Source organism: Lentzea tibetensis (assembly GCF_007845675.1).
GTDB classification, from domain to species: domain Bacteria; phylum Actinomycetota; class Actinomycetes; order Mycobacteriales; family Pseudonocardiaceae; genus Lentzea; species Lentzea tibetensis.
Genome location: NZ_VOBR01000004.1, coordinates 1 through 56775, shown reverse-complemented (window position 1 = coordinate 56775; position 56775 = coordinate 1). Strand labels below are relative to the sequence as shown.

The 56775-nt window shown below is 69.6% G+C and carries 59 protein-coding genes and 1 tRNA gene (1 of these 60 only partly in view); 31 read left to right on the top strand and 29 right to left on the bottom strand.

Going from position 1 to position 56775, the window contains the following annotated elements; translation table 11 throughout:
• From FKR81_RS06615 to FKR81_RS06595, 5 genes are all read right to left on the bottom strand, one after another.
• A protein-coding gene (locus FKR81_RS06615; RefSeq protein WP_235921350.1) for a glycosyltransferase family 4 protein crosses the window boundary here: on the bottom strand, positions 1 to 1527 show its 5' portion. 789 nt of this gene lie to the left of the window's left edge; 1527 of the gene's 2316 nt are visible here — the first part of the coding sequence; the start codon lies at positions 1525 to 1527; the stop codon falls past the left edge of the window.
• Positions 1528 to 1529: 2 nt separating this feature from the next.
• The gene (locus tag FKR81_RS06610; protein WP_146350050.1) at positions 1530 to 2615 is read right to left on the bottom strand and encodes a hypothetical protein; all 1086 of its coding nucleotides are present in this window, start codon (positions 2613 to 2615) and stop codon (positions 1530 to 1532) included.
• A gap of 76 nt (positions 2616 to 2691) precedes the next feature.
• On the bottom strand, positions 2692 to 3969 hold the full coding sequence (locus tag FKR81_RS06605; RefSeq protein WP_146350049.1) for an alginate O-acetyltransferase AlgX-related protein: 1278 nt from the start codon (positions 3967 to 3969) through the stop codon (positions 2692 to 2694).
• Positions 3966 to 6089, bottom strand: a complete 2124-nt coding sequence (locus FKR81_RS06600; protein WP_146350048.1) for a glycosyltransferase family 4 protein — start codon at positions 6087 to 6089, stop codon at positions 3966 to 3968. Before FKR81_RS06600 ends, FKR81_RS06605 begins: the two co-directional genes overlap by 4 nt.
• Positions 6082 to 7194, bottom strand: a complete 1113-nt coding sequence (locus tag FKR81_RS06595) for a flagellar basal body-associated FliL family protein (protein WP_146350047.1) — start codon at positions 7192 to 7194, stop codon at positions 6082 to 6084. The genes FKR81_RS06600 and FKR81_RS06595 overlap by 8 nt, the downstream gene beginning before the upstream one ends.
• Positions 7195 to 7320: 126 nt before the next feature.
• Between FKR81_RS06595 and msrA the strand changes: the two genes are divergently transcribed.
• From msrA to FKR81_RS06580, 3 genes are all read left to right on the top strand, one after another.
• Positions 7321 to 7989, top strand: a complete 669-nt coding sequence (gene msrA / locus FKR81_RS06590; protein ID WP_146350046.1) for a peptide-methionine (S)-S-oxide reductase MsrA — start codon at positions 7321 to 7323, stop codon at positions 7987 to 7989.
• Between the two features lie 154 nt (positions 7990 to 8143).
• The gene (locus FKR81_RS06585) at positions 8144 to 9820 is read left to right on the top strand and encodes a hypothetical protein (RefSeq protein WP_146350045.1); all 1677 of its coding nucleotides are present in this window, start codon (positions 8144 to 8146) and stop codon (positions 9818 to 9820) included.
• A 47-nt stretch (positions 9821 to 9867) separates the two neighbouring features.
• Positions 9868 to 10161 (top strand): YiaA/YiaB family inner membrane protein, encoded by a 294-nt coding sequence (locus FKR81_RS06580; protein ID WP_146350044.1) that lies wholly within the window; start codon positions 9868 to 9870, stop codon positions 10159 to 10161.
• Here the strand turns inward: FKR81_RS06580 and FKR81_RS06575 are convergent, their stop codons facing one another.
• From FKR81_RS06575 to FKR81_RS06555, 5 genes are all read right to left on the bottom strand, one after another.
• Positions 10162 to 10521 (bottom strand): hypothetical protein, encoded by a 360-nt coding sequence (locus FKR81_RS06575; RefSeq protein WP_146350043.1) that lies wholly within the window; start codon positions 10519 to 10521, stop codon positions 10162 to 10164.
• A gap of 65 nt (positions 10522 to 10586) precedes the next feature.
• Positions 10587 to 10949 (bottom strand): septal ring lytic transglycosylase RlpA family protein, encoded by a 363-nt coding sequence (locus FKR81_RS06570; protein ID WP_146350042.1) that lies wholly within the window; start codon positions 10947 to 10949, stop codon positions 10587 to 10589.
• 45 nt (positions 10950 to 10994) lie between these two features.
• Positions 10995 to 11393 (bottom strand): contact-dependent growth inhibition system immunity protein, encoded by a 399-nt coding sequence (locus tag FKR81_RS06565; RefSeq protein ID WP_146350041.1) that lies wholly within the window; start codon positions 11391 to 11393, stop codon positions 10995 to 10997.
• Positions 11394 to 11421: 28 nt separating this feature from the next.
• Positions 11422 to 12117, bottom strand: coding sequence for a hypothetical protein (locus FKR81_RS06560; RefSeq protein ID WP_146350040.1), 696 nt, complete (start codon positions 12115 to 12117; stop codon positions 11422 to 11424).
• On the bottom strand, positions 12104 to 14887 hold the full coding sequence (locus FKR81_RS06555) for a BTAD domain-containing putative transcriptional regulator (protein WP_146350039.1): 2784 nt from the start codon (positions 14885 to 14887) through the stop codon (positions 12104 to 12106). The genes FKR81_RS06560 and FKR81_RS06555 overlap by 14 nt, the downstream gene beginning before the upstream one ends.
• 315 nt (positions 14888 to 15202) lie before the next feature.
• Here FKR81_RS06555 and FKR81_RS06550 point away from each other — a divergent pair, with 315 nt between their 5' ends.
• Positions 15203 to 15988, top strand: coding sequence for a cytochrome P450 (locus FKR81_RS06550; protein WP_186762812.1), 786 nt, complete (start codon positions 15203 to 15205; stop codon positions 15986 to 15988).
• On the opposite strand, the gene FKR81_RS06545 is transcribed toward FKR81_RS06550, so the two are convergent.
• The 3 genes from FKR81_RS06545 to FKR81_RS06535 form a co-directional block, all read right to left on the bottom strand.
• A complete protein-coding gene (locus FKR81_RS06545) occupies positions 15963 to 16388 on the bottom strand; it encodes an OsmC family peroxiredoxin (protein ID WP_146350037.1) in 426 nt (141 codons plus the stop codon). The genes FKR81_RS06550 and FKR81_RS06545 overlap by 26 nt on opposite strands.
• A gap of 141 nt (positions 16389 to 16529) precedes the next feature.
• Positions 16530 to 16605, bottom strand: a tRNA-Gly gene (locus FKR81_RS06540).
• A 38-nt stretch (positions 16606 to 16643) separates the two neighbouring features.
• Positions 16644 to 17042: a DUF7674 family protein gene (locus tag FKR81_RS06535; protein ID WP_146350036.1), complete on the bottom strand. Its 399-nt coding sequence runs from the start codon at positions 17040 to 17042 to the stop codon at positions 16644 to 16646.
• A 175-nt stretch (positions 17043 to 17217) separates the two neighbouring features.
• On the opposite strand from FKR81_RS06535, the gene FKR81_RS06530 reads away from it, so the two are divergent.
• From FKR81_RS06530 to FKR81_RS06520, 3 genes are all read left to right on the top strand, one after another.
• Positions 17218 to 18522: a sigma-70 family RNA polymerase sigma factor gene (locus tag FKR81_RS06530; protein ID WP_146350379.1), complete on the top strand. Its 1305-nt coding sequence runs from the start codon at positions 17218 to 17220 to the stop codon at positions 18520 to 18522.
• Positions 18523 to 18597: 75 nt separating this feature from the next.
• A complete protein-coding gene (locus tag FKR81_RS06525; protein ID WP_146350035.1) occupies positions 18598 to 19035 on the top strand; it encodes a DUF983 domain-containing protein in 438 nt (145 codons plus the stop codon).
• 15 nt (positions 19036 to 19050) lie between these two features.
• A complete protein-coding gene (locus FKR81_RS06520; protein WP_146350034.1) occupies positions 19051 to 19914 on the top strand; it encodes an Fpg/Nei family DNA glycosylase in 864 nt (287 codons plus the stop codon).
• Here FKR81_RS06520 and FKR81_RS06515 read toward each other — a convergent pair.
• Genes FKR81_RS06515 through FKR81_RS06505 form a run of 3 tightly spaced genes read right to left on the bottom strand, consistent with a single transcriptional unit; the run spans position 19907 to position 22585 of the window.
• Complete coding sequence (locus FKR81_RS06515) at positions 19907 to 20485, bottom strand: LutC/YkgG family protein (protein WP_146350033.1); 579 nt, start codon at positions 20483 to 20485, stop codon at positions 19907 to 19909. The two genes, FKR81_RS06520 and FKR81_RS06515, sit on opposite strands and share 8 nt — an antisense overlap.
• Positions 20478 to 21896, bottom strand: coding sequence for a LutB/LldF family L-lactate oxidation iron-sulfur protein (locus FKR81_RS06510; protein WP_146350032.1), 1419 nt, complete (start codon positions 21894 to 21896; stop codon positions 20478 to 20480). The genes FKR81_RS06515 and FKR81_RS06510 overlap by 8 nt, the downstream gene beginning before the upstream one ends.
• A complete protein-coding gene (locus FKR81_RS06505) occupies positions 21878 to 22585 on the bottom strand; it encodes a (Fe-S)-binding protein (protein WP_146350378.1) in 708 nt (235 codons plus the stop codon). Before FKR81_RS06505 ends, FKR81_RS06510 begins: the two co-directional genes overlap by 19 nt.
• A gap of 111 nt (positions 22586 to 22696) precedes the next feature.
• Between FKR81_RS06505 and FKR81_RS06500 the strand changes: the two genes are divergently transcribed.
• Positions 22697 to 23959 carry a sensor histidine kinase gene (locus FKR81_RS06500; protein ID WP_146350031.1) on the top strand — a complete coding sequence of 421 codons (1263 nt, stop codon included), beginning with the start codon at positions 22697 to 22699 and terminating at the stop codon, positions 23957 to 23959.
• 655 nt (positions 23960 to 24614) lie between these two features.
• Here the strand turns inward: FKR81_RS06500 and FKR81_RS43360 are convergent.
• A complete protein-coding gene (locus tag FKR81_RS43360) occupies positions 24615 to 24782 on the bottom strand; it encodes a hypothetical protein (protein ID WP_186762810.1) in 168 nt (55 codons plus the stop codon).
• A gap of 94 nt (positions 24783 to 24876) precedes the next feature.
• Here FKR81_RS43360 and FKR81_RS06495 point away from each other — a divergent pair, with 94 nt between their 5' ends.
• The 11 genes from FKR81_RS06495 (at position 24877) to FKR81_RS06445 (ending at position 34955) form a co-directional block, all read left to right on the top strand.
• On the top strand, positions 24877 to 25743 hold the full coding sequence (locus FKR81_RS06495; protein ID WP_146350030.1) for a S49 family peptidase: 867 nt from the start codon (positions 24877 to 24879) through the stop codon (positions 25741 to 25743).
• 62 nt (positions 25744 to 25805) lie between these two features.
• Positions 25806 to 26666 (top strand): LytR/AlgR family response regulator transcription factor, encoded by an 861-nt coding sequence (locus FKR81_RS06490; RefSeq protein ID WP_146350029.1) that lies wholly within the window; start codon positions 25806 to 25808, stop codon positions 26664 to 26666.
• Positions 26663 to 27091, top strand: coding sequence for a hypothetical protein (locus tag FKR81_RS06485; RefSeq protein ID WP_186762809.1), 429 nt, complete (start codon positions 26663 to 26665; stop codon positions 27089 to 27091). Before FKR81_RS06490 ends, FKR81_RS06485 begins: the two co-directional genes overlap by 4 nt.
• 1 nt (position 27092) lies before the next feature.
• A complete protein-coding gene (locus tag FKR81_RS06480; protein WP_146350028.1) occupies positions 27093 to 28889 on the top strand; it encodes a sodium/solute symporter in 1797 nt (598 codons plus the stop codon).
• Positions 28890 to 29147: 258 nt separating this feature from the next.
• Entirely contained in the window at positions 29148 to 29498 is a 351-nt protein-coding gene (locus tag FKR81_RS06475; protein WP_146350027.1) for a DUF485 domain-containing protein, read from the top strand.
• On the top strand, positions 29495 to 31084 hold the full coding sequence (locus tag FKR81_RS06470) for a solute symporter family protein (RefSeq protein ID WP_146350026.1): 1590 nt from the start codon (positions 29495 to 29497) through the stop codon (positions 31082 to 31084). Before FKR81_RS06475 ends, FKR81_RS06470 begins: the two co-directional genes overlap by 4 nt.
• Positions 31085 to 31214: 130 nt before the next feature.
• The gene (locus FKR81_RS06465) at positions 31215 to 31709 is read left to right on the top strand and encodes a SigE family RNA polymerase sigma factor (RefSeq protein ID WP_146350025.1); all 495 of its coding nucleotides are present in this window, start codon (positions 31215 to 31217) and stop codon (positions 31707 to 31709) included.
• A complete protein-coding gene (locus FKR81_RS06460) occupies positions 31706 to 32596 on the top strand; it encodes a hypothetical protein (protein ID WP_146350024.1) in 891 nt (296 codons plus the stop codon). Before FKR81_RS06465 ends, FKR81_RS06460 begins: the two co-directional genes overlap by 4 nt.
• 46 nt (positions 32597 to 32642) lie before the next feature.
• Positions 32643 to 32981 carry a rhodanese-like domain-containing protein gene (locus FKR81_RS06455; protein WP_146350023.1) on the top strand — a complete coding sequence of 113 codons (339 nt, stop codon included), beginning with the start codon at positions 32643 to 32645 and terminating at the stop codon, positions 32979 to 32981.
• Positions 32981 to 33883 carry a DUF4328 domain-containing protein gene (locus tag FKR81_RS06450; RefSeq protein WP_146350022.1) on the top strand — a complete coding sequence of 301 codons (903 nt, stop codon included), beginning with the start codon at positions 32981 to 32983 and terminating at the stop codon, positions 33881 to 33883. Before FKR81_RS06455 ends, FKR81_RS06450 begins: the two co-directional genes overlap by 1 nt.
• Before the next feature lie 70 nt (positions 33884 to 33953).
• Positions 33954 to 34955: a glycerophosphodiester phosphodiesterase gene (locus FKR81_RS06445; protein ID WP_146350021.1), complete on the top strand. Its 1002-nt coding sequence runs from the start codon at positions 33954 to 33956 to the stop codon at positions 34953 to 34955.
• On the opposite strand, the gene FKR81_RS06440 is transcribed toward FKR81_RS06445, so the two are convergent.
• Positions 34933 to 36069, bottom strand: a complete 1137-nt coding sequence (locus FKR81_RS06440; protein WP_146350376.1) for a cytochrome P450 — start codon at positions 36067 to 36069, stop codon at positions 34933 to 34935. The genes FKR81_RS06445 and FKR81_RS06440 overlap by 23 nt on opposite strands.
• Before the next feature lie 122 nt (positions 36070 to 36191).
• On the opposite strand from FKR81_RS06440, the gene FKR81_RS06435 reads away from it, so the two are divergent.
• The 6 genes from FKR81_RS06435 to FKR81_RS43355 all read left to right on the top strand — a co-directional run bounded on the left by FKR81_RS06435 (position 36192) and on the right by FKR81_RS43355 (position 40398).
• Complete coding sequence (locus FKR81_RS06435) at positions 36192 to 36950, top strand: glycerophosphodiester phosphodiesterase (RefSeq protein WP_328593127.1); 759 nt, start codon at positions 36192 to 36194, stop codon at positions 36948 to 36950.
• Between the two features lie 18 nt (positions 36951 to 36968).
• The gene (locus FKR81_RS06430) at positions 36969 to 37904 is read left to right on the top strand and encodes a DUF5926 family protein (RefSeq protein WP_146350019.1); all 936 of its coding nucleotides are present in this window, start codon (positions 36969 to 36971) and stop codon (positions 37902 to 37904) included.
• 37 nt (positions 37905 to 37941) lie between these two features.
• The gene (locus FKR81_RS06425) at positions 37942 to 38295 is read left to right on the top strand and encodes a DUF952 domain-containing protein (RefSeq protein WP_146350018.1); all 354 of its coding nucleotides are present in this window, start codon (positions 37942 to 37944) and stop codon (positions 38293 to 38295) included.
• 84 nt (positions 38296 to 38379) lie between these two features.
• Positions 38380 to 38898 (top strand): SigE family RNA polymerase sigma factor, encoded by a 519-nt coding sequence (locus tag FKR81_RS06420; RefSeq protein WP_268891541.1) that lies wholly within the window; start codon positions 38380 to 38382, stop codon positions 38896 to 38898.
• Positions 38899 to 38900: 2 nt separating this feature from the next.
• On the top strand, positions 38901 to 39647 hold the full coding sequence (locus FKR81_RS06415) for a hypothetical protein (RefSeq protein ID WP_146350017.1): 747 nt from the start codon (positions 38901 to 38903) through the stop codon (positions 39645 to 39647).
• 151 nt (positions 39648 to 39798) lie between these two features.
• A complete protein-coding gene (locus FKR81_RS43355; RefSeq protein ID WP_186762808.1) occupies positions 39799 to 40398 on the top strand; it encodes a hypothetical protein in 600 nt (199 codons plus the stop codon).
• A gap of 221 nt (positions 40399 to 40619) precedes the next feature.
• On the opposite strand, the gene FKR81_RS06405 is transcribed toward FKR81_RS43355, so the two are convergent.
• From FKR81_RS06405 to FKR81_RS06390, 4 genes are all read right to left on the bottom strand, one after another.
• Entirely contained in the window at positions 40620 to 41180 is a 561-nt protein-coding gene (locus tag FKR81_RS06405; RefSeq protein WP_146350016.1) for a ferritin, read from the bottom strand.
• A 92-nt stretch (positions 41181 to 41272) separates the two neighbouring features.
• Positions 41273 to 42460 (bottom strand): arginine deiminase, encoded by a 1188-nt coding sequence (locus FKR81_RS06400; RefSeq protein ID WP_146350374.1) that lies wholly within the window; start codon positions 42458 to 42460, stop codon positions 41273 to 41275.
• A gap of 180 nt (positions 42461 to 42640) precedes the next feature.
• The gene (locus FKR81_RS06395) at positions 42641 to 43426 is read right to left on the bottom strand and encodes a CPBP family intramembrane glutamic endopeptidase (RefSeq protein ID WP_235921348.1); all 786 of its coding nucleotides are present in this window, start codon (positions 43424 to 43426) and stop codon (positions 42641 to 42643) included.
• Between the two features lie 21 nt (positions 43427 to 43447).
• Entirely contained in the window at positions 43448 to 44218 is a 771-nt protein-coding gene (locus FKR81_RS06390; RefSeq protein ID WP_146350015.1) for a DUF2470 domain-containing protein, read from the bottom strand.
• Between the two features lie 60 nt (positions 44219 to 44278).
• Here FKR81_RS06390 and FKR81_RS06385 point away from each other — a divergent pair, with 60 nt between their 5' ends.
• Together FKR81_RS06385 and FKR81_RS06380 are read left to right on the top strand one after the other, a co-directional pair.
• Positions 44279 to 44755, top strand: a complete 477-nt coding sequence (locus FKR81_RS06385) for a hypothetical protein (protein WP_235921347.1) — start codon at positions 44279 to 44281, stop codon at positions 44753 to 44755.
• Positions 44756 to 44787: 32 nt separating this feature from the next.
• Entirely contained in the window at positions 44788 to 45237 is a 450-nt protein-coding gene (locus FKR81_RS06380) for a hypothetical protein (protein ID WP_222598188.1), read from the top strand.
• On the opposite strand, the gene FKR81_RS06375 is transcribed toward FKR81_RS06380, so the two are convergent.
• The 6 genes from FKR81_RS06375 to FKR81_RS06350 all read right to left on the bottom strand — a co-directional run bounded on the left by FKR81_RS06375 (position 45234) and on the right by FKR81_RS06350 (position 53772).
• Positions 45234 to 46370, bottom strand: coding sequence for a VWA domain-containing protein (locus tag FKR81_RS06375; RefSeq protein ID WP_222598187.1), 1137 nt, complete (start codon positions 46368 to 46370; stop codon positions 45234 to 45236). The genes FKR81_RS06380 and FKR81_RS06375 overlap by 4 nt on opposite strands.
• 403 nt (positions 46371 to 46773) lie before the next feature.
• Positions 46774 to 48918, bottom strand: coding sequence for a DUF5682 family protein (locus FKR81_RS06370; RefSeq protein WP_235921346.1), 2145 nt, complete (start codon positions 48916 to 48918; stop codon positions 46774 to 46776).
• Positions 48915 to 49997, bottom strand: coding sequence for an ATP-binding protein (locus FKR81_RS06365; protein WP_222598186.1), 1083 nt, complete (start codon positions 49995 to 49997; stop codon positions 48915 to 48917). The genes FKR81_RS06370 and FKR81_RS06365 overlap by 4 nt, the downstream gene beginning before the upstream one ends.
• Entirely contained in the window at positions 49994 to 51406 is a 1413-nt protein-coding gene (locus FKR81_RS06360; protein WP_146350011.1) for a DUF5691 domain-containing protein, read from the bottom strand. Before FKR81_RS06360 ends, FKR81_RS06365 begins: the two co-directional genes overlap by 4 nt.
• The gene (locus FKR81_RS06355; protein WP_146350010.1) at positions 51403 to 52575 is read right to left on the bottom strand and encodes an SWIM zinc finger family protein; all 1173 of its coding nucleotides are present in this window, start codon (positions 52573 to 52575) and stop codon (positions 51403 to 51405) included. Before FKR81_RS06355 ends, FKR81_RS06360 begins: the two co-directional genes overlap by 4 nt.
• A gap of 33 nt (positions 52576 to 52608) precedes the next feature.
• Entirely contained in the window at positions 52609 to 53772 is a 1164-nt protein-coding gene (locus FKR81_RS06350; protein WP_146350009.1) for a homogentisate 1,2-dioxygenase, read from the bottom strand.
• Between the two features lie 174 nt (positions 53773 to 53946).
• Between FKR81_RS06350 and FKR81_RS06345 the strand changes: the two genes are divergently transcribed.
• Genes FKR81_RS06345 through FKR81_RS43350 form a run of 4 tightly spaced genes read left to right on the top strand, consistent with a single transcriptional unit; the run spans position 53947 to position 56637 of the window.
• Complete coding sequence (locus FKR81_RS06345) at positions 53947 to 54705, top strand: hypothetical protein (protein ID WP_146350370.1); 759 nt, start codon at positions 53947 to 53949, stop codon at positions 54703 to 54705.
• Positions 54702 to 55868: a fumarylacetoacetate hydrolase family protein gene (locus FKR81_RS06340; protein WP_146350008.1), complete on the top strand. Its 1167-nt coding sequence runs from the start codon at positions 54702 to 54704 to the stop codon at positions 55866 to 55868. The genes FKR81_RS06345 and FKR81_RS06340 overlap by 4 nt, the downstream gene beginning before the upstream one ends.
• Complete coding sequence (locus FKR81_RS06335; protein WP_146350007.1) at positions 55868 to 56500, top strand: IclR family transcriptional regulator; 633 nt, start codon at positions 55868 to 55870, stop codon at positions 56498 to 56500. The genes FKR81_RS06340 and FKR81_RS06335 overlap by 1 nt, the downstream gene beginning before the upstream one ends.
• A complete protein-coding gene (locus FKR81_RS43350) occupies positions 56497 to 56637 on the top strand; it encodes a hypothetical protein (RefSeq protein WP_186762807.1) in 141 nt (46 codons plus the stop codon). Before FKR81_RS06335 ends, FKR81_RS43350 begins: the two co-directional genes overlap by 4 nt.
• A gap of 13 nt (positions 56638 to 56650) precedes the next feature.
• Here the strand turns inward: FKR81_RS43350 and FKR81_RS06330 are convergent.
• Positions 56651 to 56775: integrase core domain-containing protein (locus FKR81_RS06330; RefSeq protein WP_146350006.1), on the bottom strand; the 125-nt coding region annotated here is incomplete at its 5' end.

Genomic DNA, 56775 nt, shown 5'->3' with positions numbered 1-56775 from the left:
CTCGGCCACGTACGACGACACGACCCACAGCTCGTCGACGCGCGGCAGCTGCTCCAGCGTGTAGTCCAGGATCTCCGGCATCTCCCACGCCCACAGCGCGATCGTGTACCGGTCGAGCGCGGTCTCCGGGATCAGCTGGAACTCGTTGAGGTTCACCATCCACAGGTCGATCGGGTAGTCCTTGCCGCCGCGCAGCTCGGCGAGCTCGCGGGGCACCTCCACCGTCCGGACCGGCGCACGCGAGTTGAACTCGGTGTACGTCATCAGCTGCCCGGACCGCACCATCGCGCGCCCGGCGCGGCGGAACGACTCCGACAACCCGGTCGTCGCGCGCACGTCCGCGAACAGGTTCACGCCGGGCTGGACGACATCAGCCGCGATGGTCACACCGTCGGACACCGCGTCCAGGGCAGCCCGGTAGCCGGCGGCGGCGACTGGCCACGACGCTTCGGCGGACACCCAGTCGCGGGCCAGCTTGCCCGCCGAGCGCACCGCAGACGGGTCGACCACGATCCGCTCCAGCAGTGCTGCCAACTGCTCGGCCTCGGCGGCCGGTGAGATCGAGATGCGCCAGCAGAACGCCGGGTCGAAGTGCCGGTGCTGCGGCAGGTCGCTGGTGATCACGACCCGGCCCGCGCCGAACGCGCGCATCATCACGCCGCTCGTCTCGCCCATGGTCGGCCAGCGCAGGTTGATCACCGCGTCGGTCGCCGAGATCAGGTCGACGAACTCGTCCTTCGCCGGAGCCAGCTCCAGGTGGACGCTGTCGCGCAGGCCGTACTGGTCGATCGCGCGCACGACGTCCGCGTGCACGTCCGGGTAGTCGACGTGCCCGGCGATCAGCAGCCGCGCGTTCGGCCAGCGCCTGCGCACCTCGGCGAACGCCAGCACCGCGACGAGGATCCGCTTGATCCGGTTGAAGCCGCCGAACACGCCGAACACCACGTGCTCGTCGGTCCAGCCGAGCCGCGCCCTGATCTCCGCGCGGTCCGCGTCGTCGCGCACCGGCGCGCCGTGCGGCACCACGAAGATCGGCTTGGCCGGGTAGCGCTCCTGGAGCCAGCGCGCGGAGTGCGGGTCGTGCACGATCACGCCCCGGCTCGCGGTGACCAGCCGGTGTTCCAGCGTCATGGTGCCGCCGTCGAGCGACTTCACGCCGTCGGTCTCGATCGCGGGCAGGCCGTGCAGCAGCGCGGGGTCGTTCGGGTCGCCCCAGATCGGGCCGTGCGCGTCCTTGAGCTCCTTGTAGAACTCGGGCGTCAGGCCGTTGCAGTGGCCCAGGTTGAAGTCGAGCAGCGACGCCTCGTGCAGCACGACCACACCGGGCTCCGCAAGCGCTTGCTCGTAGATCCACGAGTGCGCGCCCGCGTGGTTGCCCATCTGGTAGCAGGCGAGCCCCTTCGCCGTGGTCTTCGGCCGCTTCCGCGACACGGCCTCGACGTCGTCCAGCTCGGCGAGCAGCTCGGTCGTGTAGTCGGCGATCCCGCTGCGCTCGGGCGGCAATGGGCTCCACATGCTGTAGCGCACGGTCACATCCAGGCGGTCAGCGAGAACCGCGGTGCGCTGGCCGCGAGCGCGCTGCCGTCCTGACGAGCGATCCGCACCTCGCCGAAGCCGGCGGCCTCGGCGAGGAAGCGCAGGAACGTCGGGTGCACCGGGCGCTGCGCGAACGGGTCCAGGTGGAAGTCGTCGCCGCCGGCCGCGCTCTCGATCAGCAGCACGCCACCGGGCCGCAACGCCTGCGCGGCCAGGTCGACGAACCGCGACAGCGTCGCCGGGTCACGCCGTTCGACGAACCGGAACGCGGTCACCGCGCCGAGCGAACGCCGGTCGACGCGAGCGAGCGCGTCCAGCGGGTCCGCCTCGACGAGCTGGAAGCCCAGCTCGGCGTTGTGCTTGACCACGAACGGGTTGGCGGACGCGGCCGCCGCGGGCACACCGGCCTCGCGCAGCACCTCCAGCCACTCGCCGCGCGACGGCGCCACGTCGAACACCGGGCCGCGGCCCTCGACGACCGGCAGGTACGCGGCGCGCGCGGTTCGCACGCGCTCGGCGGGCCCGTCCAGCAGCTCCGCGATGGGCAACTCCAGCGAGTCCGAGCGGTCCGGCGCGTTCAGCTCCTTCTTGCCGTCCGCGCCGCGCCCGCGCACCTGGTCCAGGAACAGGTCGACCTGCGCGTGCCGCAGCCGCGTGTCGCGCGCGGCGCCCGTCAGCTCGGCCAGCTGCTCCTCGATCACGGCGAGCCTGCGCTCGACGTCCGCGGTGTGCTCACCCTTGTCGACGAGCTGCAGCCGCAGGTCGCCGATGTCCGTGCGCAGGCTGCCGACCGCCGCGTACAGCCGCTGGTTGAGGCCGGCCATGATGTTCTGGTCGGCCTGCTTGAGCCGTTCGACCTCGTTCGCGAGCTCCTCGCGCGGCAGCTCGTGCACCAGCTGGCGCAGCGCGTCGAGCCCGTCGCGCGTGGCGTTGTTCGTCTCGACCTGCCACTTGACCTGGCGGCGCCACAGGAACTTGAGCGCGAGCCTGCCGAGCAGGTCGCGCGACCGCAGCGGAAGCCGCAGCTCCTTGTTCTGATCCAGCCGCACGAGTGCGTCAGTCAGGCGTGCTTCCGACATGGACCGTCCAGGTGAGAAGAGAAGTTGGGGTGCCCCCACAGGCTGCCAGGAGTCTATGGCAGGCGCGCGCGGCGGATCAGCGGATCGGGCGAGCCTTCAACTGATCGACGACGGTCCGCTGGATGTCCGGCTGGGTGAGCGTGAACTTGCCGGACATGAGCGTGCGCTCGGCGACCTCGACCACCACGGTCGTGTTCTCCGCCATCACCTGACCTGCGACTTTGCCGCCATCCTTGAAGGCCTCGCCGTGGTGGCCGATGGTGATGTCGCCGAACGTCCCCGACAGGTAGCGCAGCGTGCGGATGGTGAACGAGTCACCCAGCAGGCCGACGCTGAACCCGTACGTGCCGGGCCCGGACGCCGAGTCGAAGTGCAGCGGCTTGGTCTTGAAGTCGATCGGCACGTCGCGGTTCGTCGTGTCGCGCTTGCCGTCCGGGAGGATCGCGTAGCGGCGGCCCGTGGTGACACCGGAGCGGCCGATCAGCACCGGCAGGTCGGCGTTCTGCTCCCACGTCTCGCCGGGGTTCACGACCCACGGCTTGCTGATGCCCTTGCGGAACCGCTCGGCGAGCTGGCGCGACACGATCACGCCCGCCTCCTCGCCCCAGTGCGCGTCGAGCGGCCCGTACACCGGCTCGCCCAGCATGCGGCCCCAGCTGTGCAGTTCGTCGCGGACGTCGACGACGTAGTCCTCGGCGGACACCGCCTGCCAGAACTCCTCGGCGCCCTTGCGCTGGCAGTCCTTGCCGTCCATGTTGTCCGGCAGGTTCTCCGGGTAGAGCGTCGCCTTGTCGGGTGCGACGACCACGGCGAACCGGCGTCCGGACGCCTCGACCTCGTCGCGCAGCTTGCGCAGCTGCCCGACGGTCTCCTTGATCGGCCGCGACGGCGAGCAGTGGCTGGCCAGCTCGTCGCCGAGGTACAGCCAGCCGTTCTTGCCTTCGACGACAGGCGGGAAGTTGATCACCGGCCGGGGCGGTGGGGTCTCGGTCTTGTCGATCGGGCCCGCGTTGTTGCGCTGCACGGCAGGCTGCTCGCCGAAGATGCCGCGGCTCGTCAGGTCGTTGAGGTGCACGGCCTGCTCGCGCAGCGCGAGGTGGTCGGTGGCCCACGGGTTGAGCTGGGTGAGGAACCCCCAGCCCTGCAGGATGCCGGGGAACGGGGTGAGCGCGCGGTTCTCGAACGCGCCTGGCCGGACGCCGAAGACGAACGCGACCGACGGCAGCAGGAAGAACACCACGGCAGCGATCAGCGCGAGCCGTTGCGTCGTGCCGTGCCTCGGCCGGTAGAGCGGGTGCTCCCGCGGGAGCCAGGACTCCTGCGCGGGTGGCAGCTTCTGCTTCATCGCGGTCATCGATCCCCCCGCACGACCCTACGCACCCGGTGGGCAGCCCGGCGTGCGATCGACGCGGGAACCGGCTGACGAGTGCGCCACACCTCGTGCGCCTGGTGGAGCTGCTCGGCGATCCACTGCCCGGCCGCCTCGACGGATCGCGTCTCGAGCAGGTGTTCACGCGCCGCGCGGCCGCGTTTGCGCGCCTCGTCCGGGTCGTCCGCGATCTCGCGCATCGCCCGCGCGGCGGCGTCGAGGTCGGGGTCCGCCCAGCGCGCTTCCGGCTGGTAGGGCGGCCAGCCTTCGCCGACGTCGACCATCGTGAACGGGATGGGCCAGCCGGTCTTGTCGTCGACGAACTCCGGCGTGCTGGAGTAGTCCGTCGAGATCACGGCCATGCCGCGGATCATCGCCTCGGCGACGGTCAGGCCGAAGCCCTCGCTGCGGTGCAGCGACACGTACGCGGTGCTGGTCGCGTAGAGGTCGTGCAGCTCCTGGACGGTGAGGTAGCGCTCGATCAGGGTGATCCGCTTGTCGTTCAGCGCCTGGAGGCGCAGTCGTTCGGCCGCGGACGTGTGCAGGTGCGAGTTGGTCGACTTGATGACCAGCTCGACGTCGTCGCGATCAGGGAACGCCTTGTGGAACGCCTCGACCAGGCCGTACGGGTTCTTGCGGCCCGCGGTGCTGTTGTGGTCGAAGGCGAAGAGGAACCTGGTTCTGCCGGCCCTGAGTTCTGGCTCGCCGGGATCCGGGACGGGCACCGGGAACGTCTTGACCGGGATCGGCGAGTGCTTCGCGATGGCGTCGCGGGTGAAGTCGCTGACCGCCCACACCTCGTCGACCAGCCCGAAACCGCTGTGCATGCTCGCCGGGAAGTCTTCGAGCTCCCACGCCCACAGGCCGATCCGGTACCGCTCGTGGCCGACCTCGGGATGCGCTTCGAGCAGCGCGCGGGTCGAGTCGCCGTTGACCGTGATCAGGCTGATCGGGAAGCGCGGTGCGCCAACGGAGTCCGGCTCGTCCAGCGCGGTGCGGACGGTGTTCGCGATCGAGTGCTCCTCGACCACCGAGACGTGCGGGACGCCCGCGGCCTCGATCGCGCGCAGCGCCACCCGGCCCATCTCGCCGATGCCCAGCTCGGCCGTGTGGAAGCCGGCGACGTTGACGCCGAACTCGTTCTGGGGTGGTTGCGGGGCCGTGGGTTCGGTCGGCAGCGCCCACTCGGGTACGCCTTCGCGGACGCCCCACTCGCGGCACCAGTCGCGGAAGCCGGGTTCCTGCAGCGGGCGCGGGAAGGCCCTCTGCAGGTCTGGGCGCGCGTCCCAGATGGCCATGAGCAGGCGGTTGAGGCCCGCGTTGCGCTGGGTCGGCGTGTCCGGCTCGGACAGCCAGGCGTTGAGGTCCTGCGGGAGGTTCTGCTCCGCCCCGAACAGCGTGCGCATCGGTTCCGTGATCGGCGTTCCGTCCACAAGGGACGCGAAGCCGTAAGTGATCTCCTCGTAACCGTTGGCGAGCAACAGTTCCCGGTACTCGTCCGCGATTTCGCGGAGCTCCGCGCGTTCGGAGAGCAGCACGTCTGCGTGGTCTGCGGTGAGCATCCACGGCGTGGCCGGGTCGTAGCCGGGGAACTGGATCAGGCTGGCGTTCGCGAGGTCGCGCTCGTGCAGGTTCCAGTGGGCGAGTGCGAAGCCGGGATCGCGCAGCACGGTGTGCTCGAACGCGCCCTTCTGCGGCCAGAAGTCCAGGCACGCCTTGGCATCACGGCCGACCGCGACCACGACGTCGTCGACGAACTCCGTGTCGCCCGGCCGCGGGGTGAGGACCTTCGCGATGAGCGTCAGCCCCGTCCCGAAGGTCGGAAACGGTGCCAGCACAAGGCTTTCCGGCGCGAGCCGGATGACGACGTCGTGCTCGTCGAGCAGTCGGCGGATTACGTGCGGCGCCACCGCGTCGGCGAGCTCACCGGGCGTGAGTGACAGCGCGAGGTGACGGAAGTCCTCGATGCCGAGGTCGTCGTCGCCGTCCAGCACGAGGGTCGTGAACGTGTGACCTGGGTGGTGCCTGACGTACGACGCGGCCAGCACCCGCGCTGCGGGTAGCTGGCCGCGTGTCGCCACCGTGCAGGCGGCCACGTCAGGCATCGACGGACAATGCCTCGATCTGAGCCGCGATGAGCTCCTCGAAGACCTTGTTCATCTCGGTCGCGTCCTTGCCGACGACCTGCACACGGGCAACGGTGTTCTTGTGCACGTAATGTGCGCGGATGTTGCCCTTCTTGTCCGCGGCGGGCGCCAGCGTCTGGCACAGCACGCTCGTCGGGCAGGTGCCGCTGTAGTTCTGCAGACCGAACTTCGTCTGCGCGGCGACCAGGTCCTCAACCGCCTTCTTGGCGGCCTCGGGACTGGCCATCTCGACCGTGATGATCTGGACGCTGATGTCGTTCGGCAGCTTCGCCGACGCCAGCCGCGCCTTGGTCGGGGTGCCCGCCTCGTACGCGGCGTTCTCCTCGTTGGCGAGGAGCTTGCCCTCCACCAGATCGGTCCACGCCTTGATCGACGACGGGTCCTTCTTGCCGCCGGGGATCTCGGCGATCTCGAGATCGTCCTTCGGCTTCGTCGTGGTCGTCGTCGGCGCGGACTGGCTGGTGCTCTGCCCGACCGGCGGGTTGTCCTTCTTGCTACCGGACGCGAACCACCAGATGCCGCCACCGATCAACGCCAGCACCAGCACGACGCCGATGATCGCGAAGATCTTGCCCTTGCCACCGCCCTTCTCGTCGAACACCTCGGGCCCCTGCGCGATCCACGCGGGGCTCGGGTCCGAGATGGGCGTGAAGCCGTCGCCACCACCCCACGGAGGGGCGGTCTGCGGCGGGGTGCTCTGCCAGCCACCCTGCTGAGGCGGCATCTGCTGCGCCGGAATAGGCCCGCTCACCGGCCGGACGTACTGCGTCCGGTCCGCGTCGGCGGGACGCTGCCCGCTCACCACCTGCGTGGCGTCGGGGTTGGACTGCTGTGGTTGACCGGAGCTCACGACCTGAGTCGCGTCCGGATTCGGGCTCTGCTGCTGAGGCGGCGTCGCGTCCCACTTGAAGGGCGGAGCGAACGGGCCCTGCTGCTGAGGCTGGGGGGCCGCTGCGGACGAAGCGGCCAGCACCTCATCACGGCGCCGACGGTAGTCGTCAGCCGAGATCCGGCCCGAGGCCAGCTCCAGGTCCAGCTTCTGCAGCTCGTCTTGCCAGGTCACCCCTGGCACCCCCTTCCAGGTGTCAGTAAAGACGCCGACATTGTGCCCAAGTCCACGTTTGCCATCGCGCGGGCCTCTCAAGTCGTGACCTGGTTGTGGCGCGAAGCACCCCCGTACATTGGTGACATGGCGTGGTTCGGTCGTGACAAAACCTCGATGATCAAATCAGCCGATGCCCTGCCAGGGCGCGCCTCGGCTGTCCCGGTACCCCAGTTCCACGCGGTCTTCCCCGATCGTCCCCTACAGCCTCCGTTCCCGCACGGGCTGCGCACGGCCGTGGTCGCGATGGGCTGCTTCTGGGGCGCTGAGCGGCTGTTCTGGCAGACGCCAGGGGTGTTCAGCACCGCTGTCGGTTATGCGGGCGGGTACACGCCCAACCCCTCCTACGAGGAAGTCTGCTCCGGGCTGACCGGGCACACCGAGGCCGTTCTCGTGGTGTTCAACCCCACCGAGCTGCCGTTCCAGGAGCTCCTGCGGGTGTTCTGGCAGGGGCACGACCCGACGCAGGGGATGCGTCAGGGTGCGGACATCGGGAGCCAGTACCGGTCCGCGATCTACTGGGGTGATGAGGGGCAGCGGGTGACCGCGCTCGCCTCCGCCGAGGTCTATCAGCACGCCCTGGACGCGTCCGGGCACGGGAAGATCACCACGGAGATCGCCGCTCTGGATGAGTTCTACTACGCCGAGGAAGATCACCAGCAGTACCTGTCCGATGCCAAGAACCCGTACGGGTACTGCGGGCTCGGTGGCACCGGCGTTTCCTGCCCCGTGGGCCTGAACACAGCCCGGTCCTGATTGCCGAGGTAAGCCCGTTCTACCGGGGTAGGGTGCGCCTGAGTCGAGCGGAAGGGCCCAGGACGTGGGGGGATTCACGATCCCGGAGACGACTGTTTCCAGTGAGCAGCCGTCCCGAGGTCGACCGGCAAGAGTCGCCAAAGCATTCGGGCGATTGTTCTCCCGCGAGGCGACGTGGGTCGTCTTCGTCGGCTTCGCGCTTTCCGGTCTGTTCAACCTCCCGCTGGTCCTCCACCCCAAGTCGATGATCGCGAACGACCTCGGCGACCCGTTGTTGCAGACGTGGGAAATGGCGTGGCACCGGAACCTGTTCGCCACGGGCGACTTCTGGACCGCCAACATCTTCTTCCCGTCGACGGACAACTTCGCGTTCACCGACTCGCTGCTCGGCTACCTGCCGCTGGCGCTGATCGGCGGCGACGGCCAGTACGACGCGGTGTTCCGCTACAACATCGCGTACGTGACGGCGTTCGCGTTGGCGTTCGTCGGCGCGTACCTGCTGGTCAAGCAGCTGGGCGGCAACTGGCAGGCGGCCACCGTCGCCGGTGTCGTCTTCGCGTGGGCGCCGTGGCGGCTGACGCACGGCAGCCACCTCAACATTCTTTCCACGGGCGGTATCGCGCTCGCGCTCTACGCGCTGGCGAAAGGCCACGGCTATTCGCTCAGGCACGGGCTCAAAGACGAGCCGAAGCCGTGGTGGATCCTCGCCGGCTGGTTGATCGCGGCCTGGCAGATCACCATCGGGTTCGCGACGGGCATTCCGTTCGCCTACCTGATGGGCGTGGTCGGTATCGCGATCGTCGTGACCATCATCAAGAGGTGGCGTCAGGTCACCGCCAAGCTCATCGTGTTCAACGGTGTCGGCGTCGCGATTTTCCTGCTCGTCACGCTCGCGATGCTGATCCCGTACTTCCGGGTCGTCGAGCAGTACGGCTTCACGCGTGAGTGGAAAGAGGTCCAGGTCTTCTCGCCGCCGTTGCGCGGGCTCTGGACGGCCCACTACGACACGTGGTTGTGGCTGGAGACCGGGTTCAACCGGCTGGACCTCCTGCCGCAGGACGGCGTCGCCGAGATGATGTTGTTCCCCGGACTCGCCGTCACGATCCTCGCGATCACCGGCCTGTTCGTGAGCAGCTGGCCGGTCCGCACCCGGATCTGGCTGGGCGTCGCGACGCTCGTGATGACGATCCTCTGCCTCGGCGCATCGGTGCTCGACGGCGCCTACACGTACCGCCCGCTGTGGGAACACCTGCCCGGATTCGACGCGATCCGCACGCCCGGCCGGCTCGTCCTGTGGGTGATCCTGCTGCTGGTGGTGCTGGCCGCGGGCGCGGTCACGCGGTTCGGTGAGCTGATGGTCGACCGCACGCAGGTGTCGCTGCGGCTGATCCCGATGTTCCTGTTCGTGCCGGTGCTCGCGGTCCTGCTGGAAGGCATCCCGGCGCGCACCTACGTGTCGCCGCTCGGCATCCCGCCGGATCTCCAGCAGGTGTTCGCGCAGGGCCGTGACCCCATGCTGATCCTGCCGATCGACGAGTTCACGGAGTACAAGTACCTGCTGTGGTCGACGGACGGTTTCCCGAAGATCGCCAACGGCACCTCGGGCAACTACCCGCAGGCGTACAACGACATCCTCGCCGAGACCCAGTTCTTCCCTGACGAGAGCAGCGTCGCGGTGCTCCGCAAGTACGGCATCCGCACGGTCGTCCTGATGAAGGTCGACGCGCTGAAGTCCCCTTACGCGGCGGCGCTAATCCACCCGCTGAACGGGCTCCCGATCACGAAGCAGGAGCTCAACGACGTCGTGGTGTTCACGATTGCCGCTGAGTGAGTAGCTGTACTCATGACAGACCGGGTGTGACGCAGGACTCTCGGATCATGACTAATTCGACGACTCACACGCCCACCACGCCCGCGTTCTTCGCGCAGGCGGTCATCTCGTTCGCGCTGTCCCTGAGCTCCGTCGCCATCGGGGTCACGTTCCTGCCCGTGAACGGCTGGGTGCGCGCGTTCCTCGGCCTCGGCCTGCTCTACACGGTCACGTCGGCGTTCACGCTCGCCAAGGTGATCCGCGACCGGCAGGAGGAGGGCTACATATCCAGCCGCGTCGACAGAGCGCGCCTCGACAAGATCCTCACCGAGCACGACCCGTTCAAGATCGACGCCGTCTAGCTAGCAGAAGATCAGCCCGCACCGCTTCGTCGTGGTCGTCGTGGTGGGTGTGGGCGGGTTGGTCGTGGTCGTCGGCTTGGGCTGAGTCATCGTCGTCACGACCGTTGTCGTCGTCGTGGTGGTGGTCGTGGTGCTGGAGGACGACGAGGCCGAGGTCGAGCTGGAGAGCGACACCGGCGGCAGGGTCGAGGGCGTGTTGATCAGCGAGACGGTCATCGTCGGCTTCTGCCGGGAGATCGTCACGTCGACTGATCCGTCGCCTTCGGCCGAGGACAGGAACTGGGGCCCGGCGACGTTGAGGAGCGCGGCCAGGGCGGCGCCGATGAGAGCACCCATCGCCAGCCGCCCTGGTCCGCTCATACCCACGAGCACCCGGATTGCCTATCTCGTTCACTCGATCGGGTCAAGCGGAACGCATGAATTGGTTAACTAACGACAGTGACCGTGACGTTTACGACGCCCTGGGACAGCGGTGCCAGCGCCTTGAAACCGCGCGGCGTGAGGTCGATGCAGCGGCCGGCCACGTACGGGCCGCGGTCGTTGATCCGCACGGTCACGGACTTGCCGTTCGACCGGTTGGTGACCTTGACCTTCGTGTTGAAGCGCAGCGTCTTGTGCGCCGCGGTGAGCGCGTTGGGGTTGAACCGCTCGCCGGACGCCGTGGTGCCGCCGCCGCTGTAGTACGACGCCTTGCACGTCTCGGCCGAGGCCGTGGGCGCGGACACGATCTGGGTGGCGGCGATGGAGGCCAGCACGAGGCCGGCAGCCGCGAACATCTTGGAGGACATGCCCTCATCAGGACAGCAGGCGGTAAAGGGGCGCCTAACGTGCGGTTATCCGGGGAACTGCTCGGCCGTGATGATCACCGTCTCCTCGGTGCCCCACGGCAGGTCGCGCAACGAGTCCAGCACCGCGGACACCCGGTCCCGCAGCTGGACGTGGTCCTCCCAGAACGACACGTCCACCCGGAGCAGGCTCGTGAGCAGGTCACCGCAGAACAGGTTCGCCTGGACCAGCGGGTCCTCCTCGACGTGCTCCAGCGCCAGCGGCACGGTGAACTCCAGCCCGACGTGCTGGATGACCAGCAGCCTCAGGTCCTCCCTGTTCAGCTCCCGCACGGGGATGTGCCGCAACTGGCACAGCTCCGCGTAGAGAGCGGTCGCCTCCTGGCCGGGCCTGCGCCAGCGGTCGCCCACGAGCTGCGCGAGCGTGAGCTGCCGGTCGAAGTCCACCCGGCCATCGTCCCCGACGCGGCGGGCCTCAGCGCGCGGAATGCGGCAACGGTTCGGCGTTCGGCCACTGCCAGCCCACCCGGATCAGCACGGCGTCACCGTCGATGCGGACGTGGCTCGCCAGCCCCCACACGGTCGCGGCCAGCAACACCGACGACAACGCCTCACCCCCGCGCAGCAGAGCCAAGTCGTCCGACTCCGCCACCAGCGACAGCACCACGCCGTTGCCCTTGGACACCGGCACCAGCGACGCGCCCTCGGCCTGCGCGGCCTGCAGCAGCCACGTCAGCGCCGAGATCGGCACCTCCTGGTCGGAGAACGTGCGCGCGTCGGACCGGCGCAGCGAGACCGCGGCGGCCGAGGCCACCTCGTTGGAGAACGGGTCCAGCTCCCAGCGCGGGAACACCGTCGCCAGGTGATCGCCCTTCGGCTTGCGGTGCACGCGGCACGACCAGCCGAGCGCGGACAGCCCGATGCGGACGTGGTGCAGCGCCGCGCCGCACGCGATCAGCGCGACCGGGTCCATCCGCGTGGTCAGCAGCTCCAGCCGGTCGGCGCCGATGCGCCAGCGGGCGGGCGGCACCGCGTCGAACGTCGGCGCGCGGGACGCGAGCTTGAGTACTTCCTCGACGGTCTCGGCGTCCGGCATCCGCACGGTGGTCGCGTCCATGTCGCGCATGGTCGCCCAGCGCGGCTGCGCGCGGGTTGCGTCACGACTGCGCACGTGCCACCACCTGCGCGGTCGTCATCGCGTTGCCCCGCGCGAACGCCGCGTCGTAGGCCTCGCCGAGCGCCTGCTTCGCGAGCATCACGCACTGCTCGTGCGGCGCCGCGAAGTTGGCGGAGCCGAACAGCGGAAGACCGACCGACTGCCACACCCGGTCCGCCCCGCCCAGCAGCACCGCGGCCTGCTCGGCGGCACCGGTCAGCACCGCGAGCAGCGCCAGCAGCTCGACGGACACCGCGATGCCCAGCAGGTCGTCGTACCGCGCCTTGATGCGCAACGACTCCAGCGCGAGCTCCCGCGCGTTCACCACGTCACCGCGCGCCGTCGCGACGAACGCCAGCACGTAGAGCGCGTACGCCAGCGCCCACTGCTCGCCGTTCTCCTCGCACTCGGCGCGTGCGTCGACGCACAGCTGCTCCGCGCGGTCGAGCTCGCCGCTGAAGGCGACGGTGATCGCGAGAGCGACTCGCGACATGATCACGTTGCTGTTCAAGTGCCCCAGCTCCATGTGCCTCGTGTAGGCCTGTTCCAGCAGCTTCGCGCCGGTGTCCAGGTCGTCGTCGAACACGGCGGCGGCGCCGAGCACGTACAGGCCGTAGGCGAGCGCGCTGTCGTCACCGAGCAGCGTCGCCTCGTCGTTGCACTCGCGGACCAGGCTCGCCACGGCGGCGGTGTTGCCCTGCAACGTCGCCACGTACCCGTTGACCCACAAGGCTTTGCAGCGGGCCTCGCTCGGCGCGGTCTCGAGCGACAGTGCCCAGTTCAACCAGTGCCTGCCCTCGGCGAGCCTGCCGCAGCCGACCCAGTAGAACCACAGCGTCCCGGCGAGCCGGATCCCCAGCTCGGTCTCACCGGGCGTGGTGAGCGAGAACTCCAGCGCCGCGCGGATGTTGCCCTGCTCCACGGCCATCCGGCCGACCGTCGCGGCCTGCCGCTCGCTGAACCAGTCCCGCTCGCCCTCCTCGGCGATGTCGAGGTACCAGTCGCGGTGGCGCCTGCGCAGCTGCCGCTCGTCGCCCTCCTCGCGGAGCTTGGACTGCCCGTACTGGCGGACGGTCTCCAACAGCCGGTACCGCGCGATGCCTTCGCGTTCCTCGCGCACCAGCACGGACTTGTCGACCAGCCCGTCGACGGCGTCGAACACGACGTCCATGTCGAGCTGCCCGTCCGCGCACACCGCCTCGGCCGCTTCGAGGTCGAAGCTGCCGGCGAACACCGAAGCCCGGTGCCACAGCAGCTGTTCGCGCGGCGAGCACAGGTCGTAGCTCCAGTCCATGGTCGCCAGCAGCGTCTGGTGCTGCGGCAACGCCGACCGCCCGCCGTCCCCGAGCATCCGGAACCGATCGTCCAACCTGGACAGGAGCTGGGCGGGCGTCAGCGTCCGCACGCGCAACGCGGCCAGCTCGATCGCCAGCGGGATGCCGTCCAGCCTGCGGCACAGGTCCGCGACCGCGCCCTCGTTCTCCGGGGTGATCGAGAACGTGCCGGGAACAGCGGCGTCCGCGCGGTGCGCGAACAGCGTCGACGCCGGGTGCGGCACGGACATCGGCGCCACCGCCAGCACCTGCTCGCCGTACACGCGCAACGGTCTTCGGCTCGTCGCGACGATCTTCAAGCCGGGCGCCGAGCGCAGCAGGGTGTCCGCGAGGATCGCGCAGTGGTCGACGACGTGCTCGCAGTTGTCCAGCACCAGCAACGTCTCCCGGTGCTTCAGGTACTCGGTGAGCACCGCGAGCTGGCCGCGCCCGGTCTGGTCGACGACCTGCAGCGCCTCGGCGACCGTGTGCGGTACCAGCGCCCGGTCCCGCAACGCGGCCAGCTCGACGACCCACACGCCGTCGGTGAACTCCTGTCGCTGCGCCACGTGCAGCGCGAGCCTGGTCTTGCCGACTCCGCCGACCCCGGTCAGCGTCACCATCCGGTGCTCGGCCATCAGCTTCATCACGTCCTCGGCCTCCGGCCGGTCGACGAAGCTGGTGACGTCGGCCGGCAGGTTGCCGGTGATCCGCACCGACGCCCCGGCCGCCTCGAGCGTGGGATCGTTGCGCAGCATCGCGGCTTCCAGCGACCGCAGCGCGGTGCCCGGCTCGATGCCGAGCTGGCCGACCAGCGTCGAACGGGCCCGCTGGAACGCGGCGAGCGCGTCCGCCTGCCTGCCGCACCGGTAGAGCGCGAGCATGAACAGCTCCCACAGCCGTTCGCGGAACGGGTGGCGCTCCACCAGCGAGCCGAGCTCGCCGACCGCCGCCGCGTGCCTGCCGAGCCGGAGATCCGCGAACATCAGGTCCTCGACGACGTCCAGCCGCAGCTCGGCCAGCCGTGCGGACTCGTGCCGCACCCAGTCGCTCGGACGGCAGTCGGCCAGTGGATCCCCGGTCCACAGTCCGAGCGCTTCGCGCAACGTCTCCGCTGCCTGGTCCGGGTCTGTCGCGGCACGCCCTTCGGTGGCCAGCTTCGCGAACCGCACCGCGTCGACGGCGTCCGCCTGCGCGTGCAGCACGTAGCCCGGATCGCGCGTCGTGATCAGTTCCTCGAGTCCCGCGTCACGCATCTCCCTGCGCAGATGCGCGAGGAGGCTGTGCAGGGTTTTCGTCGCCGTCACGGGCGCGTTGTCCGACCAGAGTGCATCGATGAGCGCGGAACGCTGAACAGTTTCTCCTGGTCGGATCGCCAGGCGGGCGACAAGCGTTCGTTGTCCTGCCCCTTTGAGTGGTACGACTCCGTTCGGACCGGTCAGTTCGAGTGGTCCGAGTAGTCGAATGATCAATTGTTGTCCTGTTCGTCAGGCCCCCGACGAAAAGGATGGGTCACGGGACAAGATAGCCCGATGGAGTTCGAACCCACGATCGGTGCGTACGTCGTGAGCAGGTACGACCACCTGCGTTCGGTGCTCGGGGCGCCGGAGACCTTCTCATCTCGACACATGGCGGGCCCGCAGCTCGCCGCTCTGGCGGCATCATTGCCGCTGGAGCAGCAACGATTACTTGCATTGATGTCTTCACTAAACAGTGCGGACGGCTTCGACCACACGAGAATTCGTCGTGTGGCGAATCAGAAATTCACTCCAATGGTTGTGCGCCGGATGGCTGAAGGAATTCGCGCGAAGGTGCGGAAAGCGCTTGCTGAGTTGGATCACGAGATCGACTTCGTCAGCGGCTTCGCGGCACCGCTCGCGCTGAGCGTCATCGCGGACGTCCTCGAGGTTCCGGACGCCGACCGCGAGCTGTTCCGCTCGTTCGTCCAGCCCGTGCTCGACCTGACCAACGGCGAGGAGGTCACCCCCGAGGTGCTGGGCGCCTACTTCGCGGGCATGACCGAGTTCGCCGCGTACTTCGGCCGCACCCAGCTGTTCACGGAGCTGCCCGAGCGGGACCGGCTCGCGCTGTGCCTGGCGCTCGTCGTCGCGGGCACCGACTCGACCACGAACCTGCTGTCGAGCCTCGTGCTGCGGCTGGGCGAGGGGGCCGCACCGGTCGAGGGGTTCGTGGAGGAGGTGATCCGGCTGGAGTCGCCGTTCCGCGGCTTCTTCCGCACCGCGACGACCGACACGGCGGTCGGCGGCGTGCGGGTGGCGGAGGGGGAGCACCTGTTCCTGGACTTCGCCGCGGGCAACCGCGACACGTCGGTGTTCGACGAGGTGCTCGACCCCCAACGGCCGCCGGTGCCGCCACACCTCGGGTTCGGGTACGGCACGCACTACTGCCTCGGCGCGCAGCTGGCCCGCACCGAGGCGCGGGTCGTGGTCGAGGAGGTGCTCGGCCACGGCGTCGAGCTGGTCGACGCCGCGGCCGCTGTGCGCTACCGCAGGCACCTGATCAGTCACGGGCCCGCGGAGCTGATGGTCAGGCCAGCGAAGCGTCCAGGGTGATCTTCACGCCGGCCAGCGCCTGGCTGACCGGGCAGTTCTCCTTGGCGACCTCCGCGGCTTCGGCGAACGCCTCGGCGCTCAGGCCGGGCACGACGCCGCGGACCGTCAGGTGGCTGCCTGTGATGCCGGTGCCCGGCACGAACGTCACCTCGGCGGTGGTGTCCAGTGACTGCGGAGGCGTGCCGGCCTTCGTCAGGCCGTTGGAGAACGCCATGTTGTAGCAGGACGAGTGCGCCGCGGCGATGAGCTCCTCAGGGCTGGTCTTCCCGTTCGGCTCCTCCGTGCGGGCGGGCCAGCTGACCGGGTAGGTGCCGATGCCGGACGACTCCAGCGCGACCTGTCCCTGGCCCTCGAAGAGGCTGCCTTCCCAGTGTGCGGTTGCCTTGCGCGTGGCTGCCATGGTCTCCAGTCCTATCGGCTCAGCTCGAAGACGGACCAGAACACCTTTGCACGCAACCGGCGATCGATCATCCCCAGAGGACCGTGAACACCCGGAAAACGATGAAAGCCCCGCGCTCACCAGGAGCGTGGGGCCTTCATGTGGAGCGGATGACGAGACTCGAACTCGCGACCCTCACCTTGGCAAGGTGATGCGCTACCAACTGCGCTACATCCGCGTGCACCTCATCGGTACGGGAAGAACTATACCAAGGGTTCAGACAGCGTCCCGACCGGGGGGCTGGATCCCGGCGAGAAGTCGATCTACCTCGGTCAACCGCTCGGCGTCCCAGCGCCACTCCCAGAGAGCGCGCACCTTGGGGAGAACGTCGACCGGCAGCCACGGCGCGACCTCGTCGCGGAGCGCCCAGTCGTCGAAGACGTGCTCGTAGAAGCTGACGAGCGCGGCGTGCTCCAGGAACTGCTCCGGCTGGTGGAAGCACCAGTGCGCGAACTCGTACGCCCGGCGCAGCACGTCGTCGTTGCCCTCGCGGTGCGCTTCCATCGCCAGCTGAGACAGTTCGGCGAGGAACACGTGGCACGACCACGACTCCTGTTCCAGGACATCACGAAGCTCCGGCACCAGTGCCTGAGCCCGTTCCCGCCAGTCGACCACGAGGCTGAAGATAGTCCGTGAGCAGGCAGATACCTCCCTCCTGACGCCCACCTGTAATCGTCTCGTCACCGGATGCGTTCCATCGATCAGCCCACGACGATCGGATGGTCTTCGCTGTCGACTGGGGTGCACGCAGTGGGCAGGCCAGCCGCGTTGTGGCAAGTTGACATGCGTGATGGTCGACGAGAACGAGGTCGACCGGGATCTGCTCGCCCGAGTGCGCGACGGCGACGACTCGGCGTACGGCGAGCTGTTCTCCCGGCACGCGGACGCTGTCCGCCGTTTCTCGCTTCGCCACGTTCGCGAAGCCGCGGAGGCCGACGACCTCACCGCCGAGGCGTTCTTCCGGATGCTGCAGGCGATTCGCCGAGGTAGCGGCCCCACCGACCACGTGCGCACGTACCTGCTGACGGTCGCGCGCCGCGTCGCGTGGGAGTGGAGCGGCAGACGCCGCGACGTGCCCGTCGAGGACGAGGAGCTGTCGCGCCGCGTCGAGCCGGTCGCGGACAACGCCGCCCGCCGCGCCGAGCACAGCCTGATCACCCGCGCGTTCACCAGCCTCCCCGAGCGCTGGCGCGCGGTCCTGTGGCGCGTCGAGGTCGAGGGCGAGCGCCCGGCCACGGTCGCGCCGTACTTCGGTCTCTCCCCGAACGCGATGTCCGCGCTCGCCCGCCGGGCGCGTGAAGGCCTGCGCGCGGCGTACCTCCAGGCGCACCTCGCCGACGACGGCGGACGGTCGTCCTGCGCGTCGGTGCGGGCCAAACTCGGCACGTTCACCGCGGGCGGTGTGCAGGGCGTCGAGTCGCGGCGCATCGAGGCGCACCTCCAGGGGTGCGCGGGCTGCACGTCGCTGCACGCGGAGCTCAACGAGGTCTGCTCCGCGCTGCGTGCGCACGCGGGGCTGCTCGCGATGCCCGCCGCACTCGGTGCGGCCACCGCCCTCGCCGCGAAAGGCACGCTGGTCGTCGGCACGGGCTCACTGGCACTGGGCCGGGTCAAGCTCGCGTTCGCCGCGGCCGGTGTGGCCACGATCGGCCTGTTCGGCGTGATGGCGGGCGTGTTCGGCCACGGCCAGGGGCCCGACGTCGTGCACCCGGACCAGAACACCGTGCTCGCGATCTCGACCGTCCCCTCCGAGTCTGGGAAGGGCACCACCAGCGGTGACCACACCCAGCAGGTGGCCGACGAGCAGGTCGACGTCGCACCGCCCGTGCAGCAGGCGGTCGTACCGCCCGGCGGCGTGAAGCCGGTCAAGACGTCGTCACCGTCCGTGAAGCCTCCGCCGCCCGCGAAGAAGGACGACCCCGTGTCGTCCGATCCGCCCGTGGAACGCGCGTTGCCGACGACCACGACGCCGAGCACCATCCGCGCGCTGGACACGCCGTCGTCGGCGCCTCCGGTGACGACCACCGACGACCCCGGCCCGACCACGACGACGACGTTCACCCTTTACCCCACGCGACGACTCACGCCGACGTAGTTCACCCACCGGGCTCATTGCCCAGGCGGTACCGTTGTCCCACGCAGGGTCACGAGCGTGGGAGACGGGTTTTCTATGACGCGGCTGGTGCGCGGTGCCGACGGGCGGATGTGGACGGTTCACAGCCGGGTCGAGTGGCGCAACCCGGAGACTTCGGACGACTTCGAGCACGACGTCAGCGGTGGTGTGCTGCCCGGCGTCATGATGGCGGGCCTCCTGCTGATCATGGCCGTGGTGCTGATCGCGTGGACGCCGTCGCAGGTCGTCATCCCCGGCTGGCTGATCATGGCGTTGATCTTCCTGTTCCTGTTCTTCCCGGTGCGCTGGGCGGTCCGCCGTCCGCACACGCTGGTCGCGGAGAGCAAGGCGACCGCGGACGACCTGCCGCCGGAGCGCTGGACCGGCACGGTCCGCGGCCCGCTCGCGGTGCGCCAGGAGGCGTCGCGCGTCGCCAGGACCATCGAGATGCACTCGCTGCCGGACGTCGACGGCGTGCTGCAACCGGTCGACTGATGTGACACTGGTGGGGTGCCCGAGCTACCCGAGGTAGAAGCACTCGCCCACCACCTGCGCGAGCACGCGGTCGGCCGGACCGTGCACCGCGTCGACGTCGCGTCGCTGCAGGTGCTGAAGACCTTCAACCCGCCGTGGACCGCGCTGCACGGGCGCGAGGTCACCGGTGCGTCCCGGCACGGCAAGCACCTCGACCTGGACTGTTCCGGGTTGCACCTGGTCATCCACCTCGCCCGCGCGGGCTGGCTGCGCTGGGCGGACACGATGTCCGCGCCGCCGCCCAAGCAGGGCAGGGGCCCGCTGGCGCTGCGCGTGCACCTCGGCCCACCCGGACAGGGGCCGGGATTCGACCTCACCGAGGCCGGCACCAAGAAGGGCCTCGCGGCGTGGATCGTCGAGTCGCCGTCCGAGGTGCCCGGCGTGGCGCGGCTGGGGCCGGACGTGCTGTCGCTGAGCCGTTCCTCGCTGGAGGAGCTGCTGGCCGGTCGGACCGAGCGGCTGAAGACGGCGCTGACCGACCAGTCGCTGATGGCGGGCGTCGGCAACGCCTACTCCGACGAGATCATGCACACCGCGCGCCTCTCGCCGTACGCGACGGCCGGGAAGCTCGACGCGGACGCGCTGGACCGCCTGCACTCGGCGATGCACTCGGTGCTGACCGACGCGGTCGCGCGGTCCGTCGGACAGGACGCCGCGCGACTCAAGGGTGAGAAGCGGTCCGGGCTGCGGGTGCACGCGCGCACCGGTCTGCCCTGTCCGGTGTGCGGCGACACGGTGCGCGAGGTTTCCTTCGCGGACAAGGCTTTCCAGTACTGCCCGACCTGTCAGACGAACGGCAAACCGCTCGCCGACCGCAGGCTGTCGCGCCTGCTCAAGTGATCAGGACCTCCAGCGTGCGGGGGCCGTGCACGCCCTCGACGCGGTTGAGCTCGATGTCGCTCGTCGCCGACGGGCCGCTGATGAACGTCAAGGGGCGCAACGGGTCCAGCCGTTCCAGCGCTTCCGGGACGGACGCCGCCACCTGGTCCGTCCGCACCACGCACACGTGGTAGTCCGGCAGCAGCGTGAGCGCGCGCCTGCCCTGGCCCGCGCCCGCGTCCAGCACGATCGTGCCGGTGTCCGCTATGGCCGCCGCGCAGTTCGTGAGCACGCCGTCCGCCTGGTCGAGGTCCTCCGTGGACAACGGCTCGGTCAGCCACTCGACGCCGTCGACCAGCCAGTCGGCAGGCAGGCCCGCCGGTGCCACGATTCGCTTGCCCACCAACAACTCCCGCAGCTTCGCTGGCACGTCCGACACCGCGTGGACGATCGCGCGGTAGTCGGCGACGCGCTCGGCGAACAGCTCTACGCCGCCCTCGCCGGTGCGGCGGTAGTCCCGTGGAGTGGGGCCTGCCGGTGCGACCTTGGCGGCGCGGATGCGGTTGAGGATCTCGGTGCGAGCATCAGCCACGGTTTTTCCTCCACCACTCCCTGAACGACTCGGCGGGTGGCGCTGGGACGTCGCGCGACGACGTCCACTTAGAGCCCGGCCACGGCAGGGACGTGATCTTTCCGTTCCTGGCCAGGAGGCGGGCCAGCGCACCCAGCTTCTGCGCCCGTTCGTAGCGCTTCGCGTCGCGGAACATCCACGCGGCAGCGGCCATGGCGACGGACTCAGGTGAGCGTCCCTTCGCGGTGACCGCCTCGGCGCGCAGGTGGGTCAGCACGCTGGGGATGTCGATGCGCACCGGGCAGACCTCGAAGCACGCGCCGCACAGCGACGACGCGTACGGCAGCGACGCGGCCTGCTTGTCGTGCATGTCGCCGACCAGCTGCGGCGTGAGGATCGCGCCGATCGGGCCGGGGTAGACGGAGCCGTACGACTGGCCGCCAGTCCGCTCGTACACCGGGCACACGTTCAGGCAGGCCGAGCAGCGGATGCAGCGCAGCGCCTGCCGTCCGACGGTGTCCTTCAAACTGGCGGTCCGGCCGTTGTCGAGCAGGATCAGGTGGAACTGCTGCGGGCCGTCGCCGGGCGTCACGCCGGTCCACACCGAGGTGTACGGGTTCATCCGCTCCGCGGTCGACGACCGGGGCAGGAGCTGCAGGAACACCTCGAGGTCCTGCCACGTCGGCACCAGCTTCTCGATGCCCATCACGGTGATCAGGGTGTCCGGCAGGGTCAGGCACATGCGGCCGTTGCCCTCGGACTCCAGCACCACGATCGAGCCCGTGTCCGCGACCGCGAAGTTGGCGCCGGACACCGCGACCTTGGTGGTGAGGAACTTCTGCCGCAGGTAGAGACGTGCGGCCTCGGCCAGGTCGGCGGGCTCGTCGCTGACGCTGATGCCCATCCGCCGCTGGAAGATCTCCCTGATCTCCGAGCGGTTGCGGTGGATCGCGGGGACCAGGATGTGCGACGGCCGGTCGTCGCCGAGCTGCACGATCAGCTCGGCGAGGTCCGTCTCGATCGCGTGCACGCCGCCCTCTTCGAGCGCCTCGTTCAGCCCGATCTCGGCGGTGGCCATCGACTTGACCTTGACGACCTCGGTGGCGTCGTTCTCGCGGCACAGCCGGAGGACGATCGCGTTGGCCTCCTCGGCGTCCCGCGCCCAGTGCACCGTGCCGCCCCGCGCGGTGACGGCCTCCTCCAGTTGGGGAAGGAGCACCTCCAGGCGCGACAACACGTCGTTCTTGATCGCCTCGCCGGACAGGCGCAGCGCCTCCCAGTCCGGCATCTCGGCGACCGCGGACGCGCGACGTGCGCGGATCGTGCCGGTGGCCTTGCGCAGGTTCTGGCGGAGCTGGGTGTCGGCGAGGGCCGTACGTGCCGCGTTGGGGAACGTGGGGCTGCCGAGCCAGGTCACGGGGTTGCGCGCCACGGGTCCTCCTCCGTCGAAGCCAGGATCTCGGCGAGGTGCACCGTGCGCACGCCCGCCTTGAGCCGGGACAGGCCGCCACCGATGTGCATGAGGCACGAGTTGTCGCCCGCGCTCAGCACCTCGGCGCCGGTGTCCAGCACGCAGCGCATCTTGTCCGCGAGCATCGCGGTCGACGTCTCGGCGTTCTTGATGGCGAACGTGCCGCCGAACCCGCAGCACGTCTCCGCGGCCGGAAGTTCCACCAGATCGAGTGCGCGAACTGCGCTCAGCAACTTCAGCGGCTTGTCCCCGACGCCCAACATGCGCAGTGAGTGACAAGTGGGGTGATAGGTGACCCGGTGGGGGAACCACGCGCCGACGTCCGTCACGCCCAGTACGTCCACGAGGAACTCGGACAGCTCGTGCGTCGGTACGGGTGACACCCCGAGGGTGGGGTACACCTCGCGCACCATGCCGGCGCACGACCCGGACGGCGCAACGACGTGGTCGAAGGATTCGAAGACCTCGGTGTACTGCCGTGCCAGCGGCACCGAATGAGACCGGTAGCCGGTGTTGAAGTGCATCTGGCCGCAGCACGTCTGCTCGAGGGGGAACGAGACCTCGCACCCGAGCCGTTCCAGCAGGCGAACCACGGCTTTCGCGGTCGACGGGTAGAACGTGTCGGTCAGGCACGTCGCGAAGAGAGCCACTTTCACGGGCACACACTCCACGTAAATTCATCCGATGTCTACCCGGATCGGTGGACCGACTGGGCGGACACCGGGCGCGCCTCTTGCCTACAGGGGTGTCGGCAGCACAGCATGGTGCGCGTGGGTGACCTGTTGACCGAGCGCGCTGTGCTCGGCGTCATCGCGACCTTGGCCGTTCTCGGCCTCTTCGTGATGCTGTGTCGAGCTCGCCGAGTCAGCACCTCGGTCGAGGACGCCGTGATGGACATGTTGCACCGCATGTCGAAGGCATCAGCCGACCTGAGAGAAGGCCTCACCCAGGAAGCCGCGGACAAGGCCACCCCCCACCTGCGCGAGATGCTGCGCTGCGTCGCGGTCGGCATCACCGACGCCGAGGGCACCGTGCTGTCGTGGGACGGCGGCGCCGCCGACCACTACGAATACCTCCGCGACACGATCACGCACGCCATCAGCCAGAACCGCAAAGAGCACGTCGAGCACCGCAAGCTCGGCTGCGAGCTGCAGGGCCCGTGCTCCCTGCACAGCGCCGTCGTCGTACCGCTGGTCGTCGAGGACGACGTGGCCGGCACGCTGATCGTGGTCAGCGGGGTCGCGTCCAAGCGGCAGATCCGCATGGCCGAGGAGACCGCGCGGTTCGTGTCGACCCAGTTGCAGCTCGAGCTGCTGCAGAAGTCGCGGCAGGCGTTGGCCCAGGCCGAGGTGCGTGCGTTGCGCGCGCAGATTTCGCCGCACTTCGTCTACAACGCGTTGAACACCATTTCGTCGTTGATCCGGACCGACCCCGCTCATGCTCGTGAGTTGTTGCAGGAGTTCGCCGAGTTCACCCGGTACTCGTTCCGGACGGACGGGTTGTTCACGACTTTGGCCGACGAGTTGACCAACATTCACCGGTACCTGGCCATTGAGCAGGCCCGGTACGGGTCTCGGTTGAACGTTCGGCTGCGGATTGCGCCTGAGGTGCTGCAGGTCGTTCTGCCGTTCCTGGTGTTGCAGCCGTTGGTCGAGAACGCTGTTCGGCACGGGTTGGCCAAGAAGCCCGGTGGTGGGATGTTGACCATCACCGCCGAGGACAACGGTAGTGAGGCGTTGATCAGCGTCGAGGACGATGGCGTTGGGATGGACCCCGATCGGTTGGATGACATCAAGGATGCTCATCAGACCGGGGCCCACGTGGGGATCGGGAACATCAACGACCGGATGCGGACTGTGTTCGGGGCCGAGTACGCGTTGGTGGTCGAGACTGCGCAGAACGCTGGGACCAAGGTTATCTTGAAGGTGCCCAAGTACTGTCGGAATGTTCGGCCCAATCTGAACCTGGTGCCTGTGCATGCCGATGAGCCTGTTACCAGTGAGCAGCCTGTTATTCGGGCTTGATTCTTTTGGTGGTGGGGCGAGGACCTCCCCACCCCCTGCCCTCCGGGAAAGTTTGTTCTGATCATTTGGCTGCCGGTTTGTGCTCGGGGGCCGCGCCCGGTTGGCAGTGCGGGGGTTGGCAGTGCGGCGGGCGCTCTTTTCTTTTGGCAACTGCCGGTTCCGCTGGGCTCCCTTGGTACCTGCCGGTTCTTGGGCGTGCTGGCTTCGCTTCGCACGCGGGGTGTCCGCCGCGCCGCAGAAATTGCAGGCTTCCGCACCCCGGTTTCGTGGCTGGCGTGCCTGCGCGGCCGGGGATTGTCGGTCCTGGCTGCGAGCATGGAATCGGGGGGTCTCACGCGCGGGGACGCCTGCGTGAGCGCGGCCTCGGGCGAACGCGATAGCGCTTGTCCCTGGGACATGGCCACAACACGCCCCACACGCGCCGCCGAAGTGACGTGATCCACGTTGTGGAACTCACGCTCAACCCGAGGCGCCCGCGTGCCGATGACCCCCGTTGACCGATGAACAGCCGGTGCTCAAGGGCCTGATGCCCCGCCGGCGTTGAACTAGGGGTTCGAAACAGTGCACGAACAACAAGCACCTGAACGCGTCCGCGTCTGCATCAAGTGCACCGCGAAGGGCTACTCCGGCTGCCGCTGCTGACAAAATCAGCAGGTCAGCGAGCTGCGACCGCCAGCGTGGTGATCAACACGACGGCGCACACGCTCCAGGTGACCCACATCCAGTAGATGTGCATCGGAGTCGGGCCGGCGGCGTTCTGCCTGCCGCGGTCGTCCCACCACTCGACGTACCGCTCGAGCCACCGGATCGGGTTGAACGTCACGGTGCCGATGCTAACCGCATGAGACGTGTTCCAAGTCACGTGGGAGACAACGTCGTCTCCCACGTGACCCCAGAACGCACGTACTGTCAAAGCCATGAGCGTGACGGACAAGATCGCGGCGCGGCTGCCGCGGATGGTCACCGACCGAGGCGAGCGGCCCCCGGTGGTTGCGGCTGTGCGGCTCCACGGGGTCATCACCCCGACGCCCACACCGGTGGCGCGCAACACGATCAGCATGCAGTCGATCGAGTCCGCGTTGAACCGGGCGTTCGACAACGAGCGGCTCATCGCCGTCGCGCTCCTCATCAACTCGCCCGGTGGTGCGCCCACCCAGTCTGCGCTGATCGCCGAGCGCATTCGTGAGCTCGCGACCAAGAAGCACGTGCCCGTGCTCGCGTTCTGCGAGGACCTCGCCGCGTCCGGTGGGTACTGGCTGGCGTGCGCTGGCGACGAGATCTACGCGCACGGCACGAGCATGGTCGGGTCGATCGGGGTCGTGAGCGCCGGGTTCGGGCTCAACGGGCTGCTCGAGAAGTACGGCGTCGAGCGGCGGGTGTACACGGCCGGGCAGAACAAGGTGCGGCTCGACCCGTTCCAGCCGGAGAAGGCTGATGACGTCGAGTGGCTCAAGGGGCTGCACTCGCAGCTGCACGACCAGTTCGTCGACTGGGTCAAGGAGCGGCGCGGCGCCAAGCTCAAGGGCGAGGACAGCGAGCTGTTCGAGGGCGAGGTGTGGACCGGGGCCAGGGCGTTGGAGCTCGGGCTGGTCGACGGGCTCGGCAGCATGCGCAGCGTCCTCGCGAAGCGGTTCCCGGACGCCGAGGTGTCCATCGCCGAGCCGCGCAAGTCGCTCATTCAGCGGCTCGGACTCAACGCGGCCGCCACCCGATCGGGCGACCTCGTCACGGATGTGTTGGTGGCCTTGGAAGAACGTGCTCGCTGGTCCCGATTCGGTTTGTGAGGATCACGGGCTCCGAACGACAGGTGGGGGAACGTAGACACAACCCCCTGTTGGTAGGCAAGATGCCCGACACAGTGAGTACCCAAGACAACGCCGGTCTCCTCGTCCTCGCTGTGGACGACGAGGCGCCGGGCCTGAACCTGATCAAGTTCACGCTGGAGAGCAGTCCGCACGTCAAGCGCGTCCTTACCGCGTTCGACGCGGCGGAGGCGCTGCGCATCCTGCGCGGCGGGGACGACGACGAGGTCATCGACCGGACCAACGCCGGTCTGCCACCCGTCGACGCGGTCTTCGCCGACATCAACATGCCCGGACTCACCGGCATGGACCTGGCGCGCGTGCTGAGCGCGTTCCGGCACCCGCCCGCGCTCGTGTTCGTCACGGGTGTCGAGGAGCGGGACGCGCTGGTCGCCGCGTTCGACGTCGGCGCGCTGGACTTCATCAACAAGCCGATCAACGACGAGCGCGTGCACAAGGCCGTCAAGCGCGTCTTCGAACGCGTGGCGCGCACCGGTGCGCCGATGTCCCAGCAGTCGTCGCTGTCCGCGTCGGTCGCGGCCGAGCCGCAGGACGAAGAGGTCATCCCCGTCGAGCTCGGCGGCACGATCAAGCTCGTGCCGCGCGCGTCCGTCCGGTACGTCGAGGCGCAGGGCGACTACGCGCGCCTGCACACCTCCGACGGCAGCCACCTCGTGCGCATCCCGCTCGCGCAGCTCGAGGAGCGCTGGGCCAACGCCGGGTTCGTGCGCATCCACCGGTCGTACCTCGTGGCGCTGCCGCTGGTCAGCGAGCTGCGCATGACGTCGAACGGCTACGCGGTCGTGATCGGCACCGGGCCGGACGCCAAGGAGCTGCCGGTGAGCCGCAGGCACACCAAGGAGCTCAAGGAACGGATCGTCCGCCCGCCCAAGAGCGGCTGGTGAGCAGGCACGACGCCGGCGCACCCGAGCCGGCCGCGCGGGACGAGTGGCTGGGCGAGTCCGCCCGCAAGCCGCGTCGCCGCCGCGTCGTGCTCGCCGACACCACCAAGTCCCGCGGCAAGGCCATGCGGACGCTCATCGAGCTGGAAGAGCAGACGAGCGTCGGCGAGAAGCTGGTCCGCGACCTGATCAAGCAGCAGCTGCGGTCCGCGTTCGGACTGGCGGGCATGGTCCTGCTGGGACTGTGCTTCCTGCCGTTCCTGTTCTTCGCCTTCCCCCAGATCGCCGACATCAAGTTGCTCGGCATCCACTTGCCCTGGCTGGTGCTCGGGCTCGCTCCGTTCCCGATCCTCTACGCGGTGGGCTGGGTCTTCCGCAGACAGGCGGAGCGGCACGAGCGCGACTTCGTGAACATGGTCGACCGTTGACGTGAACACCACAATCTGGAGCCTGGCCGGTATCGGCGCCGTGGCGCTGGTGACCTTCCTGCTGGGCTATGTCGGGTCCCGCAAGGCCAACACCACACCGGACTTCCTCGTCGCGCGCCGCTCCGTCCCTGCCACGCGCAACGCGGCCGCGATCTCCGGCGAGTACCTGTCCGCCGCGTCGTTCCTCGGCGTGGCCGGGCTCGTGCTGAAGGACGGCATCGACGCGCTCTGGTACCCGATCGGCTTCACTGCCGGCTACCTCGCCCTGTTGCTCTTCGTGGCCGCCCCGCTGCGCCGTTCCGGTGCCTACACGCTGCCGGACTTCGCGGAGGCCCGGCTCGGCAGCACGAACCTGCGCCACTTCTGCACGTTCTTCGTCGTCTGCATCGGCGTGCTGTACCTGGTGCCGCAGCTGCAGAGCGCCGGACTCACCCTCACCACGATCACCGGCCTGCCCTCGTGGATCGGTGCGCTCGCGGTGACCGTGATCGTCGTGGTCAACGTGCTGGGCGGAGGCATGCGCGCGATCACGCTCGTGCAGGCGTTCCAGTACTGGGGCAAGCTCTTCGCGATCGCGGCACCGACGTTCGTGCTGTTCGTCGTCTTCCTCGCCAGCCCCAGCCAGGGCACGCAGCCGATCGACGACAACGGCGTGATGCGGTTTCCCAAGTCCGAGGTCGTCGAGATCAAGGAGTCGGTCCGGCTCCGCGTCACCGAGCCGATGACGCTGCGCGCCGAGGGCACCGTTGACGGAGCGCCCGCGAACGGCAGCGTCTACTGGCGCGAGGGCCGCTACGAGATCGGCCCGAACACGAAGCTCTCGTTCACCGCGGGCAGCCCGGTCCCCGTCGTCGACGGCGCACCGCCGAACAACGACAGCTGGATGCGCCCCCAGGTCGGCGGCATCTGGAACCTGTTCGAGACGTACTCGCTGATCTTCGCGACGTTCCTCGGCACGATGGGCCTGCCGCACGTGCTGGTCCGCTTCTACACGAACCCGGACGGCAAGGCGGCGCGTCGCACCGCGCTGCACGTGCTCTACCTGCTCGGGCTCTTCTACCTCTTCCCGACGGTGCTGGGCGTGCTGTCCCGGCTCTACCTGCCGAGACTGCTGGTCAACGGCAAGACCGACGCCGCGGTGCTGATGCTGCCCGAAGCGATGGTGCCGAACCTCGGCGGCCAGATCCTCGGCGCGATCATCGCGGCCGGCGCGTTCGCCGCGTTCCTCTCCACGTCGTCCGGGCTGGTGGTGAGCGTCGCGGGCGTGGTGTCGACGGACATCATGCCGGGCAAGGTGCGCGACTTCCGGTGGGCGACGGTGTTCACCGGCATGGTCGCCATCGGCCTGGCGCTGCTGCTGCCGCGCAGCGACGCGTCGCTGACCGTGGCGATGTCGTTCGCGCTCGCCGCGTCCACGTTCTGCCCGCTGCTGGTGCTCGGCATCTGGTGGCGCGGGCTCACCTGGGTGGGCGCCGTGTGCGGAATGATCATCGGCGGCGGTGCCGTCATCACCGCATATGCACTCAGCGTAGTCAGTAGTTACACTGGGCATTGGGCTCCCGGCGTGTTCACTCAACCGGCGTTGATCACGGTGCCGATCGCGTTCCTCACCATGATCGTCGTCAGCAAGGCGACCCGGAGGCGGCGTCCGCAGGACGTCAACCAGATCTTGCTCCGGCTGCACGCACCCGATCCGCTCGGCTTCATCAAGGACCGGGACATCGCCCGGTTCGGAACCGCCGAGGAGAAGGCGCGGCTCGCGGAATCGAAACCGCGCGGATCCACTCGATCGCTCTAAGTAGCAGAGTGTTCAATCGGGTGAAAAGAGGGAACCCGATACGGTGAACGGTGATCTTGATCACGGGCAGTGCAGCTCGTCTCTGCATACTGACCGTTCGTCGCATCACCCGACTGCTTGGCGCATGGGCACGAACGGGGTCTTACGACGGTGACCTGAGTCTCCTTACGGTTCACGCCATAGAACGACCGGGAGCAGGAGGCATTACGTGCCCGTCACGTTGCTGACACCAACGACGAGTATCGCGAGGAGGGGACTGTGAGCACCGCTGAGCACACCCCAACCGACTCGGCCCCAGATGCGCAGAAGTGGGTCGACGTCCAGAACAGTCCTGACTTCGCACAGCTGAAGCACCGGCTGCGGAGCTTCGTATTTCCGGTTTCCGGCCTCTTTCTGGCCTGGTACCTGATCTACGTGCTCCTTGCGGACTACGCGCACGGCTTCATGTCCACGAAAGTTGTTGGCAACATCAATGTGGGCCTGATTCTCGGACTTCTCCAATTCGTGTCGACGTTCGTCATCACGACGCTGTACGTCAGGCACGCCAACAAGAACCTCGACCCCCTCGCTGAGAAGCTTCGGCACGAGCTCGAGGGAGACGCCTCGTGAGCAACAACGCGCTGCTGAACATCAGCATCTTCGGCGTCTTCGTCCTCGTGACGCTGTTCGTCGTCATCAGAGCGAGCCGCAACACCAAGACGGCCGCCGACTACTTGGCGGCCGGTCGTGCTTTCACGGGCCCTCAGAACGGCATCGCGATCGCGGGTGACTACCTGTCCGCGGCGTCCTTCCTCGGCATCGCGGGTGCCATCGCCGTCAACGGCTACGACGGCTTCGTGTACTCCATCGGCTTCCTCGTCGCGTGGCTGGTCGCACTGCTGCTCGTCGCCGAGCTGCTGCGCAACACCGGCAAGTTCACGATGGGCGACGTGCTGAGCTTCCGGATGCGCCAGCGCCCGGTCCGCGCGGCCGCCGCGACGTCGACGATGGCTGTGTCGTTCTTCTACCTGCTCGCGCAGATGGCCGGTGCGGGTGGTCTCGTCGCACTGCTGCTCGGCATCACCGGCAAGGGTGGCCAGGCCATCGTCATCGCCGTCGTCGGCGCACTGATGATCGCCTACGTCCTCATCGGTGGCATGAAGGGCACGACCTGGGTCCAGATCATCAAGGCCGTGCTGCTCATCGTGGGTGCGGGCGTCATGACGCTCTGGGTGCTCGGCAAGTACGGCTTCAACCTCTCCACCCTGCTCGGTGCCGCGGTCGACAACGCGCCGAAGTTCGGTGAGAAGATCCTCGGCCCCGGCCTCCAGTACGGCGCGACCGCGACGTCGAAGCTCGACTTCCTCTCGCTGGGTCTCGCGCTGGTGCTCGGCACGGCCGGTCTGCCGCACATCCTGATGCGCTTCTACACGGTGCCCACCGCGAAGGAAGCCCGTCGTTCGGTCGTGTGGGCCATCTGGCTGATCGGCATCTTCTACCTCTTCACCCTCGTCCTCGGCTACGGCGCCGGTGCGCTCGTGGGCTCGGACAAGATCAGCAAGGCGCCCGGTGGCGTGAACTCGGCGGCTCCGCTGCTCGCCGAGGCGCTCGGTGGTCCGCTGCTGCTCGGCCTGATCGCGGCGGTCGCCTTCGCGACGATCCTCGCGGTGGTCGCCGGACTGACGATCACGGCGTCGGCGTCGTTCGCACACGACATCTACGCCAACATCATCAAGAAGGGCGAGGCCGACGACAAGGAGGCCGAGGTCAAGGTCGCCCGTCGCACGGCGATCGTCATCGGCGCCGTGGCCATCCTCGGCGGAATCGCGGCCAACGGCCAGAACATCGCATTCCTGGTGGCCCTGGCATTCGCGGTCGCCGCGTCGGCCAACCTCCCGACGATCCTCTACTCGCTGTTCTGGAAGCGCTTCAACACTTCCGGCGCGCTGTGGAGCATCTACGGCGGTCTGGTCGTGACGATCGGCCTGATCGTCCTTTCCCCGGCCGTTTCGGGTACGCCGAAGTCGATGTTCCCGAAGTTGGACTTCGACCTGTTCCCGTTGTCCAACCCGGGAATCGTCTCGATTCCGGTCGCGTTCCTGCTCGGTTACCTCGGCACCATCCTCTCCAAGGAGCCGGCCGACCCGATCAAGCAGGCCGAAATGGAGGTCCGCTCTCTCACCGGTGCCGGTGCGGAGAAGGCGACCGTCCACTAGTAGTTCTGCGTTCGACGAAGGCCGCCTCGGGCTCCCACCGAGGCGGCCTTCTCGCGTTCCGGCAACACGTGCAACCTCACCGGACACGACTGCGTAAACAGGGGGAACGCAGATCTGGGGAGGGCACGCAGTGCGACGGGACGAGGAGTTCTCCGAGTTCTTCACGAGTCGCTTCGACGCGGCTCGTCGCGCGGCGTACGCGCTGTGCGGGAACTGGGGAGACGCCGAGGAGATCGCCCAGAACGCGTTCGTGCGGGTGTACGCGCGATGGCCGAAGGTGCGCGTGGAGAGCGCGGACGCCTATCTGCGCACGGTCGTGACCAGGTTGTTCCTCGACACGCGGCGGCGAGGGAGGCGGCGTGACCTGTCGGTCGCCGACCCGCCGGAACGCCCGGTGCCCGCCGACCACTCGGCGGCCGAGGACCGGCCGTCGCTGGTGCGCGCACTGCAGCAGGTGCCGCCGCGGCAGCGCGCCGTGCTGGTGCTGCGTTTCGTGCACGACCTGTCGGTCGAGCAGACGGCGGCCACGCTGAACTGCACGGCGGGGACGGTCAAGAGCCAAACAGCACGTGGCCTGCAGACGCTGCGCGAGGCGTACGGCCCTGCTCTGACGGAGAGTGCATGATGAACGACGACGAACTCCGCAGGGCTCTGCGCGCCGAGCTGGAGGTGCCCGCACCGGCTGCTCGCACCTCGCTCGACGACCTGCTGCGGCGCGGAAGGCGCCGGGTGTTCGCCCAGCGCGCCGTGGCCGTCATGGGTGTGCTCATCGCGGTGGCGGGGATCGGTTTCGGTGGTGTCGCGTTGAGCGCCGCACGCCGCACGTTGCCACCTGCGGACACCGTCAGCACCACGCCGACCACCACGCCGGCCACCGCGGTCCGGGCGGAGGCGAGCTGGCCGAGGATCAGCGAACCGATCCGAACGCCCACCATCACGCTGAACCACCCCGACGTGCCTCCGATCCCGTGCCAGCAGACCGGATCTCCGCTGCTGACCGGCTGGCCGGGCAGCAGCAAGGCGCCGGACGCCGTGCGCGCGTCGTGGGAACGGGCGCTGACCGGGCTCGCGGGCAAGGCGCAGTTCCACGTGACGCAGCCGCGGTCGCCCGGTGAACGCGAGGCCTACAGCTACTGGGCCGACGTCACCGGCTTCGGCAGCATCTGGCTGCGGGCGGGCAGCTTCACCGGTGATCCGCTCGCGCAGGCCGACGACCAGAAGTGGGCGCAGGGAGACTGCGTCCCACCCAGACGGCACGTGCTCGCGGATGGAACGGTCCTGCAGCTGCACGCGCTGAAGGAAGCGATGCCGGTGCCCTCGCTGTCCCAGCGGCTGGTGATCTACGCGCCGAACGGCATGAGCTACGAGATCTCGGTGTCCAACCACAGTGCGGAGTACCTGCTGGGGCCCGAGATCAACGAGACCAACGGGCCCAGTGGTGGACGTCCCGAACTGCCGCTGACCGAGGAGCAGCTCGCCGGCATCGGACTGGCCGTCGCGGAGTCCCGCTGAGCGGGCTCACACCGAGGCAACCGGGGGACGTGGGACCATCTGACGCGTGAGTGTGCCGAGTGTTGAAATCACCGACGTCCCCGCGCAGCTGCCGGAGGGCACCGTGCTCCTGGACGTGCGTGAGCAGGACGAATGGGACGCCGGCCACGCGCCCGGCGCGCTGCACATCCCCATGAGCGAGATCGCGAGCCGTCTCGGTGACCTCCCCGAGGACAGCTCGTTCTACGTCATCTGCCGCGCAGGCGGCCGGTCGGCCCGCGTCACCGAGTACCTGAACCAGAACGGCTGGGACGCGGTGAACGTCGACGGCGGCATGTCCCACTGGGCCGCGCAGGGCCGCCCGCTCGACGGCGGCACCGACGGCGCGGAGCCCGAGGTCATCTGATGCTGCGACCGATGCGCGTCGACTGGGTGGCGTCCCCGCCACCCGGTGCGTACGAGCATCGTTCGCCGTCGGCGAAGCCGCCCGCGTACGTCGGACCGCCCAAGTACCCGGTGCCGCCGCGCTGGGGCTTCCCGCTGCTGGCGTGGCGCTGGCCGACGGCCGTGCCCGGCACGTTCGACTCGCCCGCCGACTCGGTCGACGGCGTGCGCAAGCTCGCCAGAACCGCGTCGAACGCGCTGTGGCTGCTCGGCGCCGTCGCGCTCTGGGCGTTCGGCAGCGAGGTGTGGCGGTACGCGCTGGTGCTGCTCTCGCAGTACGGCGCGCTGTCGTCCGGCGTGGTCGGCACCTCGGACGCGATGGTCGTGTCGTCGTCGGTCGTGATGTTCGTCGGCTCGCTCGTCGCACTCGTGCTGAGCCTGCTGTGGTTGCGGCGCGCCAGGAACGTGGCCGCGCTCGCCGCCGGGTACGCGCCGTCGCGCACCGACCAGCAGGTGATGATCGGGCTGCTGGTGCCCGGCATGAACCTCCTCGTACCCGGCTCGACCCTGGCCGAGCTGGAACACGCGGTGCTGCACCGCGACGTCACCGAGCGGCCGCGGCCGTCCCGGATCCTGCTGGTGTGGTGGGGCACCTGGGTCGCGTCCGCACTGCTGTTCGTGATCACCTTCGGCTGGTCGTTCCGCGACAGCGTGCAGGCCAAGGCGGACGGAGTGCTGCTGCACGCGCTCGCCGATCTCGCGATTGCCGCGGTCGCGGTGATCACCGCTCTGGTGGTTCGCCGCATCACGACGTTGCTGCTGCCCGTCGACTCCGCGTCCGTGCGGCTGATGCGGGTGCTCGAGGTGCGCGACGCCCCCGAGCCGCCGCTGCGCTCCGTCCGGGCGTCCGGTTCGCCGCGCTAGTTCCGCTGTTCAGCGGCAGTTCCCCTGGCAGGGCTTGGACATCCGGCCCATCCGTGCCACGGTCGAGTTCATGCGGGCAGTGACTGGGGCACTCGTGATCGCACTTCTGACACCGGGCGGCGCTTCGGCGCACCGCCACGACTTCGACCTCCAAGCGCACCGCGGCGGCATCGGCCTGACCGTGGAGAGCACGCTCAAAGCGTTCGGCAAAGCACTGGAAGTCGGCGTCACCACGCTGGAGCTGGACATCCAGATCACCAGGGACGGCCGCGAGGTCGTGACGCACGACCGGAAGACCAACCCGGCCAAGTGCCTCGACACCAAGCCGGCGTTCCCCGGCGACCCGGACTTCCCGTACGCGGGCAAGTACGTGAAGGACCTGACGTTCGCCCAGGTCCGCACGCTCGACTGCGGCAGCACGCGGTGGTCGCAGTACCCGGACCAGGAGCTGTCGCCCGGCGCCAAGATGCCGACGCTGCGGGAGGTCTTCGACCTCGTGCGCAAGCGCAGGGCGTGGACCGTCCGGTTCAACATCGAGACCAAGGTCGAGGCCGCCGCACCGCACGAGACCGCGCCGCGCGAGCAGTTCGTGCAGGTCGCCGTGCGCGAGATCCGGCGGTCCGGCTTCCTGCGCAACGTGACGATCCAGTCTTTCGACTGGGGCACGCTGATGCGCGTCCGCGAGGTCGAGCCGCGCATCCCGCTGGTCGCGTTGACCCAGCCCGAGTTCCTGCGGCCCGGCTCACCGTGGACCGGCGGGCTGAACCTCGACGACTTCGGCGGCAACGTCGCGAAAGCCGTGAAGAGCTTCGGCGCCAAGGTGTTGAGCCCCGTCCACGGCAACCCGCAGGGCGGCAAGATCGGTGACCCGGACTACGTGCCGTTCACCACGAAGGCGCTGGTCGACCAGGCGCACCGGGAAGGCGTCAAGGTCGTCCCGTGGACGCAGAACGACCCGGCCACCCTGCACAAGCTGATCGACGACGGGGTGGACGGCATCATCACCGACTACCCGGACCGGCTGCGGAAGGTCATGAAGGAGCGGGGTTTCAAGCTCCCGCGTCGGTACTGAGCGGCAGCTCGTGCAGACCGCGGATGACGAACTCCGCGCGCCTGCGCGGTTCCGCGGCCAGCACCGCGCCGGGCAGCTTGGTCCGCAGCGCCGACAGCGCCGCCTCGACCTCGATGCGCGCCAGCGGTGCGCCGAGGCAGTAGTGGATCCCCGCGCCGAAACCCAGGTGCGGGTTCGGCGACCGGGTGATGTCCAGCTCGTCCGGCGACGCGAACACCAGCGGGTCGCGCGCCGCGGCACCGAGCAGCGCGGCGATCTTCTCGCCGGGACGCACGACGTGCCCGGCGATCTCGACCTCGGCCGTCGCCGTGCGCTCGAACAGCTGCAGCGGCGAGTCGTACCGGATCAGCTCCTCGACGGCGAGCGGCAGGTCGGCGTCGTTCACCAGCAGCTCCCACTGCGAGCGGTGCCGCATCAGCGCGAGCACACCGTTGCCGATCACGTTGACGGTCGCCTCGTGTCCGGCCATCAGCAGCAGCACCGCGGTCGCGACCAGCTCGTCCTCGGTCAGCCGGGCGCCGTCGGTGTCGGTCACCGCCACGAGGTCGGACACCAGGTCGTCGCCGGGGGACACGCGGCGCAACGCGATCAGCTCGCGCAGGTAGGCCACGAACTCGCCCGCCGCCCGTTCGGCGGCGGCACGCAGTTCCGGGGCGAGGCCGAACTCGTACATCTTCACGATGGCGTTCGACCACGGCTGCAGCAGGAAGCGGTCCGACTGCGGCACGCCGAGCAGCTCGGCGATCACCTCGACCGGCAGCGGTCCGGCGACGTGCGCCAGGAGGTCTGCCGAGCCCTGTTCCTTGATCTCCGTGACCAGCTCGTCGACCAGCCGGTCGGCCAGTTCGAAGACCCACGGGCGCAGGCGTTCGACGTGGCCGCGGCCGAACGCGGCGGCGACCAGGCGGCGCAGGCGGCCGTGCGTGGGCGGCTCGTTCTCCAGCAGCGAGTTGCGGTGGAGGAGGTTGAAAGATGTGAACGCCTCGACCGGTGCCGCGTCCGACCAGATGCGGCCGAGCGAGCGGTGCCGGAGCACCGCGGAGCACGCCGCGTGCGACACCGCGACCGCGACGCCGAGGCCGTCGTGGTCGTGCACCTCGCCCTGTGCGCGCATCGCCGCGAACGCCGGGTACGGGTCGGCGATGAATGCGGCATCGCGTTGGTCGAACGTCACGAGCCGGACGTTAAGTGAGAGGAGTGCTCACGTCCATGCAAAGTTGATTGAAGGCTCAAACTGTGACGAAGGAACTACTGTGCACAGTCGTGCAGCCAGCAATCGTCGCCCACCGTGGAGCGTCCGCTCACCGAGCGGAACACACCTTGGCCGCCTACGAGCTCGCCGTCGAACAGGGCGCGGACGGGCTCGAGTGCGACATCCGCCTCTCGAAGGACGGCCACATCGTCTGCGTGCACGACCGCACGCTCACCCGCACGAGCAACGGCAGGGGCACGGTCTCCGCGCTGACACTCGACCAGCTCAAGACCTACGACTACGGCCACCAGGGCGAGCCCGCCGAGCTGCTCGTGCTCGACACGCTGCTGGACCTCGTGAAGGGCACGAAGGTCGAGCTGTTCGTCGAGACCAAGCATCCCGTCCGCTACCGCAACGAGGTCGAGCGGAAGCTGGCGCAGGCGCTGAAGCGTCACGGCCTCCGCGACCAGATCATCATGATGTCGTTCTCGGCGACCGCGGTGAAGGCGTTCCGCGACCAGGCACCGAAGATCAGGACCGTGCTGCTGCTCGACCGGCTGCTCCCGCGCGTCAAGACCGGGAAGCTGCCTCCGTACGCCGACTACACCGGTCCCGGTGTGCACTTGTTGCGCGACGACCCCGGCTACGTCGACCGCAGCCGTCACCACGGCCACGACACGTACGTGTGGACCGTCGACGACCAGCAGGACGTGGAACTGTGCCGCGACCTCGGCGTTCGCTTCCTCGCGACGAACGCCCCGGCGAACACGCGGCGCCTGCTCGGGGATAACTTGAGCGCCTAACCGACGAAGGAGGGCCCGGTGGCCAAGCGGACTGCCGTGAAGAACGCACCCAAGGCTGACGGGATCAACCCCCGCCAACCCTGCCCGTGCGGCTCCGGCAAGCGGTACAAGGCGTGCCACGGCTCCTCCGGCGGCCCGGCGGACGTGATCGTCTCCCGCCCGTTCGAGGGACTGGCCAGCGAGTGCGAGCTGATCGCGCTGCGCGAGTTCGTGCCGTCCGCGACCGTGAAGCTGCCGCTCAAGGACGGTGAGGTCACGCTCGCGACCGTGCTGCCGATGGCCGCCGCCGGCCTCGTCCGCGGTGACGACGTGCCGTTCGTCGGCCTCCAGGTGCAGACCCGGTCCGGCGACGTGAGCCGCGACCTCGCCCGCGCGGTGATGTGGGCGAAGGACGCCAAGTCCGGCGACGTGCTGCCCGTGGTCGGTCCGGACACCGACGAGAACCCCGGCCGCCTGCAGGACCTGCTCGACGCCGACGCGGACATCGTTCCCGAGCTGCACGCCGACTTCACCTGGTGGCTGCCGGAGGAGACCGAGCCGACCGGTGACGTCGCGCTGTCGCTGGAGCGCGCGAACGCCGCGATCCTGCCGACCGAGCGCCTCGACGCGCCGGGCGTGAAGGCCGCCTACTGGGTCGACGCAGGCGACAAGGCGCACCTGCGCTGGGTCCGCCCTGAGCCGGAGGAGCAGCTGCTCAACGGCATGGCCCGGCTGGCCGCCCGCGGTGAGCTGGACCTCGGCGAAGGCTCCCGGTACGCGGGCTCGTTCCGCGCGCACGGCCTGCTCGTGCCGGTGTGGGACCTCGACCGCGAGATGCACGCCCGCGAGTGGGCGTCGCCCGCCGAGGCGCTCGGCAAGCGCCTGCTGGAGGCGATGAGCAGCGACGAGCAGCTCAACGACGCCGAGCGGCGCGCGCGTGAGGGCCTGCGCGGCAGGCAGATCACCATCCGCTGACCTTGTCCACAGGGTTGTCCACAGGGGGTGTGGATAAGTGATCCTGCACATCACCTCCCGCGACGACTGGGCGCACGCCCAGGACGCGGGGGAGATCAGCGCGCCCTCGCTCGCCGAGGTCGGCTTCGTGCACTGCTCGGACATCGGGAGCGTGCACCTGCCCGCCAACGCGATCTTCCGCGGGCGCACCGATCTCCTGCTGCTGGTCGTCGACCCCGCGCGGGTCGACGCACCGGTGAAATGGGAACCGGGCCGGCCGGAGCACCCCTCCGGCGTGTGGTTCCCGCACGTGTACGGCACGATTCCGGTTGAGGCCGTCGTCGCCGTGCACGAGTTCCCGCCGTCCGAGAACGGGGAGTTCCGGGCGCCGGAGGCCGTGACCATTCTGTGACAAAGCTGGCGGCAACCGCCGGCACGGCTCGAGCGTGACCTTCCCGACGACAGAGTGCGGGAAGGGGGCGAAGCCGTGACGGCGGTGCTGCACGCTGAATGGACCGTCGAACGCGGCGGGGAAAGAGCGGAGATCGTGGGGGACTTCGCTGAGTTCGTCCGGATGTCTTTGCCGGGCCTGCTCCGCTACGGCCATGCGCTGACCGGGAATCCGCACGACGCGGCGGATCTCGTGCAGTCGGTGCTGGAGAAGGTCGGCTCGCGCTGGCAGTCCGTGCTGGGCAAGGGCGACGAGCCCCTCGCCTACGTGCGGCGCGCGATGGCGAACACGCACGTGAGCGTGTGGCGCCGCCGGCGCAAGGAGAACCTGGTCTCCGACTTCCCGGAGACCGCGTTCCACGACGTGAACCGGCTGGAGCACGAGCCGCTGTGGCAGGCGTTGCGGGACCTCCCGCCGCGCCAGCGCGCCGTCGTCGTGCTCCGTTTCTACGAAGGGCTGTCCGAGGCGGAGATCGCGGCCGCGCTCGGCGTGTCCAAGGGCACCGTGAAGAGTCAGAACAGCAAGGCCATGGCCACACTGCGGACGAAACTGGGGAGGGACTGACCGTGGATCTCGACGACGAGCTGCGCAGGCTCTTCCACGACGACCGGCTGGACGTGGCGGTCAAGCCCGGCATCGACGAGGAGATCGTCGGCGGGGCGCGCCGCATCCGCAGGCGCCGCAACGCGGTCACCGGTGCCTTCGTGTTCGCCGTGTTCGCCGCGGGAGGTTTCGCGGTGGCGAACATCGGCGGCTCGCAGAGCCTGCCGCCCGCGGAGTCGGGCACGCTGACGACCACGCCGCCCACGTCCTCCTCCGCCTCGGTGCCGCCGCCGGTGATCATCACGCAGACGCACACAGTCACGGTGACCGTGGAAGAGCCGCCCGCCGGGAACGCCCCGAACAGCAACAACGTCCCGGCCGGCTACGGGAAGCTCAAGCTCGGGATGTCGCAGGCCGACGCGCTCGCGTCCGGCGTGCTGGTCCAGCCGTCGAACACCGCGCTCGGCCCGTGCGCCGGGTACCGGTCGGAGAGCGTTCCTGCCGACGAGGCAGCCGTGGTGCTCTCGCCGAGCCACGGCGTCGCGCGGATCAGGCTGCCCGGTTTCGCCAAGACGTCGGCCGCGATCGGGGCGGGTTCGACCGTCGCCGAGCTGAAGGCCAAGTACCCGGCGGCCGTGCCCCAGGGTTCTGGTTTCGCCGTCGACATGCCGGGCGAACCGGCCTGGCGATATGTGTTCTCCGTTGACGGCGCGCAAAAGATCTCAGGCGTTCGCATGGAGCTGAAGAATTCAGACTGCACGTTGAGCTGATCTGATCACAAATACACCCGCTTCCGGGCGGGTGTTTTGTGCTGCCCAAATCGTTCTTGTTTGCCGTGACTTTTTCGTGACGAACTTCTTGGCAACCGCTCAGCTGTGCCAGCGTCTTCCAAGTGTCAAAACAAACTGGGGGAGAAAGAAAATGAAGAACACCGTCAAGGCTCTGATCGTCACCGCCATCGCCGGTATCGCGCTCACCGCGTGCACGTCCGAGCCGGCGAAGAACGTCGCGGCCACCGGCACCGAGACCACGACCACCACGACGTCGGCGACCTCGCCCGCGGCTCCCGTGCAGCCCGCGACGCAGACCGTGGTGGTCACGGAGACGCAGACCAAGGTCGTCGAGACCAAAGCGGTGGTGGACGACTTCGGCTACGGGAAGCTGAAGTTCGGGATCAAGCTCGACGAGGCCACCAAGACCGGGCTGCTGACGAAGAACGAGGCACCGGAAGGCGCGTGCACTCTGCACAAGACCGTCCGAGAAGGCGCGCACATCGACATTTCCAAGCAGTTCGGCCTGGCGACGGTCAACCTGACAGGCGGAATGCAGACCGCCAAGGGAATTGGCATCGGCTCCACTCTCGAGCAGCTGAAGGCGGCTTACCCGAAGGTCGTCACCACGGATTACGGCCCCATGCGGCTCAAGGCGGAGAAGACCGACGTGAACTACTTCTTCTGGGTGCAGAACGGCAAGGTGACCGGGGCCCAGCTCCGCTTGATCACTCAGGACTGCGTCAGCTGACGCTGAACAACGAAAACAGCTCGACGCGGCGAAGAAGTCGGGACTGTTCGCGCTCGAGCCGGTGACTCAAGCCCAGGCGCCCGGCTGCGTCAGCGGCACGATCGGTCTGAACCTCCGCGGTCAGAACTGCCACAACTGACCGTGCGCATGGAAATGCCCGCCGCACACTGGGGGTGCGGCGGGCATTTCTGTTTTCTAGGCACTCAACGTGCGGAAGAAACTCAGAGAGAGCCACCGGCGGCGCGCGGAGCGCCTGTGTCGGCACCATCGTCGCCAACGGACTCGCGAACGAGGAAGTTCTCCACGTAGAACATGTTGCCGTCGGCGCGCTCCATGACGGTCAGCAGCGTGCTCATCGACGACACCTCCTCCACCTGCTCCTTGAGGAACCACTGGAGGAACTGCTCACCGATGTAGTCACCCTCGTCGCGGGCGGTCTTCGCCAGCGCGATGATCTGGTCGGTGACCTCCTTCTCCTGGGTCAGCGCCAGTTCGACGAGCTCACGCGGCTCCTTGAACTCGTTGCGCACCGCCGGGATGCCGGGGATGGTCACCGAGAGGTCGCTGTCCATCAGGTACTGCACGATCATCATCGCGTGGTTGCGCTCTTCGAGCGCCTGCTTGTAGAAGTGCGACGCCAGGCGCGGGAGGTCCTGGTTGTCGAACCACACGGCGAGCGAGATGTACTGCTGCGACGCGGTGAACTCGTTGCCCACCTGCGCCTGCAGCAGCTCGTGGAACTTCGTCTTCTTGGGCGAAATCTTCTTCACGTTCGAGGCCATGGGTGTACGGTAACCCAAATTCTCAAACAATGCATTTCAGGTAAGGCTAACGTGTGTTTGGAAAGGTAATCCAAACAAAGGTTAGGCATTCCTCACACAAGCGGTGCGCGGTCAATCGGGCACGACATGCAACGGGGTCCGCCGCGGCCGGAGCCGAGCTCGGAACCGCTGATCCGCAACACCTCGACGCCCGCCGCCTCGAGGCGCTCGTTCGTCTCGACGTTGCGCTCGTACGCGACGACCAGACCGGGGCCGACCGCGAGCGTGTTGTTGCCGTCGTCCCACTGCTCGCGTTCCGCCGTCACCGGGTCGAGGCCCGTGTCGATCACGCGCAGGCGTTCGATGCCCATCGCCTCGGCGGCCGCGTCCAGGAACGGGACCGGACCCGCGACCGTCACGCCGCCGTTGCCGTCGGACTTGAGCGGGAACGCCGACAGGTTGTTGCGGATCGCCGGGTACATGACCACCGCGTCGCGGTCGACCATCGTGCACACCGTGTCCAGGTGCATGGTGGCGCGCTCCTGGGCGATCGGCACCGCCAGCACGGTGTGCGCGAGGCCGTCGGACAGGGCGGAGCGGGCGAACGACTCGGCACCGGCCGGGGTGGTGCGCTCGCCGACGCCGATCGCGATGACGCCCGGCGCGAGCAGCAGCACGTCGCCGCCTTCCAGCGGCGCCGAGTGCGCGCCGTACGCGCGGGCCGTCTGGCGGAAGCGCGGGTGGTAGGCGTAGATCAGGTCGGTCAGCGTCGTCTCGCGGTCGCGCGCGGGCAGCGCCAGCGACGTGATGGCGACGCGGTCGCCGACCCACACCGACGAGTCGCGGGTGAAGAGCAGGTTCGGCAGCGGGTCGACGGCGAAGTCGATCGGGTGGTGCATCTTGCGCACCAGCGACGCGCCCTCGGCCGCGGGCAGCTCCTCGAACGTCATGCCGGTCATCAGCACGGTCGCCAGCTGCGGGGCGTCCAGTGAGGTGAGGTGGCTGCGCAGCGCGTCGGCCAGGTCGATGCCGAGGCGGCGCTCGTTCACCGCGCTGTGGATGCCCGCGATGCGCGCGCGGTTGTCCTCCAGCGCCTGGACCAGCACGTCGGCCAGGAGCAGCACCTCGACGCCGCGCGAGGTCAGCACCCCGGCGAACGCGTCGTGCTCCTCCTGCGCGCGGTCGACCCACGGCACGCCGTCGAAGAGGAGCTGGTCGTTGTTGCGCGGGGTCAGGCGCTTCAGCTCAGCGCCTGGACGGTGCAGCAGCACCGTGCGCAGCGGCCCCACCTCGCTGTCCACCCTGGGGGCCGCGGAAGGGCGAGCTTCGGTCTCGGCGATCGTGTGCGCAGTCACGTGATGAGGGTAGCCCCGAACAGCACAAATCGTCGCCTGTCAGGCCTCAATTTGACTGATATCGGTGGTCGTTTGGATCAGATCCAGCGATTCGTTAATCAGAAGCTGATAAGTAGCATCGGAACGTTACGGCAACCAGCTCACTTTGCCGCGCAACAACGTGTAGCCCACGAAAGCCACCACGTCGAGGATGGTGTGCGCGAGCACCAACGGCCACAGCCGGTTGGTCCGCTGCCAGTACCTGCCGAACACCAGCCCCATGATCACGTTGCCGATGAACCCGCCGAACCCCTGGTAGAGGTGGTAGCTGCCGCGCAGCACCGCGGCGATCAGCAGCGACGAGTTCTCGCGCAGGCCCAGCTGCCGCATCCTGGTGATGAAGTACCCGACCACCAGCACTTCCTCGGCCCACGCGTTGCCCGCGGCGTAGAGCACGAGCACGACGCTGCGCCACCACGACTCGTCCAAAGTGGATGGCTGGACGGCCAGGTTCAGGCCGAGCTGCCACGCGACGAAGTAGAGGACCAGGCCGGGGATGCCGATCACCGCGGCGAGGCCGAGGCTGCCGAGCACGTCCGGCCCGATGCGGGTCCGGTCGAGACCGACCTTGATCGCCGCGCGCCACAGCAGGTACAGGCCGAGCCCGCCCCACGCGGCCAGCTGCACGACGCTGAGCAACTGCGCGATCAGGTCCAGCAGGTCGAACCGCGCCTGCGGGACGTTGATCGCGACCGACTGCTGGTTCAGCGGCACCGGTTCGAGCAGGCTGTCCAGCAGGCGCACGAGGCTGCGCAGCCCGGACAGCCCCAGCGTCATGCTGAAGACGATCAGCAGCTCGATCACGTAGCCGCGCTTCTCCTCGTTCGGGAGCAGCTCGACCTCGCGCGGGCGTTCGGATGCCAGCCAGTTCACGGCGGCGACGTTACCTGTGGATCACACCGATCTCTGGGTGAGGAACGGGCAGCCCATCAGCCTGCGCAGCTCCGCGCCGAGCTCCTTGGGCGTGTCCACCGGTCGCGAGAACGCGATGCGCACGTCGTGATCGGAGTCCAGCTCCTCGACGCGCAGCCGCAGGCCGTACCGGTCGAGGCCGAGCGGCCGCACGTTCCCGCCCTTGAGCTGGTCCGGCAGGTGCCTGGCGAGCTGGCTCACGACGTCCGGGTGCGCGATCTCGAGGTGCCGCAGCCAGTGGTCCTCGCTGCCGCAGAACGGATCCGGCTGCGCACTCGCGAACTGCTCCGGCCGCAGCGACGACGTGCCCTCGGCGTCCGCGACGACGAGCGACGCGGGCGTGAGCCGCAGGACCGTCGCGCCGTTGCCCGCGTCGAGCAGCCGGTGGTCCGGCTTGGCGTCCGCGACGGCCAGCACCTCGTCCCGCGCCGCGGTGCCGTCGAGCGCCTGCACCCAGCCGGTGATCCACAGCAGCCCGCGGGTCGGTTCGCGCAGCGGAACCGGCGCCTGGTCGGCGATCTCGAGCATCGCGGTCGCCTCGGCACGTGGCGTCTGCCACAGCGTCGCGACCAATGGGTGGGAGTCGGGGAGCAGCAACACCGTCGTGCCGCAGGGGTGCACGTGATGCAGCAACGGGCTGGTCCGCGTGCCGGACTGCGGAAGCAGCGCGGCAGGACCACTGCGCGCAGCGATGGTGCGCGCGCGTTCGGCCGGGTGTGGCGCCGGCGGCCGCCGTGTCTCGGTGTCGCTCATAGTTAGGCAAGGCTAACTTAGCTTCGCCACTCGACGGAAGCCTCCGCTGTACCGTGTCGGGTGGAGGTTGCCGTGGTCGTGCCGAACAAGCCGTCCACCGACAGGGCGGCTGTGAAAGACCAGTGGACCCAGCACTGCCTGGACCGCGCAAGTCGGCGCGCGCTCTGGTGGACGCTGGCCGCGATCAGCGCCTTCGGGCTGCAGTTGGTGCTGGTCTTCGTCCTCTCCTGGTCGTCGGCGCTGGCCTTCGTCCTCTTGATCTTCGCGGCCGTCGTGCTCTTCGTCGTGCTGCGTCGCCGCCCGCTGCGATTACCGGCGGGCGAACCCTGGCAGTTCGCCGAAGCTCGGTGGGAGGGCGGCAGGCTCGTGGTGCTCGGCTCGCCCCCGCTGATGCTGTCCGTGCGCGTCGGCCCGCTGGCCCGCAGCCGTGTCACACGTCACCGTCGCGTGTGGCTCGTCGCGCCGGACTCGCGCGGCAACACCGTGGTCACGTTCCGAGGTGTACCCCGTCTTTTCGAGGCGAGGGTGTTTCGTTGATCATCTGGCCGGAAACCTCAGGAGATGTGGACTTGGACTCGTGGAGCGGGAACTGCCTGGCGGGGGCAGACCGGCGCGCGGCCAAGTTCCTCGGTCTCGCACTGGCGTGCGGCGTGGTCGTGATGGTCATCGGCGTGCCGTGGATCGCCGTGGTGTCCGTACCGGTGATCATCGAGCTGGCCGCTCCCGGCCTGCGGCACCTGATCGCCCGCCGCAAGGTCCGCCGCCTGATGTCCGCGCGGGAGTGGCGTCCCGTCGACGTCCACTTCGTGCCCGGTCGCCGGATCGGCCGGTCCGCCTACCTGGAGATGGACGGCTCCGACCGCTCCTACCTGCGGCTGCCCGAGATGCCTGAACGGGTGCGCGTGCTCGTGCGGCACTCGCGGCGGGTGTGGCTGGCTGGTCCGGACGACCGCGGCCGCGCCGTGGTCATCACGTCCGGCCGCCCGTTCCTGACGCTCGGCCGCATCGTCGTCCGCTAGCGGCGCACCGCGATCCCCTCGTCCTCCGCCCACGCCGTGAGGTCGTCCTTGCGCAGCGCCGCGGCCATCAGCTCGGGGAACCTGTCCGGCGTGCACGCGAACGCGGGCGCGCCGATGGCCGAGAGCTTCGCCGCCAGCTCGTGGTCGTACGACGGGGTGCCGCTGTCGCTCAACGCCAGCAGCACCACCACGGTCACGCCGCTCGCCACCATCTCCCTGACCCGCCGCTGGAGCTCGTGCTCGGAGCCGCCCTCGTAGAGGTCGGTGATCAGCACGACCGTCGTGTCCGTCGGCCGACTGATCAGCGTCTGCCCGTACGCGACCGCGCGGTTGATGTCCGTCCCACCGCCGAGCTGCGCGGAGAACAGCACGTCGACCGGGTCGCTCAGCTGGTCGGTCAGGTCGACGACCTCGGTGTCGAACACGACGAGCTTCGTGCTGAGCGACCGGATCGACGCCATCGCCGAACCCAGCACCGCCGCGTGCACCAGCGACTCGGCCATCGACCCGGACTGGTCGACCAGCAGCACCACGTCCCGCAGCGCCGCCGTCCGACTGCGTCGCCGGTACCCGACCAGGTCCTCGACGACGACCGTCGCGTGCTGCGGCTGGTAGTTCTTCAGGTTCGCCCTGATCGTCGCGTTCCAGTCGACGTCGGCCAGCTGCGGCCTGCGCGTGCGCTGCGACCGGTCGACCGCGCCGCGCACCGCCTCGACCAGCCGGTCCGCGATGCGCCGCTCGACGTCCTCGACGACCTTGCGCACCACCGCTTTCGCCGTTTCGCGCGTGCGAGCCGGAATCGCCTGCGACAACGACAGCAGCGTGCCGACGAGGTTCACGTCCGGCTCGACCGTCGCCAGCAGCTCGGGTTCGAGCAGGAGCTGCTTCAGGCCGAGCTTCTCCACCGCGTCCCGCTGCATCACCTGCACGACGCTGGTCGGGAAGTACTTGCGCACGTCACCCAACCAGCGGTGCAGCTGCGGCTGGCTGCCGCCCAGGCCAGCGCCGCGCTCGCCGCCGCCGTACAGGCCGGTCAGCGCCGCGTCCCGGTGCTGGTCGTCCTCGCCCAGCGCGGAGATCTCCTCGGCGCTCGGGCCGAGGAGCAACCGCCACCGCCGCAACCGTTCGCTCACGCCGCCACCCGCCCAGCCGCGCGCCCGCCGCGCTGCTTCCACGAGCCGACGACCGTCTCGGCCCGTCTCGGCAGGGTTCCTGCAAAGTCGTTGTGTTGGTCGGGCGGGGATTCCGAGCAGTGGCCGCGTGGCGTTTGTGGCTCTGCGTCGGAGTGTGGTGGTGATGTTGGTGGCTCAGGCTTGGCGCAGTGCGCTGATGGCGGGGTTGCGCAGCCCGGCGATGGCGCGGTGCGCGGTGTCGCAGCAGGCGTGGTTGTGCTGTTCGCCGCCCGCAAAGCAGCCCCCGCCCGCCCTGGGGGGCGTCCCCTGCTCCAGTCTACCGGCCCTTGACCTGCGGAAACTGTCATTCGGCGATCTGTGGACAACTGAGCGGTTGTGGACAACTCGCGATCATCGGGCGTGTTCATGCCAGCAGCTCCCGCACGTGCGTGGCCAGCCGTTGGGCGATGGCCTCGTCCCACTCGTCGTCGACCGGCTCGACGGCGCCCGCCGACACCCGCTCGCCGAGCAGCCGCCGCTCGGCCGGGCTGAAGTCGCTGATCGCCCTGCGCAGCAGCGGCAGCGCGTCGTCGAAGTCCGCGGTGCGCAACGTCGTCAGCCAGTCGTCGATCAACCCGAACAGTCGCTGGTCCGCCGCGAGCAGCGTCGCCGAGCCGCGCAGGAAGCCCGCCACGAACGCGGTCGCCACGGAGCGGTGCAGCTTCGCCGCGACCGCGTCGCCGTCCAGCTCGCCCGCCTCCCACAGCAGGCGGGTCGCCCGGCCGGTCGGCAGGCCGTGCGCGTCCGGTGTCGCGGCGAGCTTCGCCAGTGCCGCCCACCAGGTCTGCTGGTGAGGCTCGTCGGCGCCCAGGCGCACCGCCTCGTGTGCACCGTCCACAACGGACAGTGCTTGCTCGGCGGTCTCGTCGTCGACGCCGCGGCATGCAAGCGGCAGGCCGACCGCACCGCGGGCGAGCAGGCCGTGCAGTGCGACCCGCAGCAGCTCGGGATCCGTGCCGCGCACCGAGCCGTACCGGACGGTCCGCGCGAGCTCGGGCAGCGCGGCCAGCAACTCCAGGGCGTCCGTCGCCGCCGCGGCGCAGCGGTCGAGAGCCACCCGGCCGGCCTCGACGGCCTCGGGCAGTTCGCATCCCACCGCCCGCGCGAGCACCTCGGCCGCGCGGGCGACGCGGTCGGCCTCGTCGGCCTGCTGGCGCAGCACGGTCTCCGATGCGGACGCGACGGTCGTGCCGTGGCGTGCGGCGACGGCCACCGACACCGCGAACGCCGGGTTCCACGCCAGCTGCCACATCTCGGCGAACGTGCCCAGCGAGTTCGTCCGGTCCGGCTTGCCCCACGGCACGCCGAGCACCTCCAGGCGCCGCAACAGCTTCGAGCGCTCCCGGTCGTTCTCCTTGCGCAGGTCGAGCCGCAGTTGCTTCGGCTCCAGCTGCGGTGGCAACCGAAGCCGCTTCTGCAGCCGCGCCAGGTCCGCGGCCAGCGGCGAGCGCGGCACGTCGTCGCCCACCGAGCCGAGCCGTTCGCCCACGACGAGCTTGCGGTGCACCAGGCGCAACGGCACCTCGTCGCCGCCGCACAGCACCGCGAGCGCCGCGTCGGTCACCTCGGACAGGCCGGGCGACGGGCGTCCGCGCAGTGCGGCCAGCACGTCCGCGAGCCGGACCGCCTCGACGGCCGACGCCGTGGACGCGGGCAGGTCTTCGGAGCGCAGCACGCTGCACGCGCGGGCGAACCAGCGCGGCACGACGTCCGAGCGGTGCTCCCACAGGTGCGCGTACCAGCCGGGCGAGTCGACGCCGGCGCCGTAGCCGGACTCGGCGGCCAGCTGGCCGTGGCTCCACGGCACCCACGTGCCGGACACCTTGCGCCGGGGCAGGCCCTTCAGCAGCGCGTTGTCCGAGGTGGCCGTCGGCAGCGGTCCCGTCAGCGCGGGCACGTGCCACGCGCCGCACACGACGGCGACCTCACCGGGGAAGTCCTTCAGCGCCTGACGCAGCGACCGACGCATGAACGCCTCGCGGCGCAACGTGTGCTCCCCGACCACGCCCGACACGCCTTCCACCAGCGACGAGCGCACCCCGGACATCGCTTCGGCCACCGCGGAAGCCAGCGAGATGGGGTCGCTCGCGCTGTGCTCGACGACGTCCTCCCACCACCGCTCGGGGTCGTCGAATCCGGCGGCCTCGGCCAGCAGCGCGATCGGGTCGACCGAGCCGCCCGAAGCCGAGTCGGCGGACAGCGACGCCGCGGCGGGCAGGTCGAAGAAGCGCACCGGGACGTCGTTCGAAGCAGCCCAGCGCAGCGCCTGCCACTCCGGCGAGAACTCGGCGAACGGCCAGAACGCGGCCGACGACGGGTCCGACTCGTCGTGCAGCAGCACGGCGACCGGCGGCGTCAGCGACGGGACGTGCGGCAGCAACGCGTCCGCTTCCGGCGGGCCTTCGATGAGGACCACGGAAGGGCGCACGCGCTCCAGCGCCGCCGCGACCATGCGGGACGAGCCGGGCCCGTGGTGCCGGATTCCCAGCAGCGTGACCCGATCGGTCACGAAACCAGGTCCTGGCAGGCGCGGTAGAGGTCACGCCACTCGGCACGCTCCTTCAGCACCGTCTCCACGTACTCATGCCACACCGCCGCGTCCGACACCCGGTCCTTCACCACCGCACCGAGCAGCCCGGACGCGAGCTCGTCCGCACCGAGCCTGCCGTCGCCGAAGTGACCGGCCATCGCCATGCCCGACGCGATCACCGAGATCGCCTCGGCCGTCGACAGGCTGCCGCTCGGCGACTTCAGCTGCGTCCGGCCGTCCACGGTGGACCCGTTGCGCAGCTCGCGGAAGATCCGCACGACCCGGCGCACCTCGTCCAGAGCCGGCGGCTCGGCTGGCAGTTCCAACGCCTTGCCGAGCTGGGTCGCCCGTGCCACCACGATGTCCACCTCGGCGTCCTCGGTCGCGGGCGGCGGCAGCACCACGGTGTTGAAGCGCCGCGCGAGCGCCGACGACATCTGGTTCACGCCGCGGTCGCGGTCGTTCGCCGTCGCGATCACCGTGAAGCCCGCCACCGCCTGCACCTGCGTGTTCAGCTCCGGTACCGGCAGCGATTTCTCGGACAGCACGGTGATGAACGAGTCCTGCACCTCGGACGGCATGCGGGTCAGCTCCTCGACGCGCACCACCGCGCCGGTCCGCATGCCGCGCAGCACCGGCGACGGCACCAGCGCGTTCTCCGACGGGCCCTCCGCGATCAGGCGCGCGTAGTTCCAGCCGTAGCGCACCTGGTCCTCCGACGTCCCGGCCGTGCCCTGCACGACGAGCGTCGAGTCGCCGCTGATCGCCGCCGCCAGGTGCTCGGACAGCCACGACTTCGCCGTGCCTGGAACGCCGACGAGCAGCAATGCGCGGTCGGTCACCAGGGTGCCGACCGCGATCTCGACGAGCCGCCGTTCGCCCACGTACTTCGGCGTGATCACCGTGCCGTCCGGGAGCGTCCCGCCGAGCACGTACGTCACGACCGCCTGCGGCGAGAGCCGCCAGTTCGACGGGCGCTGCCTGTCGTCGGCGGCCGCGAGCGCGGTGAGCTCGGCGGCGTACTCCTGTTCGGCCGTCGGCCTGAGCACGGCGGTCACATGTCCTCCTGGTTGAACGACTCGCGAAGTTTCATCCGCAGGCGCAGCACTTCCAGCTCCAGCGTGTTCTCCGGCCAACGCTCGGTCAGCACGGCCCACTGCGCGCCGAGCACGTCCGCGTCACCGCGCGCCAGCAGCACCGACGGCGGACGGCCGCGGCGCCAGCGCGGATCGGGCAGGGCCGCGTACCGGTGCAGCAGCGCCCGCGTGGTTTCCGCCGACCACGGCGACGGCAGCTGCGCGCACGCGTGGTCGAGCAGGTCGTAGTTCCAGCTCGCCGACACCGCGACCACAGCCTGCTCGGCGACCTCGTCCGGCAGCGCGCCCAGCATCTCCAGCTGCTCCATGCCGGTCAGCGTCTGCGCCGCCGCTACCGCCCACGGCCGCGGGTCGTGCGCCGCGCCCAGCCGGTCCGCGACGCCGCGCAGCAGCGCCGACGCCCACGTGCCCTGCCGCAGCACCCGCGCCGCACCGGCCTCGTCCGTCTCCAGCCGAGCGGTCCAGTGACTCGGCGGAACGCTCGCCGCCGCACCCCTGATCCGGCCGGCGACGCCCTTCTCCGAGCCGTCCCGCATCAGGTCGCGCTCTTCGCCGGCGTCCGGCTGACGCGTCCACAGCTCGTCGGTCTGCACGTCGAAGCCGTCGTCGGTGAGCCAGAGCCCGCGCCCCAGCCGGTCCTCGGCGCGCTGCGCCAGTGAACTGCCCGGCAACTTGCGCAGCAGCCGCAACGCCTCGTCGTGCACGGCGCTCGACCGGTCGTCGAGCGCCAGCTCCAGCAGCTCCTCGTCATCGACCCCGAGCCCGATCTCCAGCGCGCTCACCAGCACCTGGCGGTCGGACGCGCGGCGCTGGACGTCGAACTGCTCGGTGATGAACGCACCGGTGCCCGCCGGATCGAACGCCCGCTTGCGGCGCAGCGCGCGAACCCGTTGCGCGCTCGGCAGATCGAGCACGTCGTCGAGCGGGATCTCCTCGACCGCCTGCGGCGAACCCAGCGCCCACGCCCAGCCCTCACGGGTCGCGGCGAGCCAGCGGCCGCGTGGCCCGAGCACCTCGGTGATCGCCGCGCGCAGACCGGGACGGGCGGTGCCGATCGCGAGCAGCACCGGCAGCTTGCGGTGCTCCGCGACGACCCGGTGCGCCCTGGCCAGCGCGCACCACTCGGTCAGCAGCACCTCGTCGTCCAGGCCGAGCACCGCGTCCAGCACGGCGACCGCCGCCTGGTTCGGCAGGTTCGGCGTCGGAGGCGCCTCGGCGATCGGCAGCGCGTCGACGACCGGCGGCACGGTCGCACCGAACGCGGCCACGCCGAACGCGGCGCAGTCGTCGAGCAGCCGCACCGGATCGCCGCCGCCCCGGTTCGTGCCGACGAGCAGCGCCTGCACGGTCTCGTGCCACCGCTGCCTCATCCGACCACCTCCGGCGGTCCGCCCGGCGACGCCACGGCACCGACGCGGAAAGCGCGACCGTCCCACAGCCCCCACGCGTCGAACGCGGCGCCACCGGTGATCGCCAGCGCCGTGTCGAGCGCGCCGTCGTCCCGCACCGCCACGCCGCGGCGTTCGGCGTCGACCAGGTGCCCGCCGGCGAACCGCACCGACGCGCACGTCAACGGGAACAGCCGCGCGAACGGATCACCCGCGATCAACGGTTCCAGCCCGGCGAGCCCGCCCCGCCACGACGGCGCGACCGGGATCGGCTCGGGTGTCCTGCTGCCCACCAGCTCGCCCAGTGCGACGCGAAAAGGCGCCGCGCCGGGGTACGGGTGCAGCTCTGCTGCGCTCTCCATCCCGTGCGGCAACAGCGGCACCGGCACGCCGATCGCCGAGTGCCGCACGCCGACGACCCACTCGCCGCGCTGCCTGCCCCACGCCCACTGCCGGATCGTGCGCACGCGCCCGTCGTCGCTCTCCGCGCGCATCAACGGGATCCAGCGGTCCGACCACCCCTCGGCGGACTTCACGCTCTCCTCGGTCACCGTGAGGCCCAGCCGCCACGGCGGCTGCACGCGCGTCATCAGGTGCAGCGAACCGAGCCGGTCCGCGGCCTCGACCGTCCAGTGCGGGCCGCCGCGCGCGACGACCTCCTGCAGGTCTGCCACGGCCGAGGCCAGGCCGGGTGTCTGCGCGTCGATCATGCGGGCCGTGATGTTCCCCCACCACGCCGCGTTGCGACCCGGCAGCGACGCCGTGCCCGCCCCTGCGACGTCCACGAGCCAGTCCGACAGGCCGGCCACGCCGCCCGCCATGGCCGACGACCGCGCCTCCACGCGCGCCGACCGTGCGCGCGCACGGCGTTCCACCGCCTCAGGAGAGTCGTCGAGAGGCTCGCGCCGCCTGCGGGTGGTCCACTCCTCCACCCACGGCGGCGGCAGCGCCTCCGGCGGTTCCAGCTCCTGCAGCCCCACCGCGTGCTTGCACGGGTACTGCCGGGACGGGCAGCTGCACTTCGCGGTGCCCGCGGCCAGGTCGACGCACACCTGGTACGGCACCTTGCCGCTGCCCGAGTACAGGCCCCACCGCACGGGCGGGGACGAGCCGAGCCCCTGCCAGCGTCCGGGAACCAACCGTGGTCTCACACCTGAACGCTATTACCCGGCACCGACAAAAAATCAGCGGCGGGCCCACGTCCAGGCGTAGCCGGGGTCTTCGCAGGCCTCGGCGGCCTCGCCGAGCTCCAGCGGGCGGAAGGTGTCGACCATGACCGCGGTCTCGTCGAAGTAGTCGACGCCGAGCGACGCCTCCACCGCGCCGGGCTGCGGGCCGTGCGTGCAGCCGGACGGGTGCAGCGACATCGAGCCGATGCCGATGCCCGAACCCTTGCGCGCCTCGTAGTTGCCGCCGACGTAGAACATCAGCTCGTCGGAGTCGACGTTCGCGTGGTTGTACGGCACCGGCACGGCCAGCGGGTGGTAGTCGACCTTGCGCGGGCAGAACGAGCACACGACGAAGTTCGGGCCCTCGAACGTCTGGTGCACGGGCGGCGGCTGGTGCACGCGGCCGGTGATCGGCTCGAAGTCGCGGACGTTGAACGCCCACGGGTAGAGGCAGCCGTCCCAGCCGACGACGTCGAACGGGTGGTTGGCGTAGGTGAACTTCGTGATGCCCGCGCGGTGCCGCACGAGCACGTCGACGTCCTCGCCTTCGACGAGCAGCGGCGCGGACGGCCCGCGGAGGTCGCGCTCGCAGAACGGCGAGTGCTCCAGGAACTGCCCCTTGGCTGACAGGTAGCGCTTGGGCGGCCCGATGTGCCCGGTCGCCTCCAGCACCAGGATGTTCATGGGCTGGGACGGCACGACCCGGTAGGTGCAGGACGTCGGGATCACCACGTAGTCGCCGTCGCCGACGGTCAGCGCGCCGTAGATCGTCTCGATCACGCCCGCGCCCGTCTGGACGTAGAGCAGCTCGTCGCCGAACGCGTTGCGGTACAGCGGCGACGGCGCGGACGCGCGCACGAAGTTGATCGCCACGTCCGGGTTGCCGAACAGCTTGCGCCGCCCGGTGACGGCGTCGACCTCGTCGGAGGCCCAGGTCAGGTCGCCTGTCTTGAAGTGGCGGGGCTTCAGGGGAAGGTTGGGGGAGACGGGTCCGCGCTCGTCCTTGACGACCTCGGCGGCGACGATCGCGGTGGGCAGGTACCGGTGGTAGAGCAGTGCCGAATCGTTCGAGAAACCCTCGACTCCCATCAGCTCTTCCGCGTAGAGGCCACCGTCCGGTTTGCGGAACTGGGTGTGGCGCTTTCGGGGGATCTCCCCGACCTGGCGGTAGTAAGCCATCGCTCTCTCCGGGCGTTCGATTAACGGACATCTTTGTTCAGTTGCCGGTACACGGCTAGCGTGTCAGCCGTGTCAAGCGCTGTCGAACTTCGTGCGCCCGGTCCGCGCGGTACTCCGCCCCTGCTGGCAAGGCTTGTAGACGACGCCGCGCTCTTCCCTCCGGGGAACGCGGCCATGCCCGACGCGGTGCGTCAGCACCTGGACGGGCGAGTCGGTGAGTGGTCCGGTGTCATGGGGCTCTTCCTGTGTCCGGCCTCGCGGCTCGCCGAGCTCATCACCGAGCTGATCAAGGTGAAGCCGGTGAAGCCGCTCGCGCTCTCCCTCGTGATCGACACGGGCCTCGGCGGTGTGCCGAAGGCCGTCTCGATCGTCGAGTCGCGCAGTGAGTTGCTGGCGCTGCGCATGGTCGAGATGCCCGCGCCGTCCGATGTGGACGAGGTGTGGCTCGAGCGCGTGTCCGAGTTCGTGCCCGAGGACGTCATCCGCGTCGTCGAACCGCGGCGCGGTGGCGCCGAGTGGCTGGACGGCGTGCAGCGCGTGATCGAGCACGGCAGCTGGCCCAAGCTCCGCTGCGGCGGACTCAGCCAGGAGAACTTCCCGAGCGTCGACGAGGTCGCGGACTTCCTGTCCGTCGTCAGCGGCGGCGGCGTGGCGTTCAAGGCGACCGCCGGTCTGCACCGGGCGGTGCGGCACTCCGACGAGCAGGGCTTCACCCACCACGGATTCCTGAACCTCCTCGTCGCGACCGCGCGTTCGCTCGCGGGCAAGGACGTCCGCGAGGCGCTGGCCAGCACGGACGCCGAGGCCCTCACCAAGGAGGCCTCAGCGCTGTCCGACCAGGCGGCGCACGCGGTGCGCGGCGTCTTCGCGTCGTACGGCTCGTGCTCGCTGTCCGAGCCGGTGCAGGACCTGTCCGAGCTGGGGCTGCTGTGAGCTGGATCGGCGACGCCGCGTTCAGCGAGGACCAGCCGTTCGGCCCGCAGACCCTGCCGTACGGCGTGGTCGCGGAAGGCGTCGCGATCCGCGTCGGCGACTCGGCGCTGCCGCTGCGCGGGCTCGCACTCGGCCCGCGCATCGGCGACCTGGTCTCCGGTGACTCGCTCAACCCGCTGCTGGCCGCGGGCCGCCCGGTGTGGAGCGAGCTGCGCGCCCGGCTGCGTGAGATCGTCGCGTCGGCGTCCGCGCCGCGCGGTGCCTCGCTGGTGCCGATCGACACCGCGGTGCTGCCGTTCCAGGTCGCGGACTACGTCGACTTCTACTCGTCGCGCCACCACGCGGAGAACGTCGGCCGGATGTTCCGGCCCGACGGCGACGCGCTCACCCCGAACTGGACGCACCTGCCGATCGGCTACCACGGCCGCGCCGGCACGGTGTACGTCTCGGGTACGGACGTCGTGCGGCCGTCCGGCCAGCGGCGCACGCCCGAAGGCATCGTCCACGGACCGTCCGAGCGGCTCGACATCGAGGCCGAGGTCGGCTTCGTGTGCGGCGGCCCGGTCGCCTCGCGCGTCTCGACCTCGCGCGCGGCCGAGCACGTCTTCGGCGTGGCACTGGTGAACGACTGGTCCGCGCGCGACATCCAGGCGTGGGAGTACCAGCCGCTCGGCCCGTTCCTGGCGAAGTCGTTCGCGACGTCGATCAGCGCGTGGATCACGCCGCTGGAGGCGTTCTCGGTGGCGCGCGTGGCGCCGCCCGCGTTCGACCACCCGGTGCAGGACTACCTGAAGTGCGACCAGCCGTGGGGCCTCGACATCAACATCGAGGTCACCCTCAACGACACCGTGGTCGCGCGCCCGCCGTTCCGCACGATGTCGTGGACGTTCGTGCAACAGCTCGCGCACATGACCGTCAACGGGGCTACGGTTCGGCCAGGAGACCTCTTCGCATCCGGCACGGTCTCCGGTCCGGAGAAGGACGAGCGCGGGTCGTTCCTCGAACTGTCGTGGGGCGGCAAGGACCCGTTCTGGCTGAAGAACGGTTCCTCGCGGTCGTTCCTCGAGGACGACGACACGGTGACGCTCACCGCGACCGCGCCCGGCGAGGGAGGTTCCGTCGTCGGACTGGCCGAGGTGGTCGGGACGGTTCGGAGCGCGTGATGGTCGGAGCCACCAAGGAGAGCTCGCTGACGCTGGAACGGGGCCTCGCCCTGCTCCAGGCCGTCGCCGAGGCCGAGTCCGAAGCACCGTCGATCTCCGAGCTCGCGGCGGCGATCGGTGCGTCGCGGGCGGCGGTCTACCGGCTGCTGGTGCCGTTGCAGTCCCGCGGACTGGTGCGGCGCGAGGGCTCCAAGGTGCGGCTCGGACTCGGGGTGCTGCGGCTGGCGTCGAACGTCCTGCCGCAGCTGCGGATGGCCGCCAACCCCGCTCTGCGCGCGTTGGCCGAGAAGGTCGGGGCCACCGCGCACCTGACCGTGGCGGACGGGTCCGAGGCTCAGGCCGTTGCCGTGGTCGAGCCTTCGTGGACCGCGTTCCACGTCGGGTATCGCGTGGGGTCGCGGCATCCCGTGCACCGCGGGGCCGCCGGCAAGGCGATCTCGCTGCACACCGACAGCTGGGTCAGCTCCACCGGTGAGCTGCAGCCCGGTGCGTACGGCGTCGCCGCCCCCGTGCGCGGCGTGCCCGGACTGCGGGCGTCCGTCGGCGTGGTGGCGCTGGAGAAGCTGGACGGCGACGTCGTCGGTCCGCACGTGGTGCGCGCCGCCGAGGAAGTGGCAGCGGCGCTCAAGTGAAGAAGCTCCTCCTCGTGCTCGAGGTCAGCGCGTGGGGCACCAACCGCGACGCGAAGGGGCGTCCGGTGGTGAACGCCCCCGGTCGCGAAGTCGAGGAACTGGCCGTGCGGCTGGCCAAGACCCAGCTACCGCACTAGATGTATCTGGTCATCAGGTTGGTGACAGTCGGCTGATGGGCGGGCAGCCTCCGAGCGCGCTGTGGCGGCGTCGAGTGTTGTAGTACTCGAGCCAGGGAGCAAGGGCGGCAGTGCGCTCGGTGTTGCTGGTGAAGGCCT

Excerpts from the sequence above, each read along its gene's own strand:
- FKR81_RS06610 (WP_146350050.1), bottom strand. The coding sequence starts at position 2,615 with ATGTCGGAAGCACGCCTGACTGACGCACTCGTGCGGCTGGATCAGAAC.
- FKR81_RS06460 (WP_146350024.1), top strand. The coding sequence starts at position 31,706 with ATGATGAACGACGACGAACTCCGCAGGGCTCTGCGCGCCGAGCTGGAG.
- FKR81_RS06495 (WP_146350030.1), top strand. The coding sequence starts at position 24,877 with ATGAGCGTGACGGACAAGATCGCGGCGCGGCTGCCGCGGATGGTCACC.
- FKR81_RS06530 (WP_146350379.1), top strand. The coding sequence starts at position 17,218 with ATGGTCGACGAGAACGAGGTCGACCGGGATCTGCTCGCCCGAGTGCGC.
- FKR81_RS06605 (WP_146350049.1), bottom strand. The coding sequence starts at position 3,969 with ATGACCGCGATGAAGCAGAAGCTGCCACCCGCGCAGGAGTCCTGGCTC.
- FKR81_RS06550 (WP_186762812.1), top strand. The coding sequence starts at position 15,203 with ATGGCTGAAGGAATTCGCGCGAAGGTGCGGAAAGCGCTTGCTGAGTTG.
- FKR81_RS06405 (WP_146350016.1), bottom strand. The coding sequence starts at position 41,180 with ATGGCCTCGAACGTGAAGAAGATTTCGCCCAAGAAGACGAAGTTCCAC.
- FKR81_RS06525 (WP_146350035.1), top strand. The coding sequence starts at position 18,598 with ATGACGCGGCTGGTGCGCGGTGCCGACGGGCGGATGTGGACGGTTCAC.
- FKR81_RS06570 (WP_146350042.1), bottom strand. The coding sequence starts at position 10,949 with ATGTCCTCCAAGATGTTCGCGGCTGCCGGCCTCGTGCTGGCCTCCATC.
- FKR81_RS06350 (WP_146350009.1), bottom strand. The coding sequence starts at position 53,772 with ATGGCTTACTACCGCCAGGTCGGGGAGATCCCCCGAAAGCGCCACACC.
- FKR81_RS06390 (WP_146350015.1), bottom strand. The coding sequence starts at position 44,218 with ATGAGCGACACCGAGACACGGCGGCCGCCGGCGCCACACCCGGCCGAA.
- FKR81_RS06580 (WP_146350044.1), top strand. The coding sequence starts at position 9,868 with ATGACTAATTCGACGACTCACACGCCCACCACGCCCGCGTTCTTCGCG.
- FKR81_RS06440 (WP_146350376.1), bottom strand. The coding sequence starts at position 36,069 with ATGCGCGCACAGGGCGAGGTGCACGACCACGACGGCCTCGGCGTCGCG.
- msrA (WP_146350046.1), top strand. The coding sequence starts at position 7,321 with ATGGCGTGGTTCGGTCGTGACAAAACCTCGATGATCAAATCAGCCGAT.
- FKR81_RS06490 (WP_146350029.1), top strand. The coding sequence starts at position 25,806 with ATGCCCGACACAGTGAGTACCCAAGACAACGCCGGTCTCCTCGTCCTC.
- FKR81_RS06445 (WP_146350021.1), top strand. The coding sequence starts at position 33,954 with ATGCGGGCAGTGACTGGGGCACTCGTGATCGCACTTCTGACACCGGGC.
- FKR81_RS06335 (WP_146350007.1), top strand. The coding sequence starts at position 55,868 with ATGGTCGGAGCCACCAAGGAGAGCTCGCTGACGCTGGAACGGGGCCTC.
- FKR81_RS06600 (WP_146350048.1), bottom strand. The coding sequence starts at position 6,089 with ATGCCTGACGTGGCCGCCTGCACGGTGGCGACACGCGGCCAGCTACCC.
- FKR81_RS06500 (WP_146350031.1), top strand. The coding sequence starts at position 22,697 with ATGGTGCGCGTGGGTGACCTGTTGACCGAGCGCGCTGTGCTCGGCGTC.
- FKR81_RS43355 (WP_186762808.1), top strand. The coding sequence starts at position 39,799 with ATGAAGAACACCGTCAAGGCTCTGATCGTCACCGCCATCGCCGGTATC.
- FKR81_RS06450 (WP_146350022.1), top strand. The coding sequence starts at position 32,981 with ATGCTGCGACCGATGCGCGTCGACTGGGTGGCGTCCCCGCCACCCGGT.
- FKR81_RS06345 (WP_146350370.1), top strand. The coding sequence starts at position 53,947 with ATGCCCGACGCGGTGCGTCAGCACCTGGACGGGCGAGTCGGTGAGTGG.
- FKR81_RS06360 (WP_146350011.1), bottom strand. The coding sequence starts at position 51,406 with ATGAGGCAGCGGTGGCACGAGACCGTGCAGGCGCTGCTCGTCGGCACG.
- FKR81_RS06545 (WP_146350037.1), bottom strand. The coding sequence starts at position 16,388 with ATGGCAGCCACGCGCAAGGCAACCGCACACTGGGAAGGCAGCCTCTTC.
- FKR81_RS06575 (WP_146350043.1), bottom strand. The coding sequence starts at position 10,521 with ATGAGCGGACCAGGGCGGCTGGCGATGGGTGCTCTCATCGGCGCCGCC.